The sequence below is a fragment of the Sporosarcina sp. So3-204 genome (assembly GCF_058068165.1).
In genome coordinates this window covers 3,517,956-3,574,991 of the sequence record NZ_CM176485.1, presented here as the reverse complement: position 1 = coordinate 3,574,991, position 57,036 = coordinate 3,517,956, and the positions used below count along the sequence as shown (strand labels likewise).

67 protein-coding genes and 5 tRNA genes (2 of these 72 running past the window's edge) are annotated in these 57,036 nt (G+C 38.6%); 65 read left to right on the top strand and 7 right to left on the bottom strand.

The genetic code is table 11. The features are described 5' to 3' along the window. From rpoB to rpsI, 42 genes are all read left to right on the top strand, one after another. Positions 1–2,180: the 3' portion of a DNA-directed RNA polymerase subunit beta gene (gene rpoB / locus AC3RV6_RS17660; protein WP_489747264.1), read on the top strand. The gene continues 1,369 nt to the left of window position 1, outside the view; 2,180 of the gene's 3,549 nt are visible here — the last part of the coding sequence; the start codon falls outside the window, past its left edge; the stop codon is at positions 2,178–2,180. A gap of 118 nt (positions 2,181–2,298) precedes the next feature. Continuing rightward, complete coding sequence (gene rpoC / locus AC3RV6_RS17655; RefSeq protein ID WP_489747263.1) at positions 2,299–5,901, top strand: DNA-directed RNA polymerase subunit beta'; 3,603 nt, start codon at positions 2,299–2,301, stop codon at positions 5,899–5,901. Positions 5,902–6,077: 176 nt separating this feature from the next. Next, a complete protein-coding gene (locus tag AC3RV6_RS17650; protein ID WP_489747262.1) occupies positions 6,078–6,326 on the top strand; it encodes a ribosomal L7Ae/L30e/S12e/Gadd45 family protein in 249 nt (82 codons plus the stop codon). A 105-nt stretch (positions 6,327–6,431) separates the two neighbouring features. Beyond that, the gene (rpsL, locus tag AC3RV6_RS17645; protein WP_489747261.1) at positions 6,432–6,851 is read left to right on the top strand and encodes a 30S ribosomal protein S12; all 420 of its coding nucleotides are present in this window, start codon (positions 6,432–6,434) and stop codon (positions 6,849–6,851) included. A gap of 184 nt (positions 6,852–7,035) precedes the next feature. Next, the gene (rpsG, locus tag AC3RV6_RS17640; RefSeq protein WP_489747260.1) at positions 7,036–7,506 is read left to right on the top strand and encodes a 30S ribosomal protein S7; all 471 of its coding nucleotides are present in this window, start codon (positions 7,036–7,038) and stop codon (positions 7,504–7,506) included. Positions 7,507–7,559: 53 nt separating this feature from the next. Further along, on the top strand, positions 7,560–9,638 hold the full coding sequence (gene fusA, locus AC3RV6_RS17635) for an elongation factor G (RefSeq protein WP_489747259.1): 2,079 nt from the start codon (positions 7,560–7,562) through the stop codon (positions 9,636–9,638). A gap of 119 nt (positions 9,639–9,757) precedes the next feature. After that, on the top strand, positions 9,758–10,945 hold the full coding sequence (gene tuf / locus AC3RV6_RS17630) for an elongation factor Tu (protein ID WP_489747258.1): 1,188 nt from the start codon (positions 9,758–9,760) through the stop codon (positions 10,943–10,945). Positions 10,946–11,339: 394 nt separating this feature from the next. Beyond that, complete coding sequence (gene rpsJ / locus AC3RV6_RS17625; RefSeq protein ID WP_489747257.1) at positions 11,340–11,648, top strand: 30S ribosomal protein S10; 309 nt, start codon at positions 11,340–11,342, stop codon at positions 11,646–11,648. A 40-nt stretch (positions 11,649–11,688) separates the two neighbouring features. Continuing rightward, entirely contained in the window at positions 11,689–12,318 is a 630-nt protein-coding gene (gene rplC / locus AC3RV6_RS17620) for a 50S ribosomal protein L3 (RefSeq protein WP_489747256.1), read from the top strand. Between the two features lie 25 nt (positions 12,319–12,343). Continuing rightward, positions 12,344–12,967 (top strand): 50S ribosomal protein L4, encoded by a 624-nt coding sequence (gene rplD, locus AC3RV6_RS17615; RefSeq protein WP_489747255.1) that lies wholly within the window; start codon positions 12,344–12,346, stop codon positions 12,965–12,967. Continuing rightward, positions 12,967–13,251: a 50S ribosomal protein L23 gene (gene rplW, locus AC3RV6_RS17610; protein ID WP_489747254.1), complete on the top strand. Its 285-nt coding sequence runs from the start codon at positions 12,967–12,969 to the stop codon at positions 13,249–13,251. Before rplD ends, rplW begins: the two co-directional genes overlap by 1 nt. Before the next feature lie 44 nt (positions 13,252–13,295). Beyond that, a complete protein-coding gene (rplB, locus tag AC3RV6_RS17605; protein ID WP_489747253.1) occupies positions 13,296–14,126 on the top strand; it encodes a 50S ribosomal protein L2 in 831 nt (276 codons plus the stop codon). A 60-nt stretch (positions 14,127–14,186) separates the two neighbouring features. After that, entirely contained in the window at positions 14,187–14,465 is a 279-nt protein-coding gene (gene rpsS / locus AC3RV6_RS17600) for a 30S ribosomal protein S19 (protein WP_489747252.1), read from the top strand. Between the two features lie 19 nt (positions 14,466–14,484). Further along, positions 14,485–14,829: a 50S ribosomal protein L22 gene (gene rplV / locus AC3RV6_RS17595; RefSeq protein ID WP_489747251.1), complete on the top strand. Its 345-nt coding sequence runs from the start codon at positions 14,485–14,487 to the stop codon at positions 14,827–14,829. 3 nt (positions 14,830–14,832) lie between these two features. After that, entirely contained in the window at positions 14,833–15,492 is a 660-nt protein-coding gene (gene rpsC / locus AC3RV6_RS17590) for a 30S ribosomal protein S3 (RefSeq protein ID WP_489747250.1), read from the top strand. A 1-nt stretch (position 15,493) separates the two neighbouring features. Continuing rightward, positions 15,494–15,928, top strand: coding sequence for a 50S ribosomal protein L16 (rplP, locus tag AC3RV6_RS17585; protein ID WP_489747249.1), 435 nt, complete (start codon positions 15,494–15,496; stop codon positions 15,926–15,928). Further along, a complete protein-coding gene (gene rpmC, locus AC3RV6_RS17580; protein WP_489747248.1) occupies positions 15,918–16,118 on the top strand; it encodes a 50S ribosomal protein L29 in 201 nt (66 codons plus the stop codon). The genes rplP and rpmC overlap by 11 nt, the downstream gene beginning before the upstream one ends. A 17-nt stretch (positions 16,119–16,135) precedes the next feature. Next, the gene (gene rpsQ, locus AC3RV6_RS17575; RefSeq protein WP_489747247.1) at positions 16,136–16,399 is read left to right on the top strand and encodes a 30S ribosomal protein S17; all 264 of its coding nucleotides are present in this window, start codon (positions 16,136–16,138) and stop codon (positions 16,397–16,399) included. Between the two features lie 39 nt (positions 16,400–16,438). After that, a complete protein-coding gene (gene rplN / locus AC3RV6_RS17570; RefSeq protein WP_489747246.1) occupies positions 16,439–16,807 on the top strand; it encodes a 50S ribosomal protein L14 in 369 nt (122 codons plus the stop codon). Between the two features lie 37 nt (positions 16,808–16,844). Continuing rightward, on the top strand, positions 16,845–17,156 hold the full coding sequence (rplX, locus tag AC3RV6_RS17565; RefSeq protein WP_489747245.1) for a 50S ribosomal protein L24: 312 nt from the start codon (positions 16,845–16,847) through the stop codon (positions 17,154–17,156). A 26-nt stretch (positions 17,157–17,182) separates the two neighbouring features. Next, entirely contained in the window at positions 17,183–17,722 is a 540-nt protein-coding gene (rplE, locus tag AC3RV6_RS17560) for a 50S ribosomal protein L5 (RefSeq protein ID WP_489747244.1), read from the top strand. A gap of 19 nt (positions 17,723–17,741) precedes the next feature. Next, the gene (locus tag AC3RV6_RS17555) at positions 17,742–17,927 is read left to right on the top strand and encodes a type Z 30S ribosomal protein S14 (RefSeq protein ID WP_489747243.1); all 186 of its coding nucleotides are present in this window, start codon (positions 17,742–17,744) and stop codon (positions 17,925–17,927) included. A 30-nt stretch (positions 17,928–17,957) separates the two neighbouring features. Then, entirely contained in the window at positions 17,958–18,356 is a 399-nt protein-coding gene (gene rpsH / locus AC3RV6_RS17550) for a 30S ribosomal protein S8 (protein WP_489747242.1), read from the top strand. Between the two features lie 30 nt (positions 18,357–18,386). After that, positions 18,387–18,926 (top strand): 50S ribosomal protein L6, encoded by a 540-nt coding sequence (gene rplF, locus AC3RV6_RS17545; protein WP_489747241.1) that lies wholly within the window; start codon positions 18,387–18,389, stop codon positions 18,924–18,926. Positions 18,927–18,960: 34 nt separating this feature from the next. Then, positions 18,961–19,329, top strand: a complete 369-nt coding sequence (gene rplR / locus AC3RV6_RS17540; protein ID WP_489747240.1) for a 50S ribosomal protein L18 — start codon at positions 18,961–18,963, stop codon at positions 19,327–19,329. 22 nt (positions 19,330–19,351) lie between these two features. Further along, complete coding sequence (rpsE, locus tag AC3RV6_RS17535; RefSeq protein WP_489747239.1) at positions 19,352–19,852, top strand: 30S ribosomal protein S5; 501 nt, start codon at positions 19,352–19,354, stop codon at positions 19,850–19,852. A gap of 13 nt (positions 19,853–19,865) precedes the next feature. Then, complete coding sequence (gene rpmD / locus AC3RV6_RS17530) at positions 19,866–20,048, top strand: 50S ribosomal protein L30 (protein WP_489747238.1); 183 nt, start codon at positions 19,866–19,868, stop codon at positions 20,046–20,048. Positions 20,049–20,081: 33 nt separating this feature from the next. Then, the gene (gene rplO, locus AC3RV6_RS17525) at positions 20,082–20,522 is read left to right on the top strand and encodes a 50S ribosomal protein L15 (RefSeq protein ID WP_489747237.1); all 441 of its coding nucleotides are present in this window, start codon (positions 20,082–20,084) and stop codon (positions 20,520–20,522) included. After that, on the top strand, positions 20,522–21,814 hold the full coding sequence (gene secY, locus AC3RV6_RS17520; RefSeq protein ID WP_489747236.1) for a preprotein translocase subunit SecY: 1,293 nt from the start codon (positions 20,522–20,524) through the stop codon (positions 21,812–21,814). The genes rplO and secY overlap by 1 nt, the downstream gene beginning before the upstream one ends. Positions 21,815–21,836: 22 nt before the next feature. Beyond that, on the top strand, positions 21,837–22,490 hold the full coding sequence (locus AC3RV6_RS17515; RefSeq protein ID WP_489747235.1) for an adenylate kinase: 654 nt from the start codon (positions 21,837–21,839) through the stop codon (positions 22,488–22,490). A 353-nt stretch (positions 22,491–22,843) separates the two neighbouring features. Further along, positions 22,844–23,062: a translation initiation factor IF-1 gene (gene infA / locus AC3RV6_RS17510; RefSeq protein WP_172370548.1), complete on the top strand. Its 219-nt coding sequence runs from the start codon at positions 22,844–22,846 to the stop codon at positions 23,060–23,062. Between the two features lie 37 nt (positions 23,063–23,099). Then, on the top strand, positions 23,100–23,213 hold the full coding sequence (gene rpmJ / locus AC3RV6_RS17505) for a 50S ribosomal protein L36 (RefSeq protein WP_489747234.1): 114 nt from the start codon (positions 23,100–23,102) through the stop codon (positions 23,211–23,213). 24 nt (positions 23,214–23,237) lie between these two features. Continuing rightward, positions 23,238–23,603 (top strand): 30S ribosomal protein S13, encoded by a 366-nt coding sequence (gene rpsM / locus AC3RV6_RS17500; protein ID WP_489747233.1) that lies wholly within the window; start codon positions 23,238–23,240, stop codon positions 23,601–23,603. Between the two features lie 25 nt (positions 23,604–23,628). Beyond that, positions 23,629–24,018, top strand: coding sequence for a 30S ribosomal protein S11 (gene rpsK, locus AC3RV6_RS17495; protein WP_489747232.1), 390 nt, complete (start codon positions 23,629–23,631; stop codon positions 24,016–24,018). 135 nt (positions 24,019–24,153) lie between these two features. Then, positions 24,154–25,098, top strand: coding sequence for a DNA-directed RNA polymerase subunit alpha (locus tag AC3RV6_RS17490; protein ID WP_489747231.1), 945 nt, complete (start codon positions 24,154–24,156; stop codon positions 25,096–25,098). A 32-nt stretch (positions 25,099–25,130) separates the two neighbouring features. Beyond that, positions 25,131–25,511 (top strand): 50S ribosomal protein L17, encoded by a 381-nt coding sequence (gene rplQ, locus AC3RV6_RS17485; protein WP_489747230.1) that lies wholly within the window; start codon positions 25,131–25,133, stop codon positions 25,509–25,511. Positions 25,512–25,822: 311 nt separating this feature from the next. After that, positions 25,823–26,668, top strand: coding sequence for an energy-coupling factor ABC transporter ATP-binding protein (locus AC3RV6_RS17480; RefSeq protein ID WP_489747229.1), 846 nt, complete (start codon positions 25,823–25,825; stop codon positions 26,666–26,668). Beyond that, a complete protein-coding gene (locus AC3RV6_RS17475; protein WP_489747228.1) occupies positions 26,644–27,513 on the top strand; it encodes an energy-coupling factor ABC transporter ATP-binding protein in 870 nt (289 codons plus the stop codon). Before AC3RV6_RS17480 ends, AC3RV6_RS17475 begins: the two co-directional genes overlap by 25 nt. Further along, positions 27,513–28,310: an energy-coupling factor transporter transmembrane component T family protein gene (locus AC3RV6_RS17470; RefSeq protein WP_489747227.1), complete on the top strand. Its 798-nt coding sequence runs from the start codon at positions 27,513–27,515 to the stop codon at positions 28,308–28,310. The genes AC3RV6_RS17475 and AC3RV6_RS17470 overlap by 1 nt, the downstream gene beginning before the upstream one ends. A 9-nt stretch (positions 28,311–28,319) precedes the next feature. Further along, positions 28,320–29,069, top strand: coding sequence for a tRNA pseudouridine(38-40) synthase TruA (truA, locus tag AC3RV6_RS17465; RefSeq protein ID WP_489747226.1), 750 nt, complete (start codon positions 28,320–28,322; stop codon positions 29,067–29,069). Positions 29,070–29,288: 219 nt separating this feature from the next. Further along, positions 29,289–29,726 (top strand): 50S ribosomal protein L13, encoded by a 438-nt coding sequence (gene rplM / locus AC3RV6_RS17460; protein ID WP_489747225.1) that lies wholly within the window; start codon positions 29,289–29,291, stop codon positions 29,724–29,726. Positions 29,727–29,744: 18 nt separating this feature from the next. Beyond that, complete coding sequence (gene rpsI, locus AC3RV6_RS17455) at positions 29,745–30,137, top strand: 30S ribosomal protein S9 (protein ID WP_489747224.1); 393 nt, start codon at positions 29,745–29,747, stop codon at positions 30,135–30,137. Positions 30,138–30,439: 302 nt separating this feature from the next. Here the strand turns inward: rpsI and dgoD are convergent, their stop codons facing one another. From dgoD to AC3RV6_RS17430, 5 genes are read right to left on the bottom strand one after another with little or no spacing between them, the layout of a single operon-like run. Further along, positions 30,440–31,588, bottom strand: a complete 1,149-nt coding sequence (dgoD, locus tag AC3RV6_RS17450) for a galactonate dehydratase (protein WP_489747223.1) — start codon at positions 31,586–31,588, stop codon at positions 30,440–30,442. Positions 31,589–31,602: 14 nt separating this feature from the next. Then, a complete protein-coding gene (locus AC3RV6_RS17445) occupies positions 31,603–32,481 on the bottom strand; it encodes an SMP-30/gluconolactonase/LRE family protein (protein ID WP_489747222.1) in 879 nt (292 codons plus the stop codon). Further along, positions 32,474–33,121 (bottom strand): bifunctional 4-hydroxy-2-oxoglutarate aldolase/2-dehydro-3-deoxy-phosphogluconate aldolase, encoded by a 648-nt coding sequence (locus AC3RV6_RS17440; RefSeq protein WP_489747221.1) that lies wholly within the window; start codon positions 33,119–33,121, stop codon positions 32,474–32,476. Before AC3RV6_RS17440 ends, AC3RV6_RS17445 begins: the two co-directional genes overlap by 8 nt. Before the next feature lie 9 nt (positions 33,122–33,130). Beyond that, positions 33,131–34,084, bottom strand: coding sequence for a sugar kinase (locus AC3RV6_RS17435; RefSeq protein ID WP_489747220.1), 954 nt, complete (start codon positions 34,082–34,084; stop codon positions 33,131–33,133). Positions 34,085–34,103: 19 nt separating this feature from the next. Next, a complete protein-coding gene (locus AC3RV6_RS17430) occupies positions 34,104–34,886 on the bottom strand; it encodes an SDR family NAD(P)-dependent oxidoreductase (RefSeq protein ID WP_489747219.1) in 783 nt (260 codons plus the stop codon). A gap of 216 nt (positions 34,887–35,102) precedes the next feature. Between AC3RV6_RS17430 and AC3RV6_RS17425 the strand changes: the two genes are divergently transcribed. The 16 genes from AC3RV6_RS17425 to AC3RV6_RS17350 all read left to right on the top strand — a co-directional run bounded on the left by AC3RV6_RS17425 (position 35,103) and on the right by AC3RV6_RS17350 (position 52,701). Continuing rightward, positions 35,103–36,287 carry an ROK family protein gene (locus tag AC3RV6_RS17425; protein WP_489747218.1) on the top strand — a complete coding sequence of 395 codons (1,185 nt, stop codon included), beginning with the start codon at positions 35,103–35,105 and terminating at the stop codon, positions 36,285–36,287. A 188-nt stretch (positions 36,288–36,475) separates the two neighbouring features. Then, complete coding sequence (ebgA, locus tag AC3RV6_RS17420) at positions 36,476–39,553, top strand: beta-galactosidase subunit alpha (protein ID WP_489747217.1); 3,078 nt, start codon at positions 36,476–36,478, stop codon at positions 39,551–39,553. A 20-nt stretch (positions 39,554–39,573) separates the two neighbouring features. Beyond that, positions 39,574–40,863, top strand: coding sequence for an ABC transporter substrate-binding protein (locus tag AC3RV6_RS17415; RefSeq protein ID WP_489747216.1), 1,290 nt, complete (start codon positions 39,574–39,576; stop codon positions 40,861–40,863). Positions 40,864–40,930: 67 nt separating this feature from the next. After that, on the top strand, positions 40,931–41,821 hold the full coding sequence (locus AC3RV6_RS17410) for a carbohydrate ABC transporter permease (protein ID WP_489747215.1): 891 nt from the start codon (positions 40,931–40,933) through the stop codon (positions 41,819–41,821). Then, positions 41,821–42,648, top strand: coding sequence for a carbohydrate ABC transporter permease (locus AC3RV6_RS17405; RefSeq protein WP_489747214.1), 828 nt, complete (start codon positions 41,821–41,823; stop codon positions 42,646–42,648). Before AC3RV6_RS17410 ends, AC3RV6_RS17405 begins: the two co-directional genes overlap by 1 nt. Before the next feature lie 34 nt (positions 42,649–42,682). Further along, a complete protein-coding gene (locus AC3RV6_RS17400) occupies positions 42,683–43,768 on the top strand; it encodes an ABC transporter ATP-binding protein (protein ID WP_489747213.1) in 1,086 nt (361 codons plus the stop codon). Between the two features lie 50 nt (positions 43,769–43,818). Continuing rightward, positions 43,819–44,604, top strand: a complete 786-nt coding sequence (locus AC3RV6_RS17395; RefSeq protein WP_489747212.1) for an SDR family NAD(P)-dependent oxidoreductase — start codon at positions 43,819–43,821, stop codon at positions 44,602–44,604. A 31-nt stretch (positions 44,605–44,635) separates the two neighbouring features. Then, a complete protein-coding gene (gcvPA, locus tag AC3RV6_RS17390) occupies positions 44,636–46,021 on the top strand; it encodes an aminomethyl-transferring glycine dehydrogenase subunit GcvPA (RefSeq protein WP_489747211.1) in 1,386 nt (461 codons plus the stop codon). Between the two features lie 18 nt (positions 46,022–46,039). Beyond that, a complete protein-coding gene (gene gcvPB / locus AC3RV6_RS17385; RefSeq protein ID WP_489747210.1) occupies positions 46,040–47,623 on the top strand; it encodes an aminomethyl-transferring glycine dehydrogenase subunit GcvPB in 1,584 nt (527 codons plus the stop codon). A 224-nt stretch (positions 47,624–47,847) separates the two neighbouring features. Then, positions 47,848–48,825, top strand: a complete 978-nt coding sequence (locus AC3RV6_RS17380) for a DMT family transporter (RefSeq protein ID WP_489747209.1) — start codon at positions 47,848–47,850, stop codon at positions 48,823–48,825. Positions 48,826–49,106: 281 nt separating this feature from the next. Further along, positions 49,107–49,310: a 2-hydroxymuconate tautomerase family protein gene (locus AC3RV6_RS17375; RefSeq protein WP_489747208.1), complete on the top strand. Its 204-nt coding sequence runs from the start codon at positions 49,107–49,109 to the stop codon at positions 49,308–49,310. A gap of 177 nt (positions 49,311–49,487) precedes the next feature. Then, positions 49,488–50,201: a YetF domain-containing protein gene (locus AC3RV6_RS17370; RefSeq protein WP_489747207.1), complete on the top strand. Its 714-nt coding sequence runs from the start codon at positions 49,488–49,490 to the stop codon at positions 50,199–50,201. Between the two features lie 63 nt (positions 50,202–50,264). Further along, the gene (locus AC3RV6_RS17365; protein ID WP_489747206.1) at positions 50,265–50,561 is read left to right on the top strand and encodes a rhodanese-like domain-containing protein; all 297 of its coding nucleotides are present in this window, start codon (positions 50,265–50,267) and stop codon (positions 50,559–50,561) included. Between the two features lie 30 nt (positions 50,562–50,591). Beyond that, on the top strand, positions 50,592–50,717 hold the full coding sequence (locus AC3RV6_RS17360; protein WP_489747205.1) for a hypothetical protein: 126 nt from the start codon (positions 50,592–50,594) through the stop codon (positions 50,715–50,717). A gap of 135 nt (positions 50,718–50,852) precedes the next feature. Continuing rightward, positions 50,853–51,566 (top strand): N-acetylmuramoyl-L-alanine amidase, encoded by a 714-nt coding sequence (locus AC3RV6_RS17355; RefSeq protein ID WP_489747204.1) that lies wholly within the window; start codon positions 50,853–50,855, stop codon positions 51,564–51,566. A gap of 79 nt (positions 51,567–51,645) precedes the next feature. Continuing rightward, positions 51,646–52,701, top strand: coding sequence for an Mrp/NBP35 family ATP-binding protein (locus AC3RV6_RS17350; protein ID WP_489747203.1), 1,056 nt, complete (start codon positions 51,646–51,648; stop codon positions 52,699–52,701). Positions 52,702–52,718: 17 nt separating this feature from the next. On the opposite strand, the gene gerD is transcribed toward AC3RV6_RS17350, so the two are convergent. Beyond that, a complete protein-coding gene (gene gerD / locus AC3RV6_RS17345) occupies positions 52,719–53,306 on the bottom strand; it encodes a spore germination lipoprotein GerD (RefSeq protein WP_489747202.1) in 588 nt (195 codons plus the stop codon). A 141-nt stretch (positions 53,307–53,447) separates the two neighbouring features. Between gerD and AC3RV6_RS17340 the strand changes: the two genes are divergently transcribed. Then, the gene (locus AC3RV6_RS17340) at positions 53,448–54,131 is read left to right on the top strand and encodes a KinB-signaling pathway activation protein (protein ID WP_489747201.1); all 684 of its coding nucleotides are present in this window, start codon (positions 53,448–53,450) and stop codon (positions 54,129–54,131) included. Between the two features lie 47 nt (positions 54,132–54,178). On the opposite strand, the gene AC3RV6_RS17335 is transcribed toward AC3RV6_RS17340, so the two are convergent. After that, the gene (locus AC3RV6_RS17335) at positions 54,179–54,841 is read right to left on the bottom strand and encodes a polysaccharide deacetylase family protein (RefSeq protein ID WP_489747200.1); all 663 of its coding nucleotides are present in this window, start codon (positions 54,839–54,841) and stop codon (positions 54,179–54,181) included. Positions 54,842–55,009: 168 nt separating this feature from the next. Here AC3RV6_RS17335 and AC3RV6_RS17330 point away from each other — a divergent pair. From AC3RV6_RS17330 to AC3RV6_RS17305, 6 genes are all read left to right on the top strand, one after another. After that, positions 55,010–55,084, top strand: a tRNA-Asn gene (locus AC3RV6_RS17330). Between the two features lie 3 nt (positions 55,085–55,087). After that, positions 55,088–55,163, top strand: a tRNA-Thr gene (locus AC3RV6_RS17325). A gap of 201 nt (positions 55,164–55,364) precedes the next feature. Continuing rightward, positions 55,365–55,436 (top strand) — tRNA-Glu (locus AC3RV6_RS17320). Positions 55,437–55,613: 177 nt separating this feature from the next. Further along, positions 55,614–55,695: transfer RNA gene (locus AC3RV6_RS17315), tRNA-Tyr, on the top strand. Positions 55,696–55,849: 154 nt separating this feature from the next. After that, positions 55,850–55,921: transfer RNA gene (locus AC3RV6_RS17310), tRNA-Gln, on the top strand. Positions 55,922–56,118: 197 nt separating this feature from the next. Then, a protein-coding gene (locus AC3RV6_RS17305; RefSeq protein WP_489747199.1) for a sensor domain-containing protein crosses the window boundary here: on the top strand, positions 56,119–57,036 show its start. It continues 1,209 nt past the right edge of the window; the window shows 918 of its 2,127 coding nt (coding positions 1–918); the start codon lies at positions 56,119–56,121; its stop codon lies off the right edge, out of view.

Below are 57,036 nucleotides of genomic sequence, written 5' to 3'. Positions count from 1 at the left end.
CAGTTATTGCATCTATAAAAGAATTTTTCGGTAGTTCACAGTTATCTCAGTTTATGGACCAAACAAATCCACTAGCTGAGCTTACGCATAAACGTAGATTGTCTGCACTAGGACCCGGTGGATTAACACGGGAACGTGCTGGTATGGAAGTACGTGACGTTCACTACTCTCACTACGGCCGTATGTGTCCAATTGAAACGCCAGAAGGACCGAATATCGGGCTAATAAACTCGTTATCCACTTTTGCGAAAGTAAACAAATTTGGTTTTATTGAAACGCCATATAGAAAAGTGGATCCTGAAACTGGACGTGTAACAACACAAATTGATTACTTAACAGCAGATGTTGAGGATAATTATGTAGTTGCACAAGCGAACTCGCTGCTTGACGATGATGGGACATTTACAAGTGACGGCGTTGTTGGACGTTTTCAAGGTGATAACACGGTATTCAAACGTGATCAAATTGACTACATGGACGTATCTCCAAAACAAGTCGTTTCTGCTGCAACTGCCTGTATCCCTTTCTTAGAGAACGATGACTCTAACCGTGCGCTAATGGGAGCGAACATGCAAAGACAAGCTGTGCCGCTTCTTAATCCACAGTCACCTCTAGTAGGGACTGGGATGGAATACGTCTCTGCACGTGATTCAGGAGCAGCTGTACTTGCTATTCATGAAGGAATTGTTGAACATGTTGAGGCGAAAGAAATACGCGTTCGTCGCATAGAAACAGTTGATGGGAAAGAAGTTCAAGGCGATTTAACAACTTACAAGCTTAATAACTTCATCCGATCGAACCAGGGGACTTGTTATAATCAACGCCCGCTCGTTCGTGCAGGTGATCGCGTTGAAAAGAAAGAGATTCTCGCGGATGGTCCTTCTATGGAGAAAGGTGAACTTGCGCTTGGTCGTAATGTGCTCACAGCTTTCATGACTTGGGATGGATTTAACTATGAGGATGCCATTATTATGAGTGAACGTCTCGTGAAAGATGATGATTATACTTCAGTCCATATCGAAGAATACGAATCAGAAGCGAGAGATACGAAGCTTGGACCTGAAGAAATCACACGTGACATCCCGAATGTGGGTGAAGAAGCGCTTCGTCATTTAGATGACCGTGGAATCATTCGTATAGGCGCTGAAGTTCGTGACGGTGATATCCTAGTAGGTAAAGTAACGCCTAAAGGTGTAACTGAACTCACAGCTGAAGAACGTCTCCTACATGCTATATTCGGAGAGAAAGCTCGTGAAGTTCGTGATACATCACTTCGGGTACCTCACGGAGCAGGTGGTATTGTCTTAGATGTTAAAGTGTTTAACCGTGAAGACGGCGATGAGTTACCTCCGGGTGTAAACCAACTTGTTCGAGCTTACATTGTTCAAAAGCGTAAAATTTCTGTAGGGGATAAAATGGCGGGAAGACACGGTAACAAAGGTGTTATTTCACGTATTTTACCGGAATCAGACATGCCTTACTTGCCAGACGGTACACCGATTGACGTCATGCTAAATCCACTTGGCGTTCCATCACGTATGAATATTGGTCAAGTTCTCGAGATGCACCTTGGTATGGCTTCAAGAACACTAGGCATTCATATGGCAACACCAGTATTTGATGGAGCTAATGAAGAAGATGTGTGGCTTACAATGGAAGAAGCAGGAATGGACCGTGATGGTAAGACAGTATTGTATGACGGGCGTTCAGGTGAAGCGTTCGACAACCGTGTATCTGTTGGTATAATGTATTTAATTAAACTTGATCACATGGTTGACGATAAGCTACATGCTCGTTCAACAGGACCATATTCACTTGTTACGCAGCAACCACTTGGTGGTAAAGCTCAGTTCGGTGGACAGCGTTTCGGGGAGATGGAAGTTTGGGCACTTGAAGCTTATGGTGCTGCTTATACACTTCAAGAAATTTTAACTGTTAAGTCGGATGATGTAGTTGGACGTGTGAAAACATATGAAGCTATTGTTAAAGGTGAAAGTGTTCCTCAACCGGGCGTACCTGAATCGTTTAAAGTTCTCATTAAAGAACTTCAAAGTCTTGGACTAGACGTTAAAATGCTAACTGCTGAATTTGAAGAAATTGAATTGCGTAATCTTGATGAAGATGATGATATGCAACCAACAGACGCTTTGAACCTTATGAAGGCTGAACAACGTACTTAATTTTATTAACAAAGTAACAATCATAGATGTTTGGGAGAAAGTTGCACGCTTTCTCCTTATCGTTTCCCATGTGCAAAAAGCCAATTGCCAGCAATTAGAGTAGAGGGAGGTAGGCTCCTTGGTAGATGTAAACAATTTTGAGTATATGAAAATAGGCCTCGCTTCATCGGATAAAATCCGTTCGTGGTCCTATGGTGAAGTTAAGAAGCCCGAAACGATTAACTACCGTACACTAAGACCCGAAAAAGAAGGTCTTTTCTGTGAACGTATTTTCGGACCTACGAAAGATTGGGAATGTCACTGCGGTAAATATAAGCGCGTTCGCTATAAAGGCGTCGTTTGTGACCGTTGTGGAGTTGAGGTGACGCGTCAAAAAGTACGTCGTGAGCGTATGGGTCACATCGAACTAGCAGCTCAAGTTACGCATATTTGGTACTTTAAAGGGATTCCAAGCAGAATGGGTCTGATTTTAGATATGACGCCACGCGCTTTGGAAGAAATCATTTATTTTGCGTCGTATGTAGTTGTAGAACCTGCTGACACGCCTCTTGAAAGAAAGCAATTACTTTCCGAAAGAGAATACCGTGCTTATCGACAAAAGTACGGCAACAAGTTTGAAGCGCTTATGGGTGCAGAAGCTATTGAACGTCTTTTGAGAGCAATTGACTTAGACAAAGAAACAGAGTTCTTAAAAGATGAACTTAAAACTGTTCAAGGACAACGTCGTACTCGTGCGATTAGACGTCTTGATGTAGTTGAATCGTTCCGTAATTCAGGTAATAAACCTGAGTGGATGGTTCTAGAGGTATTACCAGTTATTCCTCCAGAATTACGCCCTATGGTACAACTTGATGGTGGAAGATTTGCGACATCTGATCTAAACGACTTGTATCGTCGGGTTATTAACCGGAATAATCGTTTAAAAAGACTTCTTGATCTTGGCGCACCGGGAATCATTGTTCAAAATGAGAAACGGATGCTACAAGAAGCGGTTGATGCACTTATAGATAATGGTCGCCGTGGCCGTCCAGTTACAGGTCCGGGTAATCGTCCATTGAAATCACTTTCACATATGCTGAAAGGGAAACAAGGTCGTTTCCGTCAAAACTTACTTGGTAAACGTGTTGACTATTCTGGACGTTCTGTAATCGTAGTAGGACCGAATTTGAAAATGTATCAATGTGGTTTGCCGAAAGAAATGGCAATCGAATTGTTTAAACCTTTTGTAATGAAAGAGCTTGTTGGAAGAGGTCTTGCGCATAATATTAAGAGTGCAAAACGCAAAATTGAGCGACTACATTCAGAAGTATGGGACGTTCTCGAAGAAGTTATTAAGGAGCATCCGGTTTTATTAAACCGTGCGCCAACACTTCACCGATTGGGTATTCAAGCATTCGAACCAGTTCTTGTAGAAGGACGGGCAATTACGCTTCATCCACTTGTTTGTACAGCTTATAACGCTGACTTTGATGGTGACCAAATGGCTGTTCACGTTCCACTTTCGGCAGAGGCTCAAGCTGAAGCACGTCTTCTGATGCTTGCAGCGCAAAATATCTTGAACCCGAAAGATGGAAAACCGGTTGTTACACCTTCTCAGGATATGGTTTTAGGTAATTATTACTTAACATTGGAGCGAGAAGGCGCGACGGGCGAAGGTAAGATTTTCCGTGATGCAGACGAAGCACTTATTGCTTATGCAAACGGAATTGTTCATCTTCATTCTCGTGTTGCTATACAAGCTGGCTCATTTAATAATCCGACTTTCACAGAAGAACAAAACGCCCAACTGTTATTGACTACAGTAGGTAAGGTGATTTTTAATGAAATTCTACCGGAATCATTTCCATATATAAATGAGCCGACAGATTTCAATTTACAGATAAAAACACCGGAAAAGTACTTTGTTTCTGGAACAGAGGATATTAAAAAGCATATTCTTGAATCGGAGCTAATTTCTCCGTTTAAAAAGGCGATTTTAGGTAATATTATTGCTGAAGTATTCAAACGTTTCCACATTACAGAGACGTCTAAAATGCTAGATAGAATGAAAAACCTTGGTTTTAAACATTCAACACGAGCAGGTATTACAATAGGCATGTCTGACATTGTCGTACTTCAAGACAAGGAAGTAATCCTTGATGCAGCTCAAGAGAAAGTTGATAAAGTATTACAACAGTTCCGTCGTGGCTTAATCACAGAAGAGGAACGTTATGACCGAGTTATATCTTACTGGAGTGATGCGAAAGATGTCATTCAAGCTAAACTTATGGATTCACTCGATCACTTGAACCCTATCTATATGATGAGTGATTCAGGTGCGCGTGGTAACGTATCTAACTTTACGCAACTTGCTGGAATGCGTGGTTTGATGGCAAACCCGGCTGGTCGAATTATCGAGCTTCCGATCAAGTCATCATTCCGTGAAGGATTAACTGTACTCGAGTACTTTATCTCTACGCATGGTGCTCGTAAAGGCCTAGCTGATACTGCACTTAAAACAGCTGACTCAGGATACTTAACGCGTCGACTCGTTGATGTTGCACAAGATGTAATTGTTCGTGAAGATGAATGTGGTACTGATCGTGGTTTGGAAATTGGTGCATTAATGGAAGGCGCGGAAGTAATCGAAAGACTCGACGAACGTATCGTTGGACGTCATGCGAAGAAAACAATTCGCCATCCAGAGACAGGCGCGGTATTGCTTGCTTCAGATGCATTAATTACAGAAGATATTTCTCGTATCGTACTTGAAGCGGGTATTAAAACAGTATCAATTCGTTCAGCATTTACTTGTGATACTAAGCACGGCGTATGTAAGAAGTGTTACGGCATAAACTTGGCAACAGGTGAAGAAGTCGAAGTTGGTGAAGCTGTTGGAATCATTGCAGCTCAATCAATCGGTGAGCCGGGTACACAGCTTACGATGCGTACGTTCCATACAGGTGGAGTTGCCGGAGACGATATTACTCAAGGTCTTCCACGTATTCAGGAAATATTCGAAGCGCGGAATCCGAAAGGTAAAGCGGTAATTTCTGAAATTAAAGGTACAGTTACTGAAATTGATGAAATCCGTGAAGGTCAGCATGAAATTACCATTGAAGGTGATGTTGAAGCTCGTAAGTATCTTGGACCATATAACGCACGTTTCACAGTGCAAGTTGGAGATGAGATTGAACGAGGCGACACAATTACTGAAGGTTCTATTGATCCTAAGGAGCTCATCGTTGTAAAAGATGTTGCGACAGTTTCAGGCTATTTACTAAAAGAAGTTCAAAAAGTTTATCGTAGCCAAGGTGTTGAAATCGGTGATAAACACGTAGAAGTAATGGTTCGTCAAATGCTGCGTAAAGTAAATATCATTGAAGCTGGGAATACAGATCTTCTTCCAGGTTCTCTCGTTGATATTCATCAGTTTGCGGAGGCTAACAACGCTATGTTTGAACAGGGTAAAATCCCTGCAACATGTCGTCCTGTTATTCTCGGAATTACAAAAGCATCTCTCGAAACAGAATCTTTCTTATCAGCAGCTTCATTCCAGGAGACAACTCGTGTCCTTACTGATGCGGCAATTAGAGGTAAGACAGATGAATTACTAGGTCTGAAAGAAAACGTAATTATTGGTAAACTAGTTCCGGCTGGTACTGGTATGCAACGTTACCGTCAGATTAAAATGGATAAAAACAAAGAAGAAAGCTCGGCTGAAAAAGTTACTGTAGATTAAAGGCATGTAGAATTACGTTGGGGATAACACAATGATACCCTTCAATATCATTATATTGTTGAACCTCATTAATAATTATCCCCTCGTAATTATCTTTACATGTTGACATTTGAAAATACAGATGATAACATACAAAAGGTTGAGAGTTATATGTCTGCGCTTTGGAGGATATGGAAATGTCTTATGAAAAAGTAAAACAGGCAAAGAATACAATCATCGGTACAAAGCAAACAGTGAAAGCGATCCGTGCAGGTATTGTAACTGAAGTCATTATTGCTCAGGATGCAGAAGAACGGTTTATCATTCCTGTTAAGGAAGTAGCTAAACTTCATAATATCTTGATAACATATGTCGATTCCAGGAAAAAACTTGGAGAAGTATGTGGCATAGATGTTGGTGCTGCAGTTGTTGCAATCACTGAATAATAATTTTTGTGATTTTTAATCACGAAAGTTATGTTTTTTACCCCAAAAAATGAACCACCTGGATGTGTGGTCTTAAAATGTATATTCGAAGGGAGGACAAAATCAATGCCAACTATTAACCAACTAGTTCGTAAACCACGTAAATCTAAGGTTACGAATTCAAAATCACCGGCACTTGGGAAAAGCTATAACAGCTTTAAGAAATCAACAACAAATGTAAATTCACCGCAAAAACGGGGTGTTTGTACTCGTGTTGGAACGATGACACCTAAAAAGCCAAACTCGGCACTTCGTAAATACGCACGTGTTCGTTTGACAAACTCATTGGAAGTTAACGCTTATATTCCAGGTGAAGGTCACAACTTACAAGAGCATAGTGTTGTACTTATTCGCGGAGGACGCGTAAAAGATTTACCGGGTGTACGTTACCATATCGTTCGTGGAGCTCTTGATACTGCTGGTGTAACTGGTCGTATGCAAAGTCGTTCTATGTACGGAGCTAAAAAGCCTAAAGTTAAGAAGTAATATAGAATCGAAACACCGTAGATGATTATATTAGTGAAACATGCTAAATAATCATCTAACAAAAAAATCAATTGGTGATTATATTAGCAAACAACGCTAAATAATCATCTAACAAAACAAAAAAAACAGTAGACGATTATATTAGCGAAATAATGCTAAATAATCTTTGAAAGGAGGAAAAGATATGCCACGTAAAGGTCCTGTAGCTAAACGTGACGTGCTTCCAGATCCAATTTATAACTCGAAGCTCGTATCACGTCTAATAAATTCAATGATGGTAGACGGTAAAAAAGGAACATCTCAAAAAATCCTCTATGGTGCGTTTGAACTTGTAAGAGAACGTTCAGGCAAAGATCCACTAGAAGTATTTGAAGCAGCACTTGAAAATGTAATGCCAGTTCTAGAAGTTAGAGCTCGCCGTGTAGGTGGAGCTAACTATCAAGTTCCTGTTGAAGTTCGTCCTGAAAGACGTACTACTTTAGGTCTTCGTTTCTTCGTGAATTATTCACGTCAACGCGGAGAAAAAACTATGGAAGAGCGTCTTGCTAATGAAATTCTAGATGCTTCTAACAACACTGGTGCTTCTGTTAAAAGACGCGAAGAATTACACAAAATGGCGGATGCGAATAAAGCATTTGCTCACTATCGCTGGTAATTATCAAGCAATATAAATAACACTCTAATCCGAATCGGAAGGAGATTTACAATATGAGTAGAGAGTTCTCCTTAGAGAATACTCGTAATATCGGAATCATGGCTCACATCGATGCTGGTAAAACAACAACGACAGAGCGTATCCTTTATTACACAGGTAAAATTCACAAGCTCGGCGAAACACATGAAGGTGCATCTCAAATGGACTGGATGGAGCAGGAGCAGGAACGTGGAATCACGATCACTTCTGCTGCTACAACAGCTCAATGGAAAGGTCACCGCGTTAATATCATCGATACACCAGGTCACGTAGACTTCACGGTAGAAGTTGAACGTTCACTTCGTGTACTTGACGGAGCGGTAACAGTTCTTGATGCACAATCAGGTGTTGAACCACAAACAGAAACAGTATGGCGCCAAGCAACGAACTATGAAGTTCCACGCTTAGTGTTTGTTAATAAGATGGACAAGACAGGTGCAGACTTCCTTTATTCAGTTGGAACACTACGCGACCGTCTTGGTGCAAACGCACACCCAATTCAATTACCAATAGGCGCTGAAGATGACTTCAGTGCAATCATTGACTTAGTTGAAATGAAAGCGAACTTCTATCCAGACGATACAGGCATGAACGTTGAAATTGGCGAAATTCCTGAAGAGTATTTAGAAAGCGCAAATGAATACCGTGAGAAATTAATCGAAGCTGTTACTGAGTTCGATGAAGATCTTATGGAGAAATACCTAAACGGCGAAGAGTTAACTGTCGCAGAAATTAAAGAAGCTATCCGTAAAGCTACATTAGCAGTAGAATTCTACCCTGTTGTATGTGGAACGGCATTTAAAAACAAAGGTGTCCAACTCGTCCTTGACGCAGTTATCGACTACCTACCTTCACCGGTTGATACTGTACCGATGAAGGGAACGGATCCTGATACTGAGGAAGAAATTTCACGTCCTGCAAAAGATGATGGTCCGTTTGCAGCATTAGCATTTAAAGTTATGACAGATCCTTATGTAGGTAAGTTGACATTCTTCCGCGTGTATTCTGGTGTGTTAAAATCAGGATCATACGTTCAGAACTCTTCTAAAGGTAAGCGCGAACGCGTAGGACGTATTCTACAAATGCACGCTGACTCACGTGAAGAAATTTCTGAAGTTCACGCAGGAGATATTGCAGCAGCAGTTGGACTTAAGGCTACAAGCACAGGCGACACTTTATGTGATGAAAAAAGCCTTATTATCCTTGAGTCTATGAACTTCCCGGAACCAGTTATCTCTCTATCTGTAGAGCCAAAAACAAAGGCTGACCAAGATAAAATGGGTCAAGCACTTGCTAAGCTTCAAGAAGAGGATCCAACATTCCGCGCGCATACAGACGAAGAAACAGGAGAAGTTATCATTGCTGGTATGGGTGAACTTCATCTTGATGTACTCGTTGACCGTATGAGACGTGAATTCAACGTTGAAGCTAATGTTGGTGCACCACAAGTATCTTATCGTGAGACATTCCGTAAATCTGCGGAAGTTGAAGGTAAGTTCGTGCGTCAATCTGGTGGACGTGGTCAGTTTGGTCATGTTTGGATTGAGTTCTCTCCAAACGAAACTGGAAAAGGCTTCGAGTTTATTGATAATATTGTTGGTGGATCAGTTCCACGTGAATATATCAGTTCAGTAGAAGCGGGTATCCGTGATTCACTCAATAATGGTGTTCTTGCTGGATATCCACTTATCGATATTAAAGCGCGTCTTTACGATGGTTCATATCATGACGTGGATTCAAATGAGATGGCATTTAAAATCGCTGCTTCAATGGCGCTTAAAAATGCTGTCAAATATGTTGACCCAGTTATCCTTGAACCGATGATGAAGGTTGACGTTGTTATTCCTGAAGAATACATGGGTGATATCATGGGTGACATTACTTCACGCCGAGGACGCGTTGAAGGAATGGAAGCACGTGGTAATGCACAGGTAGTTGCATCAATGGTTCCTTTAGCTCAAATGTTTGGTTATGCTACATCTTTGCGGTCAAACACGCAAGGACGCGGAGTCTTCTCAATGGTGTTTGACCATTATGAAGAAGTACCAAAATCAATCTCTGAAGAAATTATTAAAAAGAATAAAGGCGAATAATTGTAATTTGGCTTTAATTCCAGTATAAATGTCTTATAAGTAATTTGGTGCTGAAGATTTATTCTTCAGCACCTATAATAGTAAATAAATGTTCATATTATAAGGAGGCTTTCATAATAATGGGTAAAGAAAAATTCGATAGATCCAAAACACATGCAAACATAGGAACAATTGGTCACGTTGACCATGGTAAAACAACACTAACTGCAGCAATCGCTACAGTACTAGCAAAAAGACTTGGTGGTACAGCAGCTTCATACGCTGACGTTGATAACGCACCAGAAGAAAAAGAGCGTGGAATCACTATTAACACGTCTCACGTTGAGTACGAAACTGAAAATCGTCACTATGCACACGTTGACTGCCCAGGTCACGCGGATTACGTTAAAAACATGATTACTGGTGCAGCACAAATGGACGGCGGAATTCTAGTTGTATCTGCTGCTGATGGTCCAATGCCACAAACTCGTGAGCATATTCTTCTTTCACGTAACGTTGGTGTTCCTTACTTAGTAGTGTTCATGAACAAATGTGACATGGTTGATGACGAGGAACTTCTTGAGTTAGTAGAAATGGAGATCCGTGATCTTCTTTCTGAATATGACTTCCCGGGCGATGACATTCCAGTTATCCAAGGTTCTGCTCTTAAAGCACTTGAAGGCGACGAAGGTTATGAAGATAAAATTATGGAACTTATGGCTGCTGTTGACTCATATATCCCAACACCACCACGTGATACTGAAAAACCATTCATGATGCCTGTTGAGGATGTATTCTCAATTACAGGTCGTGGTACAGTTGCAACTGGTCGTGTTGAGCGTGGACAAGTTAAAGTTGGAGATACTGTTGACATCATCGGTATCGTTGAAGAAGCTAAATCTACAACTGTTACAGGTGTAGAAATGTTCCGTAAACTTCTTGATTATGCAGAAGCTGGCGACAACATTGGAGCTCTTTTACGTGGAGTATCACGTGAAGATATCCAACGTGGACAAGTACTTGCTAAACCAGGTACAATTGTTCCTCATACAAACTTCAAATCTGAAGTTTATGTACTATCAAAAGAAGAGGGTGGACGTCATACTCCATTTTTCTCTAACTACCGTCCTCAGTTTTACTTCCGTACAACTGACGTAACTGGTGTTATTGAACTTCCAGAAGGCGTAGAAATGGTTATGCCTGGTGATAACCTTGAAATGACAGTTAAATTGATTTCTCCAATCGCTCTTGAAGAAGGTACGCGTTTCTCTATCCGTGAGGGTGGACGTACAGTTGGATCTGGCGTTGTAGCTTCAATCATGAGCTAAGCTTTTTAGTTCTTAAAAATCCCGTCCATAGTGACGGGATTTTTTATTGGTTTTTTTAATATAGTACGAGCGTGGAAGATTATGAAGTTTATATCGATGTATTGGTTTAAAGAAGTAGTTTATTAGAAAGTGCTATGGGGTGACAAAACTCCATTTGTGTTTTACAATAATGCAGCGATGAAAAATAGAAAAAAACAGAACAATAAAAAGCGTTTAAAAGAGTTTTAACAAAGTGCTTGCCAAATGGTTTTTTATTGTGTATAATATTGAATGTTGCTCTTTGACTGCGATGAAGCGAGAGGTTGCCGACACACCAGGCCGCATTGCCATGGCGAGTGTGTGGGAAATTTTCGTGGAGAATGTCTATAAAATTAGGCGAGAGGGAGGGAAAATAATGGCAAAACAAAAGATTCGTATTCGTTTAAAAGCATATGATCACAGCATCCTAGATCAATCTGCTGAAAAGATTGTTGAAACAGCAAAACGTTCGGGGGCAAGTGTATCGGGTCCGATTCCGTTACCAACCGAAAGAACTGTTTACACAATTCTTAGATCGGTGCACGTTAACAAGGACTCACGTGAGCAGTTTGAAATGCGCACACATAAACGTCTTATCGATATCGTCAATCCGACACCACAAACTGTGGATGCGTTGATGAAACTTGATTTACCGTCCGGCGTTGACATTGAAATTAAACTATAATCGATAGAAATTTAACACTATATTACAGGAGGTGTGACGAATGACCAAAGGAATCTTAGGAAGAAAAATTGGTATGACGCAAGTATTTACTGAAAACGGAGATCTTATTCCAGTAACAGTAATTGAAGCTACACCAAACATAGTTCTTCAAAAGAAAACAAAAGAAACAGACGGCTACGAGGCAATCCAACTTGGATTTGATACTAAGCGAGACAAGCTAGCTAACAAACCTGAAAAAGGACACGTTGCAAAAGCTGATACAGCACCTAAGCGCTTCATCCGCGAATTTCGCGAATTGGACGTTAACGGACACGAAGTTGGTCAAGAAGTTAAAGTCGATACTTTCTCTGAGGGAGATATCGTTGACGTAACAGGAACTACAAAAGGTAAAGGTTTCCAAGGCGTTATCAAACGTCACGGATATTCAATGGGGCCAATGAGTCACGGATCACGTTTTCACCGTAGACCAGGTTCACTGGGTTCTGTAGACGCACAGCGCGTATTTAAAGGTAAGAAATTACCAGGACGTATGGGTAATAAAACAGTTACAATTCAAAACCTTGAAATTGTAAAAGTTGATACAGAGCGTAACTTACTACTTATTAAGGGTAATGTACCAGGTGCTCGTAAATCACTTATTCAAGTGAGAAATGCTGTTAAAGCTAACTAATCAATAAAGGAAGGAGGAAATTAGGATGTCAAAAGTTTCTGTACTTAGTCAAACGGGTTCTTCAGTTGGTGACATTGAGTTAAATGACGCGATTTTCGGAATCGAACCAAATGAAGCAGTTCTGTTTGAAGCATTGGTTCAACAACGCGCTTCATTGCGCCAAGGTAACCATAAAGTTAAAAACCGTTCTGAAGTTCGTGGTGGTGGACGTAAGCCATGGCGTCAAAAAGGAACAGGTCGTGCTCGTCAAGGAACAATTCGTGCGCCACAATGGCGTGGTGGTGGTGTCGTATTCGGCCCAACACCAAGAAGTTATTCTTACAAATTGCCTAAAAAAGTTCGTAGATTAGCTCTATTATCAGCGCTATCAACGAAAGTGCGTGAAGAGAATATAATTGTACTTGATAGTCTTGCATTTGATGCACCAAAGACTAAAGGTTTTGTTCAAGTATTAAAAGATCTTTCTATCGCGAAAAAAGCATTGATTGTTACTGCTGATCTTGATGAAACGGTAGCATTATCTGCTCGTAATATCCCTGGTATCAGTGTTGTTACAGCAACTGGTATTAACGTATTAAACATCGTTGGACACGAAAAATTCGTTATAACGAAAGCAGCAGTTCAAAAGTTAGAGGAGGTGCTTGGTTAATGGAATCACGTGATATATTGAAACGTCCGGTCATTACCGAGCGTTCTTCTGAACAAATGGAATTTAAAAAATATACATTTGAAGTTGATACTCGTGCTAACAAAACACAAGTAAAAACTGCTATTGAAGAAATCTTTGGTGTTAAAGTTGATAAAGTCAACGTTCAAAACTACAAAGGTAAGTTTAAACGTATGGGCAAGCATGCTGGTTATACTAACAAGCGCCGTAAAGCAATTGTTACTTTAACTGCTGAATCAAATGACATCGAACTATTTGAAGTATAAGGTTTAAAAATTAGATACACGAATTTTTAAAGGAGGGAAAACAATTGGGAATTAAGAAATACAAACCTACCACAAACGGACGTCGTAATATGACTACATCTGACTTTGCCGAGATTACAACGGACAAACCAGAAAAATCATTGCTTAAGCCGGTTAAACGGACAGGCGGACGTAATAATACAGGTAGAATGACAGTTCGCCATCAAGGTGGAGGCCATAAACGTCAATACCGCGTTATTGATTTCCAACGACGTAAAGATGGCATTCCAGGACGCGTTGCCACGATCGAGTATGATCCAAACCGTTCTGCGAATATCGCTTTAATTAATTATGCCGACGGAGAAAAACGTTACATTCTTGCTCCAAAGGGTCTAACAGTTGGAACGACAATTATGTCAGGTCCAGATGTAGATGCTAAGGTAGGTAACGCACTTCCACTTGAAAACATTCCTATGGGTTCAACAATTCATAACATTGAATTGAAGCCAGGAAAAGGTGGTCAACTTGTACGCTCAGCTGGAACATCTGCACAACTACTTGGACGTGAAGGTAAGTATGTAATTGTACGTCTTCAATCCGGTGAAGTACGCATGATACTTTCAGTTTGTCGCGCAACGATTGGTCAAGTAGGAAATGAACAGCATGAACTTATCAATATTGGTAAAGCAGGCCGTTCACGTTGGATGGGTAAACGTCCTTCAGTTCGTGGATCAGTAATGAACCCGAATGATCACCCACACGGTGGGGGAGAAGGTAAAACAGGAATTGGTATGCCGTCACCACTTACACCATGGGGCAAGCCAACACTTGGTTACAAAACTCGTAAGAAATCCAACAAATCCGACAAACTTATCATTCGTCGTCGCAAGAAGTAATGTGAATGCACTGCGGTTCGAGTATTGGGCCGTAGTACAAATGAGAAGGGAGGTTCTGACATGGGCCGCAGCTTGAAAAAAGGACCTTTTGCTGATGATCATCTATTAAAGAAAGTTGACGCACAAAAGGCATCAGAAAAGAAACAAGTAATTAGAACTTGGTCAAGACGTTCTACAATTTTTCCAACATTTGTAGGATTAACAATTGCAGTTTATGACGGACGTAAACACGTTCCAGTCTATGTAACTGAAGACATGGTAGGACATAAATTAGGTGAATTCGCACCGACACGTACTTATAGAGGTCACGGTGGCGACGATAAACAAACAAGACGTTAATCGAGAGGAGGTTATTCTGATGCAACAAGCAAAAGCTAGTGCCCGCACAGTCCGTATTGCTCCTCGCAAAGTCCGTTTGGTCGTTGATCTTATTCGGGGCAAGAAAATCGGTGAAGCTGTCGCAATTCTACAATTGACGCCAAGAGCGGCATCTCCGATTGTAGAAAAAGTATTAAAGTCAGCAATTGCAAATGCTGAACATAACTATGAAATGAATGTTGAAAATCTTATTGTTAGCGAAGTTTTCGTTGATGAAGGTGCAACAATGAAACGTTTCCGTCCACGTGCACAGGGTCGTGCAAGTGCGATTAATAAGCGTACAAGCCACATTACTGTCGTGGTAGCAGAGAATAAGGAGGGATAATTCGTGGGTCAAAAAATACATCCTAACGGTTTACGGGTCGGTATCATCCGCGACTGGGAGTCGAAATGGTATGCTGAAAAAGACTACGCAACACTTTTACATGAAGATATAAAAGTTCGTGAATACATCGAGAAGAAGCTTGTTGATGCATCAGTATCAAAAGTAGAAATCGAGCGTGCAGCGAATCGTGTAAACATTTCTATTCATACTGCTAAGCCAGGAATGGTTATTGGTAAAGGCGGTACTGAGGTTGAAAACTTACGCAAGCAGTTAAACACTATTACTGGCAAGCGTGTACACATTAATATTATTGAAATTAAACGTGCTGATCTTGATGCGAAATTAGTAGCTGAAAACATTGCACGTCAACTAGAAGGCCGTGTTTCATTCCGTCGTGTGCAGAAGCAATCGATTCAACGTACGATGCGCTCTGGTGCAAAAGGAATTAAAACACAAGTCTCTGGACGTCTCGGCGGAGCAGATATTGCCCGTGCGGAACATTATAGTGAAGGTACTGTCCCTCTTCATACATTACGTGCAGATATTGATTATGCACACGCAGAAGCTGATACTACATTTGGTAAGCTTGGCGTAAAAGTATGGATATATAGAGGAGAAGTCCTTCCAGCGAGAAAGAAGAACTCTGAGGAAGGAGGCAACTAATATGTTAATGCCTAAACGAGTTAAATACCGTAGTGTGTTTCGTGGAAAAATGCGCGGAACGACTAAGGGTGGTTCAAAAGTAGAATTTGGTGAGTTTGGTCTTCAAGCTTTAGAAGCTGCTTGGATCACAAACAGACAAATCGAAGCTTCACGTATTGCAATGACACGTTATATGAAACGTGGCGGTAAAGTATGGATTAATATTTTCCCACACAAACCATATACGAAAAAGCCTCTTGAAGTACGTATGGGATCCGGTAAGGGTGCTGTAGAAGGCTGGGTAGCAGTAGTTAAGCCTGGTAGAGTTATGTTTGAAATAGCAGGTGTTAGTGAAGAAGTTGCACGTGAAGCTCTTCGTCTTGCATCTCACAAACTTCCTATTAAAACTAAGTTTGTAAAACGTGAAGAAATTGGTGGTGAATCTAATGAAAGCTAAAGAAATCCGTGACTTAACAACTGCAGAGATTGAGCAACAAGTGAAATCACTGAAAGAAGAGCTTTTCAACCTCCGCTTCCAATTGGCGACAGGTCAATTAGAAAACACTGCACGCATCGGTACAGTTCGTAAATCGATTGCGCGCATGAAAACAGTAATACGTCAAAGAGAAATCAGTGCAAATAACTGATGAAGGAGGTTCCAACCATGACTGAACGTAATCAGCGTAAAACGTATACAGGTCGAGTTGTTTCCGACAAAATGGATAAAACTATTACAGTAGTGGTCGAAACATATAAAAAGCATACCCTATACGGTAAACGTGTAAAATATTCTAAAAAGCTTAAAGTTCACGACGAAATGAATGAAGCGAAACACGGAGACGTAGTCCGCATTATGGAGACTCGCCCATTATCAGCAACAAAACGCTTCCGCCTACTTGAAATCGTCGAGAAAGCAATCGTTATTTAATATAGTTCGGATATACCAATCCGGGAGGAGGTAGCGTCAATGATCCAACAGGAAAGTCGTATGAAAGTCGCCGACAATTCAGGCGCACGAGAAGTTCTAACAATTAAAGTTCTTGGTGGCACAGGTCGTAAAGTTGCAAATATCGGTGATATAGTTGTTTGTACAGTGAAAAAAGCAACACCAGGTGGCGTTGTTAAGAAGGGCGAAGTTGTTAAAGCAGTTATCGTCCGCACTAAAAGTGGAGTTCGTCGTAAAGATGGTACTTATATAACATTTGATGAAAATGCTTGTGTAATTATCAAAGACGATAAGAGCCCACGTGGAACACGTATTTTTGGGCCGGTTGCTCGCGAACTCCGTGACAACAACTTCATGAGAATTATTTCTCTAGCTCCAGAAGTACTTTAATTCACATCATAGTACCAATTGAAGGAGGTGCAACAGAATGCATGTTAAAAAAGGCGATAAGGTTATGGTTATCACTGGTAAAGATAAAGGTAAAACTGGTGTGATCTTAACAGCTTATCCTAAAAAGGATCGCGTGCTTGTTGAAGGTGTAAACATCGTTAAGAAGCATACGAAACCAAATCAAGAAAATCCTCAAGGTGGAATTATTAGCCTTGAAGCTGCAATTCATGTTTCAAACGTCATGCTTCTTGATCCTAAAACAAACGAGCCAACTCGTGTAGGATACAAAACAGAAGATGGAAAAAAAGTTCGTGTTGCTAAAAAATCCGGTGAAAACCTGGATAACTAAGTAACGTTTGAAAGGAGGTCCAATAGATGAGCCGTTTAAAAGAAAAGTTCGAAAAAGAGGTAACACCTGCTCTTATGAGCAAGTTTGAATATACATCAGTTATGCAAGTACCAAAAGTTGATAAAATTGTAATTAATATGGGTGTTGGTGATGCAGTTCAAAACACTAAGGCACTTGATGCGGCAGTGGAGGATTTAGCAATTATTTCCGGCCAAAAACCAATAATTACAAAAGCAAAGAAATCTATCGCAGGCTTCCGTCTTCGTGAAGGTATGCCTATTGGAACAAAAGTTACATTACGCGGTGTGCGTATGTATGAATTCCTCGATAAGTTAATCTCGGTGTCATTGCCACGTGTACGTGACTTCCGCGGTGTTTCAAAGAGAGCATTCGATGGACGTGGGAACTATACGCTTGGTGTTAAAGAGCAATTAATTTTCCCGGAAATTGATTACGATAAAGTTTCTAAAATCCGTGGTATGGATATTAATATCGTTACTACTGCAAACTCTGATGAAGAAGCACACGAGTTACTTAAGCAGTTCGGCATGCCATTCCAGAAGTAAATAAGAGGGAGGCGAAATCATGGCTAAAAAATCAATGGTCGCTAAACAAAAGCGTACACCAAAGTTTAAAGTGCAGGCATACACACGTTGTGAACGTTGTGGCCGTCCGCATTCTGTATATCGTAAATTCAAGCTTTGCCGTATTTGTTTCCGAGAATTAGCTTACAAGGGTCAAATTCCTGGTATCAAAAAAGCAAGCTGGTAATCCCCTAATTATGGGAAGGAGGTAAATTTAATGACAATGAGTGATCCGGTAGCAGATATGCTTACACGCATCCGTAACGCGAACATGGTTCGCCACGAGAAGCTTGAGGTTCCTGCATCAAACATGAAAAAAGAAATTGCTGAAATACTTAAACGTGAAGGTTTCGTTCGCGAAGTAGAATATGTTAAAGATAACAAACAAGGTATTATCCGTATTTTTCTTAAATACGGTCAAAACAATGAACGTGTCATTACTGGCCTTAAGCGTATTTCAAAACCAGGTCTTCGTGTATACGCAAAAACAAATGAGGTGCCTAAGGTTTTAAATGGTCTTGGTATCGCATTAGTTTCTACATCACACGGTGTCCTTACTGATAAGGAAGCACGTGCTAAACAAGTCGGCGGAGAAGTTGTCGCTTACGTTTGGTAACAATCAACAAATGAATGGAGGTGCATTTGAATGTCTCGTATAGGAAAAAAGCCAATTGAAGTACCTGAATCGGTAACTGTTACACTTGAAGAAAACAATGTTGTTACTGTTAAAGGACCAAAAGGCGAATTAAAAAACAAATTTAATACTGATATTAAGATCGAGCAAGAAGGTAATGTAATCACACTTACACGTCCTTCAGAATCTAAAGGTCACCGTTCTATTCATGGAACGACTAGATCACTTCTTGATAATATGGTAACAGGCGTTTCAAAAGGGTTTGAACGTTCACTTGAACTTGTTGGGGTAGGTTACCGTGCACAACTTCAAGGACAAAAACTTGTTTTAAACGTAGGTTTTTCTCATCCAGTAGAATTTACACCAGAAGCTGGAATTGAAGTTGAAGTTCCTGCAAACACTAAGATTACAGTACGCGGTATTGATAAAGAACGCGTTGGTGCACTTGCATCAAGTATTCGTCAAGTACGTCCTCCTGAGCCTTATAAAGGTAAAGGAATTCGTTACGCAGGCGAACAGGTACGTCGCAAAGAAGGTAAAACAGGTAAATAATGCCTCGTAAAGGCATTTGGAAGGAGTGACCACAATGATTACGAAAAATGATAAAAACGCTGTTCGTAAAAAGCGCCATTCACGCGTACGTCGAAAAATCAGTGGAACTGCACTACGTCCACGCTTGAATGTATATCGTTCAAATAAACATATATATGCACAATTAATTGATGATATTAATCAAGTAACACTTGTTAGTGCATCAACAATGGAAAAAGGCTTCGAATCTGAGTCTAATTCTAATTCAGACACTCAAGCTGCAATTAAAATTGGTGAGATGATCGCGAAAAAAGCTGTTGAAAAGGAAATTAAAGCGGTTGTATTTGACCGTGGCGGTTACCTCTATCATGGCCGTGTGAAAGCTCTTGCTGATGCAGCACGTGAAAATGGTCTGGAATTTTAATTAAGAAGGAGGGACACATTTAATGCGCCGTAATGATCAAAACAAAAGTGAGTTTGAAGAACGCGTAGTGACGATTAACCGAGTAGCAAAAGTTGTAAAAGGTGGACGTCGTTTCCGTTTCACAGCTCTTGTAGTAGTCGGAGATAAAAATGGTAAAGTGGGCTTTGGTACTGGTAAAGCACAAGAAGTTCCAGAAGCTATTCGTAAAGCAATTGAAGATGCTAAAAGAAACTTAATTACAGTTCCTATGGTTAAAGGAACAACTCCGCACGAAATTCTTGGAAGCTTTGGAGCTGGTTCAGTACTAATTAAACCTGCTGCACCTGGTACAGGAGTTATCGCTGGAGGACCTGTTCGTGCTGTACTTGAACTTGCAGGAATCACAGATATTCTTTCTAAATCTTTAGGATCAAGCACACCAATTAACATGGTTCGTGCTACTGTCCAAGGGTTAACGAACTTGAAGCGCGCTGAAGATGTAGCGAAGTTGCGCGGAAAAACTGTAAAAGAACTGTTAAGCTAAGGGGGGAAACAAAATGGCGAATAAACTCGAAATCACCCTTAAAAAAAGCGTAATTGGTGCTAAGCCAGTACAACGTAAAACGATTGAAGCGCTTGGACTGCGTAAAATAAACCATACGGTTGAACATAAAGACAATGTCGTAATTCGTGGCATGGTTACTAAAGTAGCCCATTTGGTAGCAGTTAAGGAACTATAATTCCGATTTTTCGAATAAGGAGGTGCCAATTAAATGAATCTACATGATATGAAACCAGCAGTAGGTGCTCGTAAATCCCGTAAACGTATTGGACGCGGAATTGGATCAGGTTTTGGTAAAACGTCTGGTAAAGGACATAAAGGCCAAAACGCTCGTTCTGGAGGAGGCGTACGTCTTGGATTTGAAGGTGGTCAAACACCATTATTCCAAAGACTTCCTAAACGCGGTTTTACGAACATTAATCGTAAAGATTACACAGTCGTGAATCTTGAGAAATTAAACTTTTTTGACGAAGGCACGGAAGTTACACCTGAATTGTTAATCGAATCAGGTATCGTGAGCAAGGTAAAATCTGGAATCAAGATTTTAGGTAATGGATCTCTTGAGAAAAAGATTACTGTTAAAGCCCACAAGTTTTCTGCCTCTGCTAAAGAAGCAATAGAAAAAGCGGGCGGACAGATAGAGGTGATTTAATGTTTCAGACAATCTCTAACTTTATGCGTGTTCGAGATATCAGGAATAAAATCATTTATACTTTATTAATACTGATCGTTTTTAGACTAGGTACATTTATACCGGTCCCTAACGTTGACGCAACAGCCTTACAACAAAGCGATAATAATCTTATCGGCTTTATGAATACATTTGGTGGTGGAGCTCTTGCCAATTTCTCAATACTGGCGCTTGGTATTATGCCCTACATCACCGCATCTATCATTATGCAACTCTTGCAGATGGATGTTGTTCCAAAATTTACAGAGTGGGCCAAGCAAGGGGACGTTGGAAGACGAAAGCTTGCACAGTTCACAAGGTACTTTACGATTATCCTAGCATTTGTCCAAGCAATCGCAATGTCATTTGGTTTTAATAAAATGTATGGCGGTTCGCTTATCAAAGCAGAAGGTGTTTCGACATATGTAATAATAGCGATTGTATTAACAGCAGGTACTGCTTTTCTACTTTGGCTCGGTGAGAAAATCACTGAAAGAGGTGTTGGGAATGGTATTTCTATCATCATTTTCGCTGGTATTGTTGCTGGTATCCCAAGTGCAGTAAACCAATTGTACGCAACACAAATTCAAGATGCTGGCGATGCATTGTTTATAAAACTTGCAATCATGGTCTTGCTATTACTTGTAATAATTGCAATTACTGTCGGCGTTATTTATGTACAAGAAGCATTGCGAAAAATACCAATTCAATATGCAAAGAGAGTTTCAGGGCGTGGTCAGACGACTGCTGGTCAACAGACTCATTTACCCTTAAAACTTAATGCCGCGGGTGTTATCCCAGTTATCTTTGCAGTGGCGTTCTTTATGACACCACAATCGATTGGAACCTTTTTCGGGGAAAACAAAGTAACAACTACAATTGCCACTGTGTTTGATTACACAAACCCTATTGGTATGGCATTGTATGTTGGATTGATCATCGCATTCACTTATTTCTATGCTTTCATTCAGGTTAATCCTGAGAAAGTAGCGGAGAATTTGAAAAACCAAGGGGCTTATATTCCAGGTATTCGTCCAGGTGCAAATACTCAAAGTTATTTAACGAGTACTTTGTATCGATTGACGTTTGTAGGATCAATATTCCTTGCGATTGTTGCAGTCATGCCTATAGTATTTATTAAAATAGCAAATCTACCGCAGTCGTTACAAATTGGTGGAACAAGTCTTCTAATCGTAGTAGGGGTTGCACTCGAATCGATGAAACAACTTGAATCCCAACTTGTTAAACGACATTATAAAGGTTTTATGAAATAAAGTTTATGAGAGGATGAACCGTATGAATATCATAGTAATGGGCCTACCTGGTGCTGGTAAAGGTACACAGGCGGACAATATTGTTGACAAGTACGACACCCCTCATATTTCTACAGGCGATATGTTCCGTGCTGCTATTTCTGAGGGTACTGACCTTGGAATTAAAGCGAAATCGTATATGGATCAAGGAGCACTAGTTCCTGATGAAGTAACGATTGGGATTGTACGTGAACGACTGAGTAAACCAGATTGCGAAAAAGGATTTTTGTTAGATGGATTTCCTCGCACAGTTCCTCAGGCTGAAGCGTTAGATCAGCTTTTAACAGACATGGATCGAAAAATCGAGTATGTTCTTAATATACAAGTAGAGCCCGATGAACTTGTTAAGCGATTAACAGGTCGTCGAATCTGCAAAGTGTGTGGAACTTCTTATCACTTACAATTTAACCCGCCAAAGGTTGAAGGGAAATGTGATAAGGATAACGGTGAACTTTACCAGCGTGAGGATGACAATCCTGATACTGTAAAGAATCGTTTGGAAGTAAATATGACGCAAACTGCACCGCTTCTTGCGTTTTATAACGCAAAAGGTGTACTTGCAAATATCGATGGTCAACAAGATATTAAAGATGTATCAAAAGAACTGGACGCAATCCTTCAAGGAAGCGGACAGTAAATCTTTCGGACATTTTTATTCAAATGTATGACATATAGTAAAGTATGGGAATGCTATACGAAAAGGCATTTCACACAGAGAGCTGCAAAAGCATATGGTGCCCGGTATAAGAACTGCTTGAGTTCTATAATGTGTACGAAGTTCTGAATCTTACCAAATGCATTTTCCTGTGGAAGCAGGTATAATATATTTCGTGAAAAGAACTAGTAAAACGTAACATAGGAACTCATCAATGGCAGACGTCTTTCGAACATCACTCTTGCATTCTGGGCATATGTTGAAGGAAGCCTTTATGGCGACTGATGCCGATTTATGGTGAGGACCTTTATTGATATAGAAGGGAGACAGGATTGATGACGAAAGACGATGTAATTGAAGTAGAAGGAACTGTAGTCGAAACGTTGCCAAACGCGATGTTCAAAGTGGAGCTGGAAAACGGCCATACGATTCTTGCACATGTTTCAGGAAAAATTCGTATGCACTTTATCCGCATCCTGCCTGGCGACAAAGTGACAATGGAACTTTCGCCTTATGATTTGACACGCGGTCGCATTACGTACCGTTTCAAATAAACTTTTGCACTCCGGAATATGAAGGAGGTTGGGTAAGATGAAAGTTAGAGCATCTGTAAAACCGATCTGTGAAAAATGTAAAATTATTCGCAGACGTGGGCGAGTAATGGTAATCTGTGAAAATCCAAAACACAAACAAAGACAAGGCTAATTTAGAAGGAGGTGCACAATCTATATGGCACGTATTGCTGGTGTAGACGTTCCGCGCGATAAGCGCATTGTAATTTCATTGACTTATATTTTCGGAATTGGAACAACAACTGCGAAAAAAGTTTTAGAAGCTGCTGAAGTTTCTGAACAAACTCGCGTTCGTGATCTTACGGATGCTGAGCTTGATAAAATCCGTACTGAAATTGATGCTTTGAAAGTTGAAGGTGACCTTCGCCGAGAAACATCATTAAACATTAAACGCTTAATGGAAATTGGTTGTTTCCGTGGTATCCGTCATCGTCGTGGTTTACCTGTAAGAGGTCAAAACACGAAAAATAATGCTCGTACTCGTAAAGGTGCGAAAAGAACAGTTTCTAATAAAAACAAATAATTCGTAAAGGAGGTACCTTCTTAACATGGCAAAAAGACAAGTAACTCGTAAACGTCGTGTGAAAAAGAATATCGAATCAGGTATTGCACACATTCGTTCAACGTTTAACAATACTATTGTTACAATTACTGATACACAAGGAAACGCAATTTCATGGTCAAGTGCTGGAGCGTTAGGTTTTAAAGGTTCACGTAAATCGACTCCGTTTGCTGCACAAATGGCTGGTGAAGCAGCTGCGAAATCTTCAATGGAACACGGTATGAAAACTTTAGAAGTTACAGTTAAAGGTCCTGGTGCTGGACGTGAAGCAGCTATTCGTTCACTACAAGCAGCTGGTCTGGAAGTAACTGCAATTAGAGACGTAACGCCAGTTCCACATAACGGATGCCGCCCACCAAAACGCCGTCGTGTATAATAGTTTGTACTCCATTTGATTGAGAAACACATTTATTGTCAAAAATGAATTGTGCGATTGAAATTCGCCGTCTGTGAAATTCAATTTCAATATGGAACGGCCTATACATTCGACGTTTTGAAGGAGGGTAAACGAATGATCGAAATTGAGAAACCGAAGATTGAAGCTATAAAAATCAACGAAGATTCCAAATTCGGAAAGTTTATCATTGAGCCGCTTGAACGCGGATATGGTAATACGTTAGGTAATTCCTTACGTCGCATTCTTCTTACTTCTTTACCGGGAGCAGCTGTAACTTCAATTCAAATTGATGGTGTTCTTCATGAATTTTCTACAGTCGAGGGTGTTGTTGAAGACGTCGCGACGATTGTTTTAAATGTGAAGAGAATTGCTCTTAAAATCTATTCAGATGAAGAAAAAGTAATTGAGATTGATGTTAAGGGCGAAGGCGTTATTACAGCTGCGGATATTACGCATGACAGTGATGTAGAAGTTATGAATCCTGATCAGGTAATTGCAACTCTTGGTAAAAACGGACATTTACGTATGCGTATGTATGCTGTAAAGGGACGTGGCTATTCACCAGCAGAGATGAACAAGCGCGATGATCTTGCAATTGGTGTTATACCGGTTGACTCGATTTTCACACCAGTTTCACGCGTAAACTTCCAAGTGGAAAACACTCGGGTTGGTCAACTGGCTAACTTTGATAAATTAACACTTGATGTCTCTACGAATGGTAGTATAGGACCTAAAGAAGCTGTGGCTCTTGGTGCGAAAATACTTACCGAACATTTGAACATTTTCGTTAACATGACAGATGAAGCGCAGACTGCAGAAATCATGGTAGAAAAAGAAGAAGACCAGATTGAAAAAGTACTCGAGATGACTATTGAGGAACTTGATCTTTCGGTTAGATCTTACAATTGTTTGAAGCGCGCAGGCATTAATACTGTCTTAGAGCTTGCAAGCAAAACTGAAGATGAAATGATGAAAGTACGTAATCTAGGTCGTAAATCACTTGAAGAAGTGAAAGCGAAGCTAGATGAGCTTAATCTTGTATTACGTATTGAAGATTGAGTGACTTTATAGGTTGAAGGAGGGAAAATTTTATGGCTTACAGAAAACTCGGACGTACAAGTTCACAACGGAAAGCGATGCTTCGCGATCTTGCTACTGATCTTATTGTCCATGAGCGCATTCAAACAACAGAAGCACGTGCGAAAGAATTGCGTTCTATTGTTGAAAAAATGATTACTCTAGGTAAACGTGGCGACTTGCATGCACGTCGTCAAGTTGCAGAATATATTCGTCGTGAACTTGTTGTAGTAACTAATGAAGAAGGCGAAGATAAAGAAATCTTTGCAATTCAAAAGTTATTTGACAATGTCGCTCCTCGTTACACAGAGCGTCAAGGCGGATATACTCGTATTATGAAAATGGGCCCTCGTCGTGGCGACGGTGCACCTGTTGTTATAATCGAACTCGTTTAATTCCAAACAGCATAGACAGCAAAATTGCTGGGACATGCCTGTTTTTTTAGAAAAAGGGTGTTTGGTGTACGCCTAGCCGCATCCTTTTTTTATAACAAATCTTTATTATTTATACGACAAATTTAAAAGCTGAGTGTTATGATCCGCGGTTAAAATGCCGACTGGTCTAGCTCTACACACCTCATCCGCGATACTGGATTGAGCACCTGGTATCAGTTATAGATGTGAGCGCATTTCTTCGGATGAGGTGTGCGCTTTTTTTTATTGAAAATTATTAATACATAAGAAAGTTTTCGCTGGAGGTGATGGCAATGAAGGAAATTCTGTCGTTGGATAATGTGTCGTTTGCATATTCAACTGAAGATGAGAAGACGAAAAAAGCGATTGACGGTGTTTCACTTACGGTTAATGACGGGGAGTGGATCGCAATCGTGGGTCATAATGGTTCTGGGAAATCAACACTAGCCAAATTAATAATTGGTCTTTTATTTCCAGATGAAGGTGATGTAAACGTTTTTAGTCAAAAGTTAACGCTTGAAAACCTATGGGACATTCGATCTCAAATAGGAATTGTATTTCAGAACCCTGATAACCAGTTTGTAGGTTCAACAGTTCAAGACGATGTTGCATTTGCACTTGAAAATAATGGCGTACCCTACGAGGAAATGGTGAAGCGGGTTCTTGAATCTCTTATGAAAGTAAATATGGCAGAATTTCTAGATCATGAGCCACATCATTTATCTGGCGGACAAAAACAAAGAGTCGCGATTGCAGGGGCGTTGGCACTTAGACCACAATTACTTATTATGGATGAATCTACGTCCATGTTAGATCCTCAAGGCCGAGAAGAAGTGATTGGTATTGTTCATGAACTTAGGGAAAATACTGGTCTAACAGTTATATCTATTACACATGATCTTGAGGAAGCACTTCTTGCAGATAAAATATTTGTAATGAACAAAGGTAAAATGATTAAGTCAGGTACGCCTGAACAAGTCTTCGCTAACGATAAAGAACTAGAAGCAATTGGTCTAGATTTGCCATTTGCGATGAAAGTTTCTAATTTATTACGGGATAATGGGCTTGATCTTGTTGGTGAACATATGTCAGAAGAAGAGTTGGTGAATGAACTATGGACATCACACTTCAGCAAGTAGGTTATCTGTATGCGAAAGATTCGCCATTTGAGAAAAGAGCATTGCACGATGTAAACGCAAAGATTGAGTCAGGTTCATATACGGCGATTATTGGGCATACTGGTTCTGGAAAGTCTACACTACTTATGCACTTAAATGGATTATTAAAACCCTCTGAAGGTATTGTGAGAATTGGTGATACTACAATTACTGCTGGGACGAAGACGAAAGGTCTAAAAGATGTTAGGCGTCATGTCGGCATCGTATTCCAATTTCCGGAACATCAACTTTTTGAGGAGACCGTTGAAAAGGATATTATGTTTGGACCGATGAATTTTGGTGTTACGGAAGAGGAAGCGAGAAGACGAGCGCATGAACTGATTCCACTACTAGGACTTCCTGAAGATGTTGCACAGAAGTCCCCGTTTGATTTGTCAGGTGGGCAAATGCGTCGTGTTGCAATTGCCGGTGTGCTTGCGTTTAAACCATCGGTCCTAGTGTTAGATGAACCTACAGCGGGATTAGATCCACGCGGACGTCATGAAATAATGGCATTGTTTTATGAACTTCATAAGCAAGAAAACTTAACGACTATTCTTGTGACACACAGTATGGAAGATGCTGCCCGATATGCCGATAATGTAATTGTGATGTGTGACGGCACGTCAGTGATGTCTGGTACACCGGAAGAAGTGTTTGGGGATGAAACTAAGCTAGCTTCTTACAAGCTTGATTTGCCACGCTCTGTGAAGTTTCAGCGTAACTTTGAAAGGCTGATTGGTCGAAAGCTTCCTACTATTGCGCTGACTGAAGAGGAACTGTCTAAAGCTATAGTCAGGGCTGCTGCAGAAGAGGGTGATCAGTAATGTTAGAAAAAATGATTTTTGGACGTTTTATTCCAGGTCAGTCATTTATTCATAAACTTGACCCTCGCTCTAAGCTGGCCTTTGTCTTGTTCTTTGTTATTGCAGTATTTTTGGCGAATAATGTACTGACTTACGGCACGTTATTAGTATTTACGTTGTTCGTAATCTTTGTTTCAAGAATCCGGCTTTACTTCCTCTTAAATGGATTAAAACCAATTTTGTTTCTAATTATATTTACTTTCCTTATGCATATCTTTTTCACAAGAGAAGGTGCGGTCATACTTGATTGGGGCGTCATTAAAATTTATGAGGAAGGCTTAAAGCAGGGGATATTTATTTCGGTCCGATTCCTTGTACTTGTGCTAATTACCTCAATTTTAACATTGACGACTTCTCCGATTTCAATTACGGATGGTATGGAAGATTTATTAAACCCGTTTAAAAGATTTAAATTACCAGTTCATGAGCTTGCATTAATGATGTCGATTTCGCTTCGGTTTATTCCAACGCTTATGGATGAAACGGATAAGATATTAAAAGCGCAGCTGGCTCGTGGTTCCGATATAAGTACAGGTTCAATTCAGCAACGGGTTAAGGCTGTTATCCCACTTCTTGTCCCATTATTTGTGAGTGCATTTAAACGTGCTGAAGATCTCGCAATCGCCATGGAAGTTAGAGGGTATCGTGGTGGTGAAGGCAGGACAAGATATCGACAATTAAGTTGGGACTGGCGCGATACAGTTGCCATGGTCGTGTTGGCATTATTAATTGGCTCACTTTATTGGTTAAGAGGATAGGTGATTTTTTTGAAGCGTGTGAAGGCGGTTGTTGCCTATGATGGGACTGAATTTGCAGGCTATCAGTCGCAACCTGGAGGTATTAGAACTGTTCAGTCTGAGATTGACAAGGCATTAATAAAAATTCATAAAGATAAAACAGTACATGCTGTTGCAAGTGGTAGAACGGATGCAGGAGTTCATGCGTTTGGTCAAGTAATACATTTTGACACGCCGCTGTCACTACCAACTGATCGCTGGCAAAGGGCACTCAATGTCTTGTTGCCTGCTGATATTCGTATTGTAGATGTGACTTATGTGGATGAGGACTTTCACGCGCGTTATTTAGCGACAGGAAAGACTTATGTATATAAATGGTCATACTCTGAAGTACACAGTCCGTTTAAGCGCAATTACTTAGTTCACCTAGGTGATTTGAATCCAGATATTGAAAAGATGCAGGAAGCGGCTAATTATTTAGTAGGTACACATGATTTTACAAGTTTTTGTTCTTCAAAAACTGCTACAACAAATAGAGTCCGTACAATTCGACTATTGACGCTTGAAAAAAAAGGTGAAGAACTCATTATGACGATTGAGGGCGATGGCTTTTTATACAATATGGTGCGTACGATTGCTGGGATGTTATTAGCGGTAGGGAGAGGCTGGCATACACCTCAAGAAGTAGGATTTATTCTTGCGCTTAAGGATCGTAAAGCAGCTAGTAAAACAGCACCAGCACACGGATTATACTTAAGTTCTGTAACATATGATAAGTAGCGTTATACCGGTAAGTATGGGTGTTTTTGAGTTGCGATAAGGCTTTGACAACTTCACCTAGTGTTTTTTAATGAAACGCTTGACTTATTGCCAAATTCGTTATAAGATAAAAAGTGGTATTTCTAAAACCCCACAAGAAGCCCCGGAAGGTAATTTGTGTTTAGGGATATAGGATATAAAAACGGGATAAATTAATAGTTAAATTAGGAGGATTTAAATATGCGTACAACATTCATGGCTAAAGGTCACGAAATAGAGCGTAAATGGCTCGTTGTCGACGCTGAAGGTCAGACGCTTGGTCGTCTAGCTTCTGAAGTGGCAGCACTTCTTCGCGGAAAACACAAACCAGCATTTACACCACACATCGATAATGGTGACCATGTCATTATTATCAATGCTGAAAAGATTCATCTTACAGGTAACAAATTGAAAGACAAAATGTACTACCGTCACTCAGGTTACACAGGTAGCCTTAAATCACGTACTGCTCTTGAAATGCGTACAAACTACCCAACAAAAATGCTTGAACTTGCAATTAAAGGTATGCTTCCAAGAGGTCCTTTAGGTAGTCAGACTTTCAGAAAATTAAACGTATATGCTGGTGGAGAACATCCACATGTAGCACAAAATCCTGAAGCTTACCAGCTTCGCGGATAATTAGAGGAGGAAAAAGCTTTGGCACAAGTACAATATCTCGGCACTGGCCGTCGTAAAAGTTCAGTAGCTCGTGTACGTCTCGTTCCTGGTGATGGCACAATTATCATCAACAACCGTGACGTAGAAGACTACGTACCATTTGAAACACTTCGTGAAGTTATCAAGCAACCACTTGTAACTACAGAAACTCTAGGAAGCTACGATATCCTTGTAAACGTCCACGGTGGCGGTTTTACAGGACAAGCTGGAGCAATCCGTCACGGCGTTGCACGTGCACTTTTAACCGTTGACCCTGACTTCCGTCCAGCATTGAAATCAGCTGGATTCCTAACTCGTGACCCACGTATGAAAGAACGTAAGAAACCAGGTCTTCGCGGCGCTCGTCGTGCACCTCAGTTCTCAAAACGTTAATCATTACTCAAGTCAATGTTATAAGCCCTTTCCCGATTCGTTCGGGAGAGGGCTTTTTCAATTATGAGGATATTTTAAGTGTTTGAATGCCGGTGAATTTATCTGAAGATTGGATAGTCTGACAACAAAATAAAAAACTCATAGAGTGGCGACTGAAAAATAAGTCGCTACTTTATGAGTGAAAAAATATATTTTGCAGGTAGCTGTAAAATACAATCCTGTACTATATAGAGGTTCATAGGTTTTGGTAATCAATTAATTAGTTAGTCGTTTCTTATTTAATTATAAAATCCTACAAACCTTTACCATTCTGCAATGGATCCATCGGGGTGACGCCAAATTGGATTTTTCCATTGATGATCAACTTTACTCATTTCCCTTACGTACTCTTCATTAATTTCAATGCCTAAGCCAGGTAGTTTAGGAATGTGTAGGAATCCGTTATCATATGTAAACGATTTATCTTCCATAACATAGTCTAACATATCGTTACTTTTATTATAGTGAATACCTAAACTTTGCTCTTGAATAAAGGCGTTATGGCATGTTGCGTCCACTTGTAAACAAGCGGCTAATGCAATTGGACCTAAAGGACAATGTGGTGCCAGTCCTACGTCATAGGCTTCCGCCATTGAAGCAATTTTTTTCACTTCAGTAATTCCGCCAGCATGTGATAAGTCTGGCTGTATAATGTCTACGTAACCCTCAGAGAGCACAGTTTTGAAATCCCAACGCGAGAACATTCTTTCACCAACTGCAATCGGGGTAGAACTTAGCTGGCTTAATACTTTCAATGTATCATTATGTTCAGGCAATATTGGTTCTTCAATAAACAAAGGTCTAAATTGCTCAAGTTCTTTAATCAATACTTTTGCCATTGGTTTATGAACACGTCCATGAAAATCTATTCCAAAGTCAATAGAATCTCCAAAATGATCACGTAGAGAGCCTACACGTTCGATTACTGCTTCTACTTTTTTGTAGGAATCAATAATTTGAAGCTCTTCAGAAGCATTCATTTTTACCGTATCAAAACCAGTATCCATAACAGATTGTACGGAAGCAATTAAATCTGATGGACGATCTCCGCCAACCCAGGCATAGGTTTTGATTTTATCACGACAAGGGCCACCCATCAATTCATAAATTGGTGCATTATAATACTTTCCTTTAATATCCCATAAAGCTTGATCTATACCTGCAATGGCACTCATTAAAATAGGCCCTCCACGATAAAATCCACTTCGGTACATCATATTCCAGTGATCTTCAATATGGAGTGGGTTTTTACCAATAAGCTGTTCCATCATTTCTACCACTGCTGCTTTTACAGTATCTGCCTTACCTTCAATAACAGGCTCACCCCAACCTACAATACCTTCGGATGTTGTGATTTTTAAGAATAACCAGCGCGGTGGGACTTTAAAAAGCTCGTAGCTAATAATTTTCATTCTGAAACACTCCTCTAATTAGATTTGTAGTGATGCAATGGTAGGCCAGCAACCGCTAACTCCACTTGAAAGACACTTCCGGATAAAGGATACTTAGCGAGTTGCTCGCTGTTCAATCCATCTCTAGCTGTTGTAATATATAATGTTTTAAAATCCCTGCCTCCAAATGTAACTGAAGTGACATGTGGAGCAGGAACCAATATTTCCTCAAGAATTTCACATGTATTAGGATTGAAGTGGATGACTTTAGAGCCACCCCATATTGCAATATAGAGACAATCATTGCTATTAATCGCAATGCCATCCGGTGTGCCATAGCCTTCCTCAAACGTGTATAGAAGCTTACGGTTTTGAATCGTCCCAGCTTCTAAATCAAAGTCGTATTCATAAATTGTGTTTTTACCACTATCCACATGGTACATCTTAGTATTATTATGATTCCAAGCAATTCCATTTGGGATAATCATATCGGATGCAACCTTTACTACGTTTTGATTATTATCTAATTGATATAAGCTACCGTTAGGAGATGTTGGGTTAAATTCCATCGTGCCTGCCCAAAAACGTCCCTTTGCATCACATTTTCCGTCATTGAAACGATTGAGAGGCAGGTCCTGCTCTGGGTCTGCTATGACCGTAAAAGTTTCTAAATTAATATCAAAGAGGGAAAATCCCTTATTAGTAGCTACTATTAATGTTTCATCATCAGAAAAAGTAAATGCACCAATATGTTGATCTGTTTGAATCGTTTTTAAATCTTGATCGTCGAAAGAATAGCTGAGTAATTGTTTTTTTAATATATCGGTCCAAAATAAAGCGTTCGATTTGACGTGGAAGACAGGACCTTCTCCAAGTAAAGACTGCGTCTGATAAAATAATTCAGCTTCACGCATTCGGTCTCACTCCCTCAACTTGATCTACTAATTTTTGTGCTGTTTTCGTAATTATATTTAACTGTTCTTCGGTCGGGCGTACATAATTTGTTTTAAGCCCACTACTAACACCAAAACCTGCACAGTCCATCTCTAAATATTGAGCGATATTTGTTTCATCAATTCCGCCAGTAGGGAGAAGTGGAATATGGGGTAGTGGAGCCTTGATGTCCTTCAAGTAACTTGGACCAAATCTATTTGCAGGAAATAACTTGACAATGTCAGCGCCATACTCGTAAGCACTGACAATTTCAGAAGGTGTTAATGCTCCAGGAATTGAAATGGCGCCTAATTCTTTCGTATGCTTAATGACAGCCTCATTTACGTTAGGTGATAAAATAAAACTTGCACCTGCTTGAAGGAACGATGCTATACGATCTGGAATCAATACCGTACCTACACCAATAGTTAATTGTGTATCATATTTCTTCTTAAGTTTTTCAATAATCGGGATAATGTTTTCAGTATCTGCCGTAATCTCAATCACTTGAATATTACCTTTTACTAGCGCATCTACAATCTTATAAATATCATTCTCATCTAAGCGTCTTAAAATTGCGATAATCTTATTGTGAGTAATACTTATTAAAGTTTGATTCATATTTCCTCCTTATCTACGTACATTATCTGTACGCTTCCCACTCATGAATTTTTTGAGCTCGTTACGATTAGGAAGATTCGTTATATCCCCGACTGCTGTGATAGCCAAAGCACCCATAGCATTAGCAATCTTAACGGTTTCCTGTAATGGTAGTCCTTCCAATATTCCAGAAATGATTCCAGAGGCGAAGGCATCGCCAGCACCAACAGGATCTATAACTGCCACATTAAAATGAGGTGCAAAACCATCTTCTTCCTCAGTAAAGTAATAGGCACCTGTTTCTCCATCTTTAATAATAACGATGGAGATTCCATATGAAAAAGCTGATTTGGCTTGTTCCTGTATGTTCTCAATGCCGCCAAGTAATTGCGCAGCCTCCTGAGTGTTTGGGATAAAAACATCAGTGTAATTTAAAATTTGTTTTAAGTTTTGTAAATAAGCAGGCTGTTTAAGAAACTTTTTACGAATGTTAGGATCAAAAACAACCGTTACTTCATATTTTTTACACCAAACGACTGCTTGCATAATCAGCTGAAATGCAGACTCACTTAGTCCAGGTGTAATACCTGTTACATGAAATACTTTTAGTCCAATAAATTGTTCCTCTACTAATAGGTCAGGCTGCATATATGAAGCAGCGGAGCCATCTCGGTAATACTGAATTCGTATGTCATCGGAATGTCTAATTTCTTTAAATAGCAATCCAGTTGGTCCTGAATCACATACTTTAACCAATGAGGTATCGACACCTTCTCCTCGGATAAATGAAAGAAGGGCAGTTCCAAACTCATCATCCCCAACCTGACTAACCCAACTTGCAGAGTGACCAAGTCGTGTAAGCGCTATCGCAACATTCGACTCAGCTCCAGCAAAGTAACGAGTGAACTCACTACAATAGCGCATCGCTCCAGGATTTTTTGATGCGAGAACAATCATACTTTCACCAATCGTTAAAACATCCATAATCATCATCATCCTTTATTTACGCATATTTTGAATGATATAGTCTTGTACTTAATCCACCATCCAAAGTAATACATGAGCCTGTCATTTGATTAACTAAATTAGAAGATAGGAATATACAAATGTTTGCTACTTCTTGTGGATCGCCCATTTTTTGTGTAGCATGTAATCCATCAACTTCTTTTTGAATAAATGATGGATTGTCAAATTGTGAGAGCCAGTTTTGGTAATGATACGTATCCATGAATCCAGGACATACTGCATTAACACGAATACCGTGTTTCCCCAAACTAAGTGCCAAGCTCTTTGTAAATCCAACAACACCAGATTTAGCAGCGGCATACATCTCTGTATCAGGTAACGTTGCATGTACATGGTTGGATGCAATATTAATAATAGATCCGCCGCCATTTTTCTTCATAACGTTTGTAATATACTTACTTGTTAAAAAAGTACTTCGTAAATCAGTATTCATAACAAGATCCCAGTCTTCGGCTGTACAATCTTCAATAGGTTTGAAAATAGTTATGCCTGCATTATTAACAAGTGTGTCAACTGTTCCATACAACTCTACAGTTGTTTGAATCATTTGTTTTATGTTTTCTTCATTTGTCACGTCGGTTTGGATAAAAAAAGCCTTACCATCATTGTCTAGAATCGATTTTTCAACTTCTTTTCCAGCAGACGTATTAATCTCTGCAACAATAACAATCGCTTTTCTCTTGCCGTATTCTTCAGCAATTGCACGGCCAATTCCTTTACCTGCCCCCGTAACAATTACTACTTTATTTTCTACATTCACGTTATCACCTACTTTATATTATAAAAGACAAACTTACTTAATTAAATTAATTATCAAACTAAGCATATTTACAAACTAGAAATAAATTCGAATAAATGAATTGTACATTATATTTATTAATATGGCAATTATTAAAATAGTTGTTACTATTAAATTTTATGTATAATGGTGAAGAAGCTAAATTTAACTTAATGAGCTATAGGAAGGATGAAAACATTGAAAAATGGCACTTTTAAATGGATGAAATCGATAAATCGGACAATTGTACTAAATAGAATTCGTAAAAATGCACCTATATCAAGAGCTCAAATCGCTATTGATACAGGACTTACACCGCCAACAGTTAGTAATATCGTAAAGGGATTACTAGAAAAAGAATTAGTAAGAGAGACAAAATTAGGTGAGTCACAAGGTGGTCGTAAACCAACTTTACTGACGTTAAATAGTAATCACTTTTTTGTAATAGGAATCGATGCTGGACCGGGATATATTAAATGCATTCTGACCAACATGGAAGGGGTAACAAAAGGTGAATATAAAAGTCCTTCTATAAAGGGATTATCAGAGAACCAGTTCTTGCAAGAAATGGTTAGGGGAATTAAACATCTATTAAATACAGATGTTCCAAAGGAGAAAGTAATCGGAATAGGTGTTGCAATGCATGGAGCTGTTGATGTTGTAAGTGGAACAGGCTTATTCGCTCCTAATTTAGGTTTCAAAGATATACCAATTAAGGATTTCTTAGAAGAAGAATTCAATATTGATGTGAAAGTAGATAATGATGCAAGAGCGATGGCGATGGGGGAGTATTGGTTTAATAGCCATGGAGAACTCGAGACGCTAGTTGCGTTAAATATTGGTAGTGGAGTAGGATCAGGTATTATCTTAAACGGTAAACTTTTTTATGGTGCGCAAAGTGTGGCTGGAGAAATCGGTCATATGACAATCGATTTATATGGAGAATTATGCGAGTGTGGAAATGTTGGGTGCTTGCAAACGCTAGCAACAGGGGATGCAATTGCTAGACAAGCTAAGAAAGAAATGACGCTGGACATGATCAATGAGTTGAATGAACCGCTAACTGGTGAAACAGTCTATAAAATGGCTAAGGCTGGTAATGAAATCGCGATAAAGGTTTTAGAAAGGACTGGAACTATTATTGGAATCGGTATTGTGAATCTTATCCATCTACTAAACCCTGATCGAATTGTTATTGGTGGCGGTGTATCTTCAGCAAGCGAATTCATTATGCCAAGTCTGAAAAAATCGATTCAAGATAGAGGATTAACACAGCAAGTAAAGGATACTGAAGTGGTTTTAGCAAGATTAGGTTCTGATAGTACGATAAAAGGTGCGATAGCAATTGTGTTAGATACATTATTTCATCCCGTGAATAGTTAAGAACATATTATCCTTTTTATAACTTCCCAGACTTTTCAAAAACATTTGACAGTAAGAATTTTAGATGCTAAAATCTAAATTAATTAACTTAATTAACTAACAATACAATCTAGTTCAGCAAATTCGAATATCTTAATAACTAGAATTGAAGTCATGAATCTTTATTGAGAAGTAGGAAGGGGATTATAATGGCGAATTTTAAAGTATGGGAAGATTATACGTTAACTGGAAGAAATGTTATGAAGAGCCGGGCATATTTCAACTCTTTTAATTCAAAGAGAAATGCGGAGAAAAATGACTTTTCTTCTGAAACCGATTTCAAGCTGCTGAATGGCAGTTGGAAGTTCTTATTTTTAGAGGCTCCAGAATATTCACCAGAAAAGTTTGAAACTCCAGAATATGATGCATCCTCATGGGATTGTATTGAAGTGCCGAGTAACTGGCAATTGGAGGGTTATGGTAACATGCATTATTCAGATTTATGGTATAACTTTCCAATCAATCCACCTTATGTACCGACAAAAAACCCTACAGGTATCTATAAAAGAAATTTCTTTGTTTCTGATAATTGGTTAAAAGAACAGACCATCCTTCGCTTCAACGGTGTAGATTCAGCTTTTCATCTTTGGATTAATGGTGAAGAAGTTGGATACGGAAAAGGTTCAAGAATGACAACAGAGTTTGATATATCGTCATATGTCAACGAAGGCTGGAATGATATTACTGTTCGCGTATATCAATGGTCTGATGGAACCTATTTAGAAGATCAAGATATGTGGTGGTTGAGTGGGATATTTAGAGATGTTGAATTATTTACACAAAAGACAACTGGCATCCAGGATTATAAAGTTGATACCATCTTAGATGAAAAGTATGAAAGCGCTATCTTAAACGTAAAGTCGCATTTCCGAAATGTGGAAAAAGGCTATTCAGTAATATACGAACTTATCGATGAGCAAGGCAATGAAGTATTTAAAGAGGAAGTTGCAATCGATACTAATGAAATAAGCTTTGAAAAACGAGTAGAAGCACCGAAGTTGTGGAGTGCTGAAAATCCGAATTTATATCAATTATATATAACTCTAAAGTGTGAAGATAAAATACATGAAGTTGTTAAACAAAACGTTGGTTTTAGAATGATTGAGCTAAAAGGAAAAACATTTACCGTAAATGGCATTGCAATCAAGTTTAAAGGCGTTAACCGTCACGATTACAACCCTAAAACGGGTAGAGTTGTTTCGAAAGAAGATATGGTTTTAGATATCAAACTTATGAAGCAACATAATATTAATGCTGTTCGTACAGCGCATTATCCAAACTCTCCCTATTTATACGATCTATGTGATGAATATGGATTGTATGTAATAGATGAAGCAGATGTGGAAACACATGGCTTTGAATTGACTGCGAATTATAACCGAATTGCTGACGGTGCGGATTGGGAGAAAGTAATGGTTGATCGAATGGTAAGAATGGTCCAACGCGATAAAAATCATCCCTCCATCATCATGTGGTCGCTTGGTAATGAATCAGGATTTGGTCAATGTTTTAAAAAGATGGCCGAAGTTGCAAAACAAATCGATCCTACTCGTCTCATACACTATGAAGGTGATTCGAAGGCTGAGGTAACGGATGTGTATTCTACCATGTATACATGGATTGAAAACCAGCCAAAGAGTCGAATAAGTATGAATGATATTATTGAAAATAGCGAAAAACCACATATTCATTGCGAATACGGTCATGCGATGGGAAATGGCCCTGGTGGTTTGAAGGAATATCAAGAATTAGTTTATGAGCATGAACATTTACAGGGTGGATTTATATGGGAATGGTTTGATCATGGAATTGAAACTGTTGGCGATAATGGTGAAGTGTATTATCGTTACGGCGGTGATTTTGGAGATGATCCAACAAATGGGAATTTCTGTATCGATGGACTACTCATGCCGGACCGTACACCGTCCCCAGCACTAATAGAGTATAAAAAGATTATTGAACCGGTTCATACACATGCAGTTGATTTGGAAAAAGGTCTTTTAAAGATTGAGAATAAGTATGACTTTATTTCTCTTGATCATCTAAAGCTAAATTATCGCGTGACAGTAAATGATAAAGTGCTTTCAAGTGGTGAATTTTCACTTCCGCATATAGCAGCACGTTCATCAAAGGATATTGAGCTTCCTTTAAACTTTGATTATGAAAAAATATATTCTGGAGACGTATTTTTAACGATTGATTACTCAGTGAATCATATTACGCAATGGTGTTCAGCGGGGCATGAGTTGGCAACAGCACAGTTCGAATTGCCAGTGAAAAAAGAAAGTATTGTCTTAGTCCCAACGGGCGAACTATTTGTCGAAGAAACTGGATGGATGCTTAAAGTTTATTCTGAGAAATTCGAGTTAGTTTTTGACAAAGTATCGGGGAAGCTATTACAAGGGACAAAAGGAAATACCAAGCTGATTGAGGCGGGACCACAATTACAGTTTTGGAGAGCACCTATTGATAATGATATGTATCTATTAAAGGATTATAAAGAAAAGTATTTTATGCATTTATGGCATGAAAGAGTTGAAGAGTTTCATTACGAACAAATAGAGAATAAAGTTGTCATTTCGATCAGGACACTAAACGGAACGACAAATGCATCATGGTTCTATGAATGCGAACACCGTTATGAAATCTATCCAAATGGCGATGTGGAATATGAAGTATCTGGTCGTCCTGCTGGAGAATTAGATCAAGCGCCTGCAATGATACCACGTATTGGAATAGAAATAAATATTGCACAAGCGATGGATAATATCGAATGGCTAGGCAAGGGACCTGGAGAGTCTTATTCCGATTCAAAGCAGTCTCCACTTGTCAATCATTACAAGAAGAATGTAGATGAATTATTTACGAATTATGTTCATCCTCAAGCAAATGGAAATCGCACTGAAACAAGGTGGATGAGTGCCACAAACTATAACGGCATTGGCATAATGGTTACGAAACAAAACAGAGATTTTGAATTTAGCGCCTCTTATTATGAAGAAACTGATTTAGAACAGGCAAAGCATACGATTGATTTAAAGAAAAGAGATTATATTATTCTTCATGTTGATTATAAGCAAAATGGACTTGGCTCAAATTCTTGTGGTCAAAGTCAATTAGAAAAGTATCGCTGTAAATTTGAAGAGTTTAACTTGCATTTGAAGATTTCTTTGTTTTCAAAAAAGGAAAGAGATGAAAAGTTAATTTACTTGGAAGAAATAAATTGATACTAAGACTGGAGGATTGGATGATGAAAAAGGCGTTCTTATTTTTAGCAGTGGGAATTTTACTAATGTTGACTGCTTGTTCAAATGATAATGGTAATAATGAAGAAACTGTTGAAGAGGGAGAGATTGGTGGAGAAATTACGGTTTGGGGCTGGGATGTGGCGGCTGAAACATTCAAGGCATCCATTGATAAATTTAAGGAGAAACATCCTGACGTAACAATAAAAGTAGAAGACTTTAGTAGTGGTGATTTATATGAAAAGTTAACAGTTGGCTTAGTTTCAAAAGGGGCAGGTTTACCTGACGTTATCCTAATGGAGGATGAAAGAATCCCGGGGTATTTAGAACAGTTTCCAGATGGCTTTGTAGATTTATCTGAAATGGGGTACGACGAACACGAAGATCTATTCAGTGAATCAAAATGGGAACTTGTCCATGCGGATGGCAAGTTAGTAGCAGCCCCATGGGATATTGGCCCAGCAGGTGTCTTTTATCGAGTAGATATCTTTGAAGAAGCAGGGGTTAATGCTGAAGATATTAAAACTTGGGATGATTACTTAAAAGCAGGTATCCAGATTCAAGAGAAAACTGGCGTGAAGATGCTTCCTATAGATATCGCAGGTTACGCTGGCGTATTTGAAATGATGATGCAAGAACAAGGAAAGTCTTATTTCAATCATGATGGTAATATCGACATCACGTCGGAAGAAGCGGTTCGCTCAATGGAAATGATTAAACAGTTTTATGATGCTGGCATCGTATTGAATAATAGTGGCTGGAATGGAATTGTTACGGCTACTGTAAATGGAGACGTCGCAACAGTTCCTTATGGTGCTTGGTATACGGGAACTATAATGGATCAAGCTCCCGAATTAGCTGGGAAATGGGATATGTTCTATTTACCTGAATTTAAAGAGGGTAGTTCAAGATATGCGAACGTTGGTGGTTCAGCTATTACAATCTCTGAGTACTCTAAAAATAAAGCGACAGCTTATGCTTTTGTAGAATATTTTACGACTGATAAGGATATTCAGTTATTAGGTTTTGAAAATTATGGTTTATTTCCATCTTTGAAAACTACTTTCGATTCACCAGCATTCACAGAAACGAGTGAGTACTTTAACGACAGTACTATTTTCAAAAAACTTGCAGATAGTGTCGATGAAATACCGAGCATAATGTATACAGAATATAATGCTAAAGCCGCTCAGACTATGCAAAACACGCAAGCAACAATATTACTGGATAACAAGCCTATAAAAGAAGCTTTAGAAAACGGAAAAAAACAGTTGGAAAATGAAATGAAATAACTTTTAGATAAAGTTCAAGAAGAGGAAGGAATACTTCGTTCCTCTTCTAATATTTGGGGTGAATGTATTGAATACAAAGAAAAAGAAGATAAATCCATTTCAAGTTTCATCAAAAACAGCACCGTATTATTTCTTGGCACCAGCTGTTATTTTGTTGCTTATCTTTACAGTATATCCCGTCATTTCATCATTAATCTTAAGTTTTCAAAGTACTAAAGGCGGAAAAACAGAGTTCGTTGGTTTGGCTAATTACATTAAACTATTCAGCGATCCAATCTTTTATAAATCACTAGGGAATACTTTTCAAATACTTCTAATACAAGTACCAATTATGATATCTCTCGCAGTTGTCATTGCAGTTTTATTAAATTCATCTGCTTTAAGATTTAAAGGACTGTTTCGAACAGCATTTTTCTTACCAGCAATAACCGCTTTAGTAGCTGCATCACTCGTGTTTATGATTATTTTGGATGAGAATTATGGACTAGCAAACTATTTCTTAGGAAAAATGGGTGTAGAACCTGTTAGCTGGTTAAGTCACCCTTTTTGGTCAAAAGTTGCAATAGTTACTGTTATGACATGGAGATGGGTTGGATACAATATGGTCATCTTTTTAGCAGGATTACAAACTATTCCAGATGAACTTTATGAAGCGGCAGATATGGATGGCGCCGGTCCATTTAAAAAGTTTTTTGGTATTACTTTACCTTTACTAAAACCAGTATTTATTTTTACTGTTGTTATTTCTACAATCGGAACACTTCAGTTGTTTGATGAGGTCTATATTTTAACAGGCGGTGGTCCGAATAACGCAACAATGACAATTACCTTATATTTATATGAAACCGGATTCAAATATTTTAACTTCGGATATGCTTCAGCAATGGCGTATATACTAGTTCTTATTATCGCAGTCATATCTTGGATACAGATCAAATTGATTGGAGATGAAAGTTAATGAAACAATCAATGTTTTTTTCAAAAACAACAATGTACATTTTTTTATTGATCGGTGTCATTATCTCTTTATTTCCATTTTATTGGATGGTAATAGGAGCTACAAAAACGTCTGGCGAAATCTTAAGTATTCCACCTTCCTTAACACCTGGTAATAACTTGTTTCAAAACTTTACATCATTGAATGATTCTATGCATTTTGGCCGCGTCATGTGGAACTCTATCTTTATTTCATTCACATCGACATTTCTAAGCGTACTTATAGCTTCAATGGCGGGTTATGCTTTCTCTAAATTTAAATTCAAAGGAAAATCAATTAGTTTCTTTATCATTTTATGTACGTTGATGATTCCTTTTCAAGTTACTTTAATCCCGCTTTTTGAACTCATGGTGAATCTTAATTGGTTGAATACATATCAAGCAATCATCTTACCGACTTTAGCTTCTCCGTTTGCAATCTTTTTAATGAAGCAAAATTTGAGTACAGTACCAGACTCTATGATTGAAGCCGCAAGAATTGATGGAGCTGGAGAATTCAAAATATTTTTTAAAATCATATTACCGACAATGCGCCCAGCAATTGCTGCAGTATCAATTTTCCTTTTTATGTCTCAATGGAATAGCTTACTTTGGCCGCTTATTACGTTAAAAACTTCAGAGATGTCCACGTTACCAGTTGCTCTTTCTGGCTTGGTCGGATTAGCACGTATCGATTATGGACAGGTCATGTTAGGAACTACATTATCTATCATTCCAATATTAATATTTTTCTTAATATTCCAGAAGAACTTTGTTTCGGGTATTATGGGCGGATCAATCAAAGAATAAGCGATATCAATTTGAATAATAGGGAGCGAGTAAGATGGCGAATATTCAACTGAAAAATGTGGTGAAATCTTATGATAAAGAAAGTGTAGCTGTGAAAAACTTCAATCTACAAATTGAAGATCAGGAGTTCGTTGTATTTGTAGGCCCCTCAGGCTGTGGAAAATCAACAACACTACGTATGATTGCTGGTTTGGAGGAAATAACGTCTGGCGAATTTTATATTGATGATCAAATAATGAACAATGTCGCTCCAAAGGATAGGGATATTGCGATGGTATTCCAAAACTATGCACTTTATCCGCATATGAATGTATTTGATAATATGGCCTTTGGGTTAAAGTTACGTAAATTTCCTAAAGCTGAAATTCAAGAGAGAGTGAATAACGCTGCGAATATTCTTGGCTTAGAAGATTATTTGCATAGAAAACCTAAATTGCTTTCAGGTGGTCAACGCCAACGTGTGGCACTAGGACGCGCTATCGTACGTAATCCAAAAGTGTTTTTAATGGATGAACCACTTTCTAATTTGGATGCAAAGTTACGTGTTCAGATGAGAGCAGAAATTATGAAATTGCATCGAAGATTAAAAGCAACAACCATTTATGTTACTCATGATCAAACGGAAGCTATGACAATGGCAAGTAGATTAGTGGTTATGAAGGATGGCATTATACAACAAGTCGGAACACCAAAAGAAGTCTATGATTATCCAAACAATATCTTTGTTGGGAGCTTCATAGGTTCTCCGGGAATGAATTTTATTGAAGGAACAATTGTAGAAGGAAACTTTATGGTAGGGAATCATCATTTACCTCTAACTCATGATCAAAAGTTGCTAGTGCAGAAGCATAATCTTTTAAATAAAGAAGTTGTACTAGGCATCCGACCAGAAAATTTGATTCGAACTAAAGAAAAACACGAAAACAGCTTAACTTTGACAGTTGGCGTGTCAGAGTTATTAGGAGCAGAATCTATTGTTTATACTTTTATTGAGAATCAACCGGTAACTGCGAGAATTGACGCAGATGATACAGTCGTTGCAAACTCTGAAATTTACTTACAGTTTATTCTGGATAGTGCTCACTTATTCGATAAAGCTTCAGAGTTACGTTTTGAATAAAAAGTCTTTATTACGATAAATTATTGGAAATAAAAGGAGGAATATAATAGATGGATAATATTGCGAATGAGTTATTAAATGTAGAAGGAAAAGTGGCGGTTATTACAGGCGGTGCATCAGGTATCGGTCTAGCGACTGCGAAGTTATTCACTAAAGTAGGCATGAAAGTTGCGATTCTTGATATTAATGAAACACTTGCAATGGAAAAAGCAAAAGAACTAAGCGACGAAGGTGGACATGTTGTTGGTTATAAGTGCGACGTAACAAGCGAAGAAGATTGTATAAATGTCACAGCGCAAATTGTGGAAGAATTTAAAGAGATTAACGTGCTATTTAATAATGCGGGAATTATTAAACGTAAAACAGTCGTTGAACATACTTCTGAAGAATGGGATCAAGTTGTTAATGTATCTTTAAAAGCTGTTTTCCTACTATCTAAGCATATCATTCCTGTAATGGAAAAGTCCGGTAGTGGAAGTATTATAAATACAGGGTCAGGTTGGGGTCTAAAAGGTGGAGACAATTCAGCTAGCTATTGTGCTGCGAAAGCAGGGGTTGTTAATTTAACACGTGCAATGGCAATTGACCATGGTCCAACTAAAATACGTGTGAATAGTGTTAACCCTGGTGATACTGATACACCTTTACTTCGTGGGGAAGCAAAGCAGTTGAATTTAGACGAAGCTGAATTTTTAAAGTCTTCAGGAACTGATCGTCCGCTAGCACGTATTGGGACACCAGATGATATCGCGAAAACTGTACTTTTCTTAGCAAGTGATTTAGCTGGGTGGGTAACAGGTAGTGCATTAGTCGTTGACGGCGGCGGGTTAGCTTAAAAATAAATAAATATAATAGGAGGAGTTAATGTTGACTAAATTTGCACATCCATATATTCCGAATACAGAACCGAAAATGAAGGCGCAAATGCTTAAAGAAATTGGTGTTGAAAAAGTTGAAGATTTATTTAACTCAATTCCAGATGACCTAATTTATAAAGGGAAAATGGAAATCCCGGGAGCTTTATCTGAAATGGAATTGCGTAAAACGATATTAAAAACAATGAATAAAAATACAAGTACTCAAGATGTAATTAGCTTTCTTGGTGGGGGATGTTGGGAGCATTATATACCTGCTGTCTGTGATGAAGTGAATTCCCGAGCAGAGTTTTTAACAGCTTATGCAGGTGATGAATTTGAAGACCATGGCCGTTTCCAAGCACTATTTGAATATCAAAGTCTAATGGGTGAGTTGTTAGAGATGGATGTAGTGAACATCCCTACATTTGATTGGGCACAGGCAATTGCTACATCCATTCGTATGGCATCTCGGAAGACGGATAGGAATATTGCCCTTGTTTCTGGAACGATCTCGCCTGAACGACTAAAGGTTGTCGAAAACTATTGTTCACCTCATATAAAGATTGAATTGCTTGAGTACAACAAAGAAACGGGAAGACTTGATATTGAACATCTGAAAAGTAAACTTAATGACTCTGTTGCAGCAGTTTATTTTGAAAACCCAAGTTATCTAGGTTTTATTGAAACTGAAGGGAAAATGATTACGAGTCTTACGCGTGAAGCTGGGGCTGAATCAATTATTGGAATAGATCCTATTTCCTTAGGCGTCCTTGAAACACCTAGCAAATATGGTGCGGATATTATTTGTGGAGAGCTACAATCGCTAGGTGTTCACATGAGTTTTGGCGGAGGTCTTTCAGGATTTATTTCAACTCGTGACGAGATAGAATATGTTCAGGAGTTTCCTTCTCGATTATTTGGAATTGCACCTACAGTAGAAAAAGGTGAATATGGATTCGGTGATATTTTATATGATCGAACTTCTTTTGCTAAGCGTGAAAAAGGTAAGGAATCAGTTGGAACACAAACTTCTATGTGGGCTTTAACAGCCGGTGTTTATTTAGCGCTAATGGGACCTAACGGAATGGCTGAAGTTGGCGAACTAATCATGCATAATTCGCGCTACGCAATTGAAAAACTAAAAGAAGTTAAGGGAGTCGTTCCTTCAAAATTCGGTAACCTAAATTTTAAAGAATTTGTAGTTGATTTTAATGCTACAGGAAAAACAGTAGAAGAGATCTCAACTGCGTTAAGAGCTAAAGGGATTTTTGGTGGTATTGATTTATCCAATGAATTTGAAGAACTTGGACAAAGCGCATTGTTTTGTGTAACAGAAGTTCACTCGAAAAATGATATTGATGCGTTAGTAACAGCGCTGAAAGACATTATAGAATAAGAAAGGGAGGTATGAAAATTGAAACTACAAAAACTAGAAAATCTTGAAGTACGTGATTTCCAACAAGCAAAGTGGGATGAACCTCTCATTTTCGAACTTCATACTGCTGGACAAAGAGGTGTCCAATTACCAAAATTAGATTCAGCTATTCAAGAGGTAACTGGAGATGTGCTTGAAGAAATACCTACTGAATTACGTCGTGGAAAAATCAGTGGCTTACCTGAGATTACACAAAACCGTGTTCTTAGACATTACTTACGCCTATCGCAGCAAGTCATTGGGGCGGCAATGAACGTTGAAATGGGCCAAGGAACTTGTACAATGAAGTATTCCCCAATCGTTAACGAGGAGTTTGCAGGACACCCTAAAATGACAGCACTTCATCCCAAACAAGATATAGATACAATTCAAGGTATTCTAGAGGTCACGCATGATATGGATCTTTATATGAGAGAAATATCAGGGATGAATAAATTTTCATTTCAATCAGGTTCTGGAACGCAAGCACTTTTTGCAATGGCCTCTATTGTTCGTGCTTATCATGAATCTAAAGGTGAAGGTGAACAACGTGATGAGATTATTACGACAATATTCTCTCATCCATCACAGGCTTCCACAGCTGCAGTAAAAGGTTATAAAGTTATTACATTGTACCCGGACAAGGATGGCTATCCAGATATTGAAGAGTTGAAGAAAGTAGTTTCGAATAAAACGGCTGGTTTCGTTGTCGCGAATCCTGAAGATACGGGTATTTTCAATGATAAAATTAAGGAATTCACAAAGATTGTTCATGAAGCTGGTGGTATTTGTTATTATGACCAAGCGAATGCGAACGGTTTATTAGGAATAACACGTGCAAAAGAAGCTGGATTTGATATGTGTTTCTTTAACTTACACAAGACATTCTCAACACCTCATGCATCAGGTGGACCTGCTGCGGGCGCCTTAGGTGTGAACGAAAAACTAAAACCATATTTACCGGGACCACTTGTAGAGAAAGATGGAGACCAATATGTATTAAATGATGATATTGAGCATTCGATTGGTAAAGTTCGATCTTACCATGGTGTACCGCAAAACGTTTTACGTGCGTATGCTTGGATTCGTTCACTAGGAGCAGATGGATTAAAATCTGTTGCCGAAATTGCAGTACTTAATAATAATTATATGTACAAGAAAATACTGGAAATCCCAGGGGCGTCTGTTCCGTATATTAAAGGAAAGAGACTTGAGCAAGTACGTTATAGTTGGGAGAAGCTGACTGAAGAAACTGGTGTCACAACAGATGATATTTCTAGACGAATGGCAGACTATGGCCATCAATATTGGACGAGCCATCATCCTTATGTTGTTCCTGAACCATTCACTTTAGAACCAACCGAATCGTATTCGAAAGCAGATATGGATGAGTATATTAACTCTTTGAAACATATTGCGAAAGAAGCTTACGAAAATCCTGAAATCGTAAAGAATGCACCATATAATATGACTGTTCATCCTATCAAGAACGCGGATTTTTTTGAGGATGCAACTAAATGGGCAAATACATGGCGAGCTTTTAAAAGGAAACATGGCGGTTTAGAGTTATTTTATAAAGATTAAGAATGGTTCGACATAAAAGTATTTTCGGGGAGATGTGTAAATTTAATTTACTATACTCTTCGAGAATACTTTTTTAAGTGTTCGTATCAATTAATAATTTAAACAAAATAAATAAGTTTTTATATCTCTAATGGATTACTTCGTTTAACACGCATTTCTTTCCACGTACATAAAATGAGAAATAATAAAGTTTTTTTAACTATACAATGGAGTTGAGTTAATTAATGAAGGGAAAATTATTAGTCGGAGCAATTCTTGCTATCCTAGCAAGTGCCTCTTGGGGTTCTATGTATCCGATTGCGGAAGATGCTTTGATGCATATAGATCCATTTTATTTTGCTTTAGTAAGGTACATTCCAATTGCTATTATTTTTAGTATTGCATTACTCGTAGTAGAAGGGAAAAGTTCTTTTAGTTCAGATGGAAACTTCCGTAGTATCTTATTTTTTGGTATTATGGGATTCACAGTTTATAATTTGTTTATATTTTGGGGACAACACCTATTAGATGGTGAGGGTGTTATTTTAGCTTCTGTAATGGAGTCTTTATCACCAGTGATTGCAATCCTAGTTGTCTGGTATATTTACCGTCAAAAAATAAACAACTTTACTATTTTCGTTATAATAGGTGCATTTGCCGGTGTTTTTTTAGTCATTACGAAAGGGGACATTACCTCTTTATTTTCTCTGGATAGAATTATTCCCTTAATTATTCTTTTAATTGCAGCGGCCGGATGGGCATTTTACACAATAGGTGGTAGTAGGTTTCCTGGTTGGTCGGCATTGCGATATTCAACATTAAGTGTTGTGTACGGTACAATTGCTTCTACCATCGTAATTATAGTCATCAGCTTTATGGGGTTAGTGCCCATACCGAAAATAGAAGCAGTCTATGATATTAAATTTCATATATTATACATGATTTTAATACCTGGACTTTTGTCGATTATTTTATGGAATCAGGCTGTCGTTTATTTAAAGCCAATCAATACTATACTGTTCATCAACTTTGCGCCTATAACAACAATTATTATTCGTTTTATTCAAGGCTATACAGTCACTGCTTTCGAGGTAATTGGTGTTGCTATTGTCTGTTTAATGATTGTATTGAATAACTTATATCATCGAGCGGATATAAAAAAACAAAATGCGGCCCAAGAACAGTTGGAACAACATTCATACGAGAATGAATCGACTTCCTAATTACTCACACACTTACGCAAAAGTAAATAATGGTGAAAAAGCATGATGTATAAGTAGTTTTACATGTTAATACTCCAATTAACGGTAATAACGTCAAACTGAAAAGCTTAATCATTACTCAAATCAATGTTATAAGCCCTTTCCCGATTCGTTCGGGAGAGGGCTTTTTGCGTTCTATATGACATTATGGATCCTAAGTAATACTCAGTTATTTGAATTAGACATATACGATGACAAATGGTTTCCAGTGGTATACTAAAGAATAAATTGGGGGAATTATTATGCCTTATGTAAATATTAAAATTACAAATGAGAATGTTACACCGCAGAAAAAAGCGCAACTAATTCAAGGCGTGACACAATTATTAGTTGACGTTCTTGATAAAGATCCTAGTACAACTATTGTTGTTATTGATGAAGTTAATACTGATAACTGGGGAATTTCTGGAGAAACAGTTACTGCTAGAAGACAGAGTGGTAAATAAACTATTAAGTAGATTAAATGGGTCACTATAAGTCAATACATTACACATTACTCAAATCAGTTCGCCTTTTTTCAATTGTGGAGAAGGGCTTTTTCTTATGATTAATATTGAATACGTTAACACGAACAAGGCTAGACTACATCTGACTATATAAGTAATTAGTGGGGATGTGGGAAAATGTCTATTAAGGAATTAATGGATTTTGATTTTTGGGAGATGATTTTGAGAACGACTGGTGCATTTGCTGCGCTCTTAATACTGGCCCGAATACTTGGCAAAAAACAATTAAGTCAACTGACTTTTTTCCATTACGCTACAGGCATCGCATTTGGTTCAATCGCAGCTGAAATGGCGGGGCAGACAGATGTTAAGTTTGTAGATGGTCTAATTGCGCTTATTTGGTGGTCTATGTTGACCTTGCTAATGAGTTATATATCCCTTAAGTCAAAAAAAGGTCGAGTTATTCTGGATGATCAACCGTCCATAATAGTCAAAAAGGGTATGATTATGAAAAAGGAAATGAGAAAAGAAAGACTGCATATTAATGACGTAATGATGATGTTAAGGGAGCAGTCTATTTTTACTTTATCAGATGTAGAGTACGCTATTTTGGAGACGAACGGGGAATTAAGCGTTTTGAAAAAGACCGAACAACAAGAAGCGACTAAGACAGATGTACAAGCAGCAATCCCGAAGCCTAAATACCTTCCGACAGCGCTTATTACAGATGGAGAATTGCTAAAAAGGAATTTACTGGAGTTTAATTTAACTGAGGAATGGCTTATGAAAGAGCTGCGTAAGAAAGGCGTAGAATCGGTTAATCAAGTTTTTTTGGCACAGTTACAAACAGATGGTACTTTGTATGTTGATTTACAACAAGAAGGGTACTAATTTTATTTTCCGATTAAAATCCTGTATGCTTAAAACAATATTGAATAAAGGGGTTTTTGGAAAATGAAAGAAGTATCGACTATAGAATTACAAGAAATGATCGAAAGTGGTAAAGTGCTTAATTTAGTAGATGTACGTGAAGCTGATGAAGTAGCAACTGGCATTATTCCGGGTGCAGTCCACGTACCTTTAGGAGAAGTAGTGGCACGCGTAAGTGAGTTTGATAAGACTAAGCCTTATATACTGATTTGTCGCTCGGGTGGCCGTAGCGGACGTGCTGCGGAGTATTTAGAAGGCGAAGGGTACGATGTCACGAATATGACAGGCGGCATGCTAGAATGGGAAGGCGCAACTGAATAATTGATTTGTCATAATTGGAGGACCTCATATATGAGGTCCTTTTTATTTATTTGGAAAACGATGCAACGATATGTTGGAACTACACAACGTTCAGTCGGAAGTATGCAACGCCCCTGGGGGAATTATGAAACGTCGCCAGAAGCTTGCAGCGTATAGATGGAAACCAGCAACATTCTACTTCGAGCCGTGCAACGTTTCGTGAAAAGTTCATAACATCAACTCAAGTTAAAAATAGGTCGTACATATCCTGAGTAGCTTTTGCGTATAGTGATGTAAAAAGGCGGTGTCTATATGAAGCGGTGGGTACTAACTGGAATTATATTAGTTTGTTCTCTTGGAGTAGTTCTTTACGGGGTTAAGGCATCGGATCGTAATTTCTTCATGCCAGAAGAACTTGGTGGGGTTAAAATTGTTATTGATCCTGGGCATGGTGGACTTGACGGCGGTGCTTCGTCTGGAGATGTTGTTGAAAGAGATATCACGCTGAGTATTTCACATGAACTAGCTAAGCGACTAGAAAAAAAAGGAGCTACCGTCGTGATGACAAGAAAGAAAGACGGTGACGCAATTGCTGAACATGATACACAAGAGAAGTTTCCGACTGTACGTTCACGAAAGTTAGCTGATTTGAAATTAAGAGAAGAGATAGCGATTAAAGAAAATCCTGATGTATTTATTAGTGTACACGTCAATTCGATTCCGCAAGAAAAATGGAGAGGTGCACAAGTCTTTTATCACGAAGGTGGACATCCGAATGGAGAGTTTTTAGCGAAGGCCATCCAGGCATCATTTAATGAAAACTTGAAAAATACGGACCGCGTAGCACAATCAATTAGTGGTGTTTATTTATTGAAGAAAGCTCCAATGCCATCAGTTCTTGTAGAGACGGGCTTCATTTCAAATAATGAAGAGCGTGCACTTTTAGTTGATCCAGCTTATCAAAAGAAAGTTGCAGATGCTATTGTAGAAGGGATCGGTTCGTTTATGAAATCGGAGGAGAAGTGAAGGCAACTTCATCTGTTAGTGACTGCCTACTATGCTATACTTGGAGAAGATAAAAAAAATTCTCCAAGGGGTGTCTAATTTGATTAACGAGCAAAAAGTAAGAGAATTAGTCGGCGAGCTTAAGGATCCGTTTTTACATAAAACGCTCGCGGAAACAGAAGGCATAGCTGAAGTATCAATTAACGTGGAGAAAGAACATGTGAGTGTAAAGCTTGCGTTAGCAAAAGTAAATACTGCAGAACAATTACCTTTTCAAATGAAAGTCGTAGAGCTATTAAAAGAAGCTGGCGCTAATACAGTTGGTATTCGTTTTCAAGAATTATCACAGGATGTGCTAGACAAGTTTCGTGGTAAAGCAAATGAGTCAGAAGCACAAGATATACTTTCCCCGTTGAGCAATGTTGAATTTATTTCAATTGCATCAGGCAAAGGCGGAGTTGGGAAATCAACTGTTTCCGTAAACTTAGCAGTGGCATTAGCACGCTTGGGGAAAAAGGTTGGACTGATTGACGCTGATATATATGGTTTTAGTGTGCCTGATATGATGGGTGTTACTGAATCGCCAGCTGTGCGTGATGACCGTATCATTCCAATTGAAAGATTCGGCGTTAAAGTTATTTCTATGGGCTTTTTTGTTGAAGATAATGCACCTGTCGTTTGGCGTGGACCAATGCTCGGAAAAGCGCTCGATCAATTTTTCCGTGATGTAGAATGGGGCGAACTTGATTACCTGTTACTAGATTTACCTCCAGGCACAGGTGACATAGCACTCGACATTCACCAAATGATTCCGTCGTCTAAGGAAATCATCGTTACAACGCCACATCCGACTGCTGCATTTGTTGCTGCACGTGCAGGCGCTATGGCATTGCAAACTGAGCATGAGTTATTGGGCGTTATAGAGAATATGTCATGGTTTGAATCAAAACAATCAACAGAACGTGAATATATATTTGGTCAAGGTGGAGGAACAAAACTTGCCGAGGAACTTCGTACAGAATTACTCGGACAAATTCCGCTAGGCCAACCAGATTGGGATGAAGAAGATTTTGCCCCTTCTGTTTATGCCGAAGAACATACAATTGGAAAGATTTATATGGGGATTGCTGAAAATATTATCGCTAAAACTAAATAATAAAAGAAGCGGAAAGGCTATTTGCCTTCTCCGCTTTTTTCCTTTTTCTCCTCATCTTTTTTCTTAACTTCTTCTTTTGCAGCTTCCTCAGCAGCTTTAATTAACTTTGCCCATTTTTCTTGAAGTAGGGGACTGTTAATTGTATCTTCAATTGCCTTTTCGTATTGTTCCTTCATCGTTGAAGATTTAATAATGGTTTCCAACTGCTTTTGCATGTCCGCTTGACCGAAAAACGATTCTAAGTCTTTTTGGAATGATGAATCTTTCATCAATTCCTTCATAATATCTTCCTGTTGTGTTTTCATGCTTTTTGCAACCTTTTCAGTAAACTTAGGGTCTTCAAAGGCTTGCTTCCAGAATACTTCACCTTCTTTTGAAAGCAAGGTTTCTTCAATGGACTTTTTCACTTCTGGTTGTTCTAAAATAAGAAGTTCACGGAAATCAGGATCAGCAAGCATTTGCCGAACTGCTTTTTTTCCATCTTCCGTTTGAAGTGCATCCGTCATCATTTTTTTCATTTCATCATAAGATGGACCGGTCGGTGCAGCACTACATCCAACTAATAATAAAATGATGGCAAGCAAAATAAGCACTTTATTTTTCACGGGAATCGTTCCCTTCAAATAGCATTTACATTTATTGTTCACAATCTGGCGGAAATTATGCATCATGCGTCCGTTGAAATAGATTTTTTCGCGAAACGTTGTTACACTTAGGCAAGCAATCAAAAACGGAGGATTACTGTCTTGACAATACGAAATTGGGTTAAATTCTTTTTTAATGGGCTTCTAATTGGTGGATTTGTTACCGCGGTTATAGGGTTAATTGTTCGATGGGAATTTTTTTCTGGGTACATACAGTCTGGTGAGATATGGCAATTTGTAGGTGCGCTTTTATGGATGGTTTTCCTTGGATTTACAATGAGTGTTGTTGCGCAAATGGGCTTTTTTGCTTATTTAACAATCCATCAATTTGGGGTTAATATGTTTAAAACGCTTACCTTGTGGAATTGGGTACAACTTTTAATTATTATTGTTGTGCTGTTTGATTTAATATTTTTTAGATTCCGCTTAACTTCTGGTGAATCTGGGCGTACGTTACTTTACTTATCATTACTAATCACGCTAGTCGTTGTTTCGGGTGTCACAGCTTACTTAAAAGCGAAATGGACGAAAAAACACACACTTATTTCTGCGTTATTTTTTATGATCGTAATTACAACACTTGAATGGTTACCGGCTCTAATGGTTCGTTCAGGAAATATTGATTCATGGGTAACGATTCTTTTATTCCCGCTACTTGCAGTAAACGCATATCAGTTGCTGGCATTACCAAAATATAATGCGATGTCTGACGCGGATAAAATCAAGTTAGATGAGCGTCGTAAAGCGCGTAAAAAAGAAGAAAAAGTAATTTCGACTAAAACATAAAACAGCACAGCCGCCCGTCAATGGTGGCTGTGCTGTTTTTGCAAAATTTACTTAGGAATCTTGTTCATTTTTATAGTTGTACCAAAAATTACATCTTCAACAGATTGGAATTTCCGACTATCATTTAGCTTCTTTAAATCAATTAGCGAAACACGATTATCACGATGATGTGGAATGGAGATAATTTCACCCTTCGTAACTGCTGGAATTTCACCGCCATTCCAGGTAACTGAAGAACCGAGTGCATTTAGTTCGACTTCCCAAAGTAGTGTATGTACAAAATAGGGAAACACTTCATCGGCCGTTCTGAACCAAAGTGGCTTCACACTAAAAAAACGCTCAAATTGATCAAGTTGTGTAACGAGTAAGGTAGATTCTTGTTCATACGCTTCACTATTGCTTCCTAGCAATCCTATCGGTATCTTTTTTTTGTTAATGAGACGAACAGTTTCCGGGAATCTTTTAGCCCACTCGGTATCAATTAGTAGCAGTGGATAGGGTTTTTCTAGTTCTTTAATGTACTGAAGAACTTCGTCATCTCCAAAAGAAATGTTTACAGTAAGTGCAGAACCGGACGTACCACGTGTTATAGCGACAGGTTCATTAGTAATACGAAAGACAGAAGTAAGTGAGTAGTTTGGAGAAGATGGCGGAAAAACTAAAAAAATGCCAAAGCAAATACCTATAAGTATTAGAAGCTTCTTTTTCATATACTGGTCTCCTTTAGTGTGCTTTATGTATATTTTATGTTATGCGCTTGACGATTATGATAGTCGTATGCTATTATAAAAAGGTCGTTGTCGGACACCGATTTAAATAATAGTTGCATTATTTATTTCTTTTGTTATAATAAATGATGTTGACAAAATAATAATTATTCCGCAGTAGCTCAGTGGTAGAGCTATCGGCTGTTAACCGATCGGTCGTAGGTTCGAATCCTACCTGCGGAGCCATATGCTTCCATAGCTCAGTAGGTAGAGTGCTTCCATGGTAAGGAAGAGGTCATCGGTTCGATTCCGGTTGGAAGCTCCAGAGAATCGTTTGTTCGGAATACATAGTATAAACGAATGCAGCTGAAACAGTAATACGAATTTTATATCACAGTTTTAAAAGTGATAGAAGCGAGTAGAACAAGAAAGTAATTGAGAGAAAGAAGGAGCGTACATTAGTACGTGACTGATTGATCGAATGCAACTGACGCAGTAATGCGAAGTTTATATTACTTTTAAAAACGGCCCCTTGGTCAAGCGGTTAAGACACCGCCCTTTCACGGCGGTATCACGGGTTCGAATCCCGTAGGGGTCATTAAAGATTTTTCAACACGAACTTTTGTTGAAAATATCTACCTTAAATCACTATTCAAAACGAAGTTTTGAACTTAAGGTAATTTCCGAGGAACTAATCGGAAATTGTTTACCGAAACAACACGAACTTGTGTTGAAAATATCTCTATTCTTTTCTTTCTTTTTACTATATTATCTTGGTGGGGTAGCGAAGTGGCTAAACGCGGCGGACTGTAAATCCGCTCCCTACGGGTTCGGCAGTTCGAATCTGCCCCCCACCATTAAGTTTTTTTAACGCGAATTATGCGTTAAAATAAACTTCATTAAAACAAGCAAAGCTTGAAAATAAACTTCATTAATTAACGCGAATTATGCGTTAAAAATAAACTTCCATTTTTGATAAACATTTTATTAAAACAGGCAACACTTAAACTTTGGGGTATAGCCAAGCGGTAAGGCAACGGACTTTGACTCCGTTACTCGTTGGTTCGAATCCAGCTACCCCAGTATATTAATAATATCTTGTGAGACCTTTCCTATTATGAAAGGTCTCTTTTTGTATTTAAAAAGACATTTGAAATGATATATTTGAAATAATTTTATAGTATAATTGGAAGTAGTATTTATACCTAATAATTAAATTTAAAAAAGAATACTCCATTAAATTGGTTGATGTTTAGTTAATAAAATTTGAGGATGATTTGATGGAAAAGGACGAGCATTTTATGCAAAGCGACAGTGCTAGCATTGATGATAATAATACGGATAAAAAACTAAGTGATATAACATATGCGCTAGATCAGTCTGCAATTGTTGCTATGACGAATCATTCTGGTGAAATAATTTATGTTAACGATTTATTTGTTAAAATCTCAAAGTACAGTGAAGTCGAATTACTTGGGAAAAATCATCGTATTATCAATTCAGGTTATCATAGTAAAGCCTTTTTTATAAATATGTGGCAAACGATAAGTCGTGGGCTAGTATGGCGTGGTGATATTTGTAATCGTGCAAAAGATGGTACGAAGTATTGGGTAGATACGACAATAGTTCCTTTTATAAATGAAATAGGCAAACCATATCAATACATTTCTATTCGGAGTGATATTACGCTTCAGAAGAAGTTAGAGGAAGAGCTTCGTAAAAGCATAGAGATTTATGGCTTAATTACAAGAAATGCTTCAGAATATATTTGTGTAGTAGACGAAGAAATGAAATATATGTATGTTTCTCCTTCACATACGGAAATACTTGGGTATGATATTAAACAGCTGTGCGGACATGATTTATGTTCAATTGTAGTTGCTGAAGACCAGTCAAGTGTAAGAAATAAATTAAATTTAGTAGCTAGTGGGGATAAGACCCATAATTCAATGCAGTTTCGTATTAGTGATGCGCTTGGGAAAACTATTTATATGGAGACATCTATTAATTTAGTTCAGGAACCTGGTAAATATAATGGAAAAGTCATACTTGTCATGCGGGATATTACAACGCGTAAGGAATCAGAAAGAATGATAAATAACTTACTGTATAATGATCAGTTGACGGAATTACTTAACAGAACATCGTTGCGGAAGAAAATTTATGAAGAAATGGAATGGGCAAAGCAAAATAATTCT

Excerpts from the sequence above, each read along its gene's own strand:
- AC3RV6_RS17445 (WP_489747222.1), bottom strand. The coding sequence starts at position 32,481 with ATGCGTGAAGCTGAATTATTTTATCAGACGCAGTCTTTACTTGGAGAA.
- AC3RV6_RS17370 (WP_489747207.1), top strand. The coding sequence starts at position 49,488 with ATGTCTATTAAGGAATTAATGGATTTTGATTTTTGGGAGATGATTTTG.
- ebgA (WP_489747217.1), top strand. The coding sequence starts at position 36,476 with ATGGCGAATTTTAAAGTATGGGAAGATTATACGTTAACTGGAAGAAAT.
- AC3RV6_RS17405 (WP_489747214.1), top strand. The coding sequence starts at position 41,821 with ATGAAACAATCAATGTTTTTTTCAAAAACAACAATGTACATTTTTTTA.
- rplX (WP_489747245.1), top strand. The coding sequence starts at position 16,845 with ATGCATGTTAAAAAAGGCGATAAGGTTATGGTTATCACTGGTAAAGAT.
- AC3RV6_RS17470 (WP_489747227.1), top strand. The coding sequence starts at position 27,513 with ATGTTAGAAAAAATGATTTTTGGACGTTTTATTCCAGGTCAGTCATTT.
- secY (WP_489747236.1), top strand. The coding sequence starts at position 20,522 with ATGTTTCAGACAATCTCTAACTTTATGCGTGTTCGAGATATCAGGAAT.
- infA (WP_172370548.1), top strand. The coding sequence starts at position 22,844 with ATGACGAAAGACGATGTAATTGAAGTAGAAGGAACTGTAGTCGAAACG.
- rpsQ (WP_489747247.1), top strand. The coding sequence starts at position 16,136 with ATGACTGAACGTAATCAGCGTAAAACGTATACAGGTCGAGTTGTTTCC.
- rplW (WP_489747254.1), top strand. The coding sequence starts at position 12,967 with ATGGAATCACGTGATATATTGAAACGTCCGGTCATTACCGAGCGTTCT.
- rplN (WP_489747246.1), top strand. The coding sequence starts at position 16,439 with ATGATCCAACAGGAAAGTCGTATGAAAGTCGCCGACAATTCAGGCGCA.
- rplR (WP_489747240.1), top strand. The coding sequence starts at position 18,961 with ATGATTACGAAAAATGATAAAAACGCTGTTCGTAAAAAGCGCCATTCA.
- AC3RV6_RS17480 (WP_489747229.1), top strand. The coding sequence starts at position 25,823 with ATGAAGGAAATTCTGTCGTTGGATAATGTGTCGTTTGCATATTCAACT.
- rplV (WP_489747251.1), top strand. The coding sequence starts at position 14,485 with ATGCAACAAGCAAAAGCTAGTGCCCGCACAGTCCGTATTGCTCCTCGC.
- rpmC (WP_489747248.1), top strand. The coding sequence starts at position 15,918 with ATGAAAGCTAAAGAAATCCGTGACTTAACAACTGCAGAGATTGAGCAA.
- AC3RV6_RS17380 (WP_489747209.1), top strand. The coding sequence starts at position 47,848 with ATGAAGGGAAAATTATTAGTCGGAGCAATTCTTGCTATCCTAGCAAGT.
- AC3RV6_RS17400 (WP_489747213.1), top strand. The coding sequence starts at position 42,683 with ATGGCGAATATTCAACTGAAAAATGTGGTGAAATCTTATGATAAAGAA.
- AC3RV6_RS17435 (WP_489747220.1), bottom strand. The coding sequence starts at position 34,084 with ATGGATGTTTTAACGATTGGTGAAAGTATGATTGTTCTCGCATCAAAA.
- AC3RV6_RS17515 (WP_489747235.1), top strand. The coding sequence starts at position 21,837 with ATGAATATCATAGTAATGGGCCTACCTGGTGCTGGTAAAGGTACACAG.
- AC3RV6_RS17475 (WP_489747228.1), top strand. The coding sequence starts at position 26,644 with ATGGACATCACACTTCAGCAAGTAGGTTATCTGTATGCGAAAGATTCG.
- rpsG (WP_489747260.1), top strand. The coding sequence starts at position 7,036 with ATGCCACGTAAAGGTCCTGTAGCTAAACGTGACGTGCTTCCAGATCCA.
- rpmD (WP_489747238.1), top strand. The coding sequence starts at position 19,866 with ATGGCGAATAAACTCGAAATCACCCTTAAAAAAAGCGTAATTGGTGCT.
- rplQ (WP_489747230.1), top strand. The coding sequence starts at position 25,131 with ATGGCTTACAGAAAACTCGGACGTACAAGTTCACAACGGAAAGCGATG.
- rpsH (WP_489747242.1), top strand. The coding sequence starts at position 17,958 with ATGACAATGAGTGATCCGGTAGCAGATATGCTTACACGCATCCGTAAC.
- rpsJ (WP_489747257.1), top strand. The coding sequence starts at position 11,340 with ATGGCAAAACAAAAGATTCGTATTCGTTTAAAAGCATATGATCACAGC.
- rpsE (WP_489747239.1), top strand. The coding sequence starts at position 19,352 with ATGCGCCGTAATGATCAAAACAAAAGTGAGTTTGAAGAACGCGTAGTG.
- dgoD (WP_489747223.1), bottom strand. The coding sequence starts at position 31,588 with ATGAAAATTATTAGCTACGAGCTTTTTAAAGTCCCACCGCGCTGGTTA.
- rplC (WP_489747256.1), top strand. The coding sequence starts at position 11,689 with ATGACCAAAGGAATCTTAGGAAGAAAAATTGGTATGACGCAAGTATTT.
- AC3RV6_RS17490 (WP_489747231.1), top strand. The coding sequence starts at position 24,154 with ATGATCGAAATTGAGAAACCGAAGATTGAAGCTATAAAAATCAACGAA.
- rplE (WP_489747244.1), top strand. The coding sequence starts at position 17,183 with ATGAGCCGTTTAAAAGAAAAGTTCGAAAAAGAGGTAACACCTGCTCTT.
- rplM (WP_489747225.1), top strand. The coding sequence starts at position 29,289 with ATGCGTACAACATTCATGGCTAAAGGTCACGAAATAGAGCGTAAATGG.
- AC3RV6_RS17415 (WP_489747216.1), top strand. The coding sequence starts at position 39,574 with ATGATGAAAAAGGCGTTCTTATTTTTAGCAGTGGGAATTTTACTAATG.
- AC3RV6_RS17555 (WP_489747243.1), top strand. The coding sequence starts at position 17,742 with ATGGCTAAAAAATCAATGGTCGCTAAACAAAAGCGTACACCAAAGTTT.
- rpsL (WP_489747261.1), top strand. The coding sequence starts at position 6,432 with ATGCCAACTATTAACCAACTAGTTCGTAAACCACGTAAATCTAAGGTT.
- AC3RV6_RS17375 (WP_489747208.1), top strand. The coding sequence starts at position 49,107 with ATGCCTTATGTAAATATTAAAATTACAAATGAGAATGTTACACCGCAG.
- rpmJ (WP_489747234.1), top strand. The coding sequence starts at position 23,100 with ATGAAAGTTAGAGCATCTGTAAAACCGATCTGTGAAAAATGTAAAATT.
- AC3RV6_RS17360 (WP_489747205.1), top strand. The coding sequence starts at position 50,592 with ATGAGGTCCTTTTTATTTATTTGGAAAACGATGCAACGATATGTTGGA.
- AC3RV6_RS17440 (WP_489747221.1), bottom strand. The coding sequence starts at position 33,121 with ATGAATCAAACTTTAATAAGTATTACTCACAATAAGATTATCGCAATT.
- rpsK (WP_489747232.1), top strand. The coding sequence starts at position 23,629 with ATGGCAAAAAGACAAGTAACTCGTAAACGTCGTGTGAAAAAGAATATC.
- AC3RV6_RS17395 (WP_489747212.1), top strand. The coding sequence starts at position 43,819 with ATGGATAATATTGCGAATGAGTTATTAAATGTAGAAGGAAAAGTGGCG.
- rpsS (WP_489747252.1), top strand. The coding sequence starts at position 14,187 with ATGGGCCGCAGCTTGAAAAAAGGACCTTTTGCTGATGATCATCTATTA.
- tuf (WP_489747258.1), top strand. The coding sequence starts at position 9,758 with ATGGGTAAAGAAAAATTCGATAGATCCAAAACACATGCAAACATAGGA.
- AC3RV6_RS17335 (WP_489747200.1), bottom strand. The coding sequence starts at position 54,841 with ATGAAAAAGAAGCTTCTAATACTTATAGGTATTTGCTTTGGCATTTTT.
- rpsM (WP_489747233.1), top strand. The coding sequence starts at position 23,238 with ATGGCACGTATTGCTGGTGTAGACGTTCCGCGCGATAAGCGCATTGTA.
- fusA (WP_489747259.1), top strand. The coding sequence starts at position 7,560 with ATGAGTAGAGAGTTCTCCTTAGAGAATACTCGTAATATCGGAATCATG.
- AC3RV6_RS17365 (WP_489747206.1), top strand. The coding sequence starts at position 50,265 with ATGAAAGAAGTATCGACTATAGAATTACAAGAAATGATCGAAAGTGGT.
- AC3RV6_RS17355 (WP_489747204.1), top strand. The coding sequence starts at position 50,853 with ATGAAGCGGTGGGTACTAACTGGAATTATATTAGTTTGTTCTCTTGGA.
- rplO (WP_489747237.1), top strand. The coding sequence starts at position 20,082 with ATGAATCTACATGATATGAAACCAGCAGTAGGTGCTCGTAAATCCCGT.
- AC3RV6_RS17650 (WP_489747262.1), top strand. The coding sequence starts at position 6,078 with ATGTCTTATGAAAAAGTAAAACAGGCAAAGAATACAATCATCGGTACA.
- rplP (WP_489747249.1), top strand. The coding sequence starts at position 15,494 with ATGTTAATGCCTAAACGAGTTAAATACCGTAGTGTGTTTCGTGGAAAA.
- rplF (WP_489747241.1), top strand. The coding sequence starts at position 18,387 with ATGTCTCGTATAGGAAAAAAGCCAATTGAAGTACCTGAATCGGTAACT.
- rplD (WP_489747255.1), top strand. The coding sequence starts at position 12,344 with ATGTCAAAAGTTTCTGTACTTAGTCAAACGGGTTCTTCAGTTGGTGAC.